The sequence below is a fragment of the Bacillus norwichensis genome, from assembly GCF_014836955.1.
GTDB classification, from domain to species: domain Bacteria; phylum Bacillota; class Bacilli; order Bacillales; family Bacillaceae_C; genus Siminovitchia; species Siminovitchia norwichensis.
The window spans coordinates 1-57,671 of the sequence record NZ_JACSPV010000020.1; the positions used below are offsets into that span (position 1 = coordinate 1).

At 41.7% G+C, this 57,671-nt stretch carries 58 protein-coding genes, 1 rRNA gene, 1 other RNA gene, 1 pseudogene and 1 other annotated feature (1 of these 62 running past the window's edge); of the genes and pseudogenes, 58 read left to right on the forward strand and 3 right to left on the reverse strand.

What is annotated here, in order from left to right; genetic code table 11:
• Positions 1 to 102 precede the first annotated feature (102 nt).
• Positions 103 to 218: ribosomal RNA gene (gene rrf, locus H9631_RS12335) — 5S ribosomal RNA — on the forward strand.
• A 334-nt stretch (positions 219 to 552) separates the two neighbouring features.
• Here rrf and H9631_RS12340 read toward each other — a convergent pair.
• Positions 553 to 1,497, reverse strand: coding sequence for a YaaC family protein (locus H9631_RS12340; protein ID WP_191813221.1), 945 nt, complete (start codon positions 1,495 to 1,497; stop codon positions 553 to 555).
• A 109-nt stretch (positions 1,498 to 1,606) separates the two neighbouring features.
• Between H9631_RS12340 and guaB the strand changes: the two genes are divergently transcribed.
• From guaB to serS, 3 genes are all read left to right on the forward strand, one after another.
• Positions 1,607 to 3,073: an IMP dehydrogenase gene (gene guaB, locus H9631_RS12345; RefSeq protein WP_191813222.1), complete on the forward strand. Its 1,467-nt coding sequence runs from the start codon at positions 1,607 to 1,609 to the stop codon at positions 3,071 to 3,073.
• Between the two features lie 738 nt (positions 3,074 to 3,811).
• A complete protein-coding gene (locus tag H9631_RS12350; protein ID WP_191813325.1) occupies positions 3,812 to 5,107 on the forward strand; it encodes a serine hydrolase in 1,296 nt (431 codons plus the stop codon).
• A gap of 72 nt (positions 5,108 to 5,179) precedes the next feature.
• Positions 5,180 to 5,394 (forward strand) — a binding site (T-box leader).
• A gap of 49 nt (positions 5,395 to 5,443) precedes the next feature.
• The gene (gene serS / locus H9631_RS12355; protein WP_191813225.1) at positions 5,444 to 6,718 is read left to right on the forward strand and encodes a serine--tRNA ligase; all 1,275 of its coding nucleotides are present in this window, start codon (positions 5,444 to 5,446) and stop codon (positions 6,716 to 6,718) included.
• A gap of 226 nt (positions 6,719 to 6,944) precedes the next feature.
• Here the strand turns inward: serS and H9631_RS12360 are convergent, their stop codons facing one another.
• Positions 6,945 to 8,234 carry a LysM peptidoglycan-binding domain-containing protein gene (locus H9631_RS12360; protein WP_191813227.1) on the reverse strand — a complete coding sequence of 430 codons (1,290 nt, stop codon included), beginning with the start codon at positions 8,232 to 8,234 and terminating at the stop codon, positions 6,945 to 6,947.
• A gap of 118 nt (positions 8,235 to 8,352) precedes the next feature.
• On the opposite strand from H9631_RS12360, the gene tadA reads away from it, so the two are divergent.
• The 20 genes from tadA to H9631_RS12460 all read left to right on the forward strand — a co-directional run bounded on the left by tadA (position 8,353) and on the right by H9631_RS12460 (position 22,620).
• Complete coding sequence (gene tadA, locus H9631_RS12365; protein ID WP_191813229.1) at positions 8,353 to 8,817, forward strand: tRNA adenosine(34) deaminase TadA; 465 nt, start codon at positions 8,353 to 8,355, stop codon at positions 8,815 to 8,817.
• Positions 8,818 to 8,977: 160 nt separating this feature from the next.
• An RNA gene (gene ffs, locus H9631_RS12370) (signal recognition particle sRNA large type) lies at positions 8,978 to 9,242 on the forward strand.
• A 385-nt stretch (positions 9,243 to 9,627) separates the two neighbouring features.
• Entirely contained in the window at positions 9,628 to 11,298 is a 1,671-nt protein-coding gene (locus tag H9631_RS12375) for a DUF2207 domain-containing protein (protein ID WP_191813231.1), read from the forward strand.
• A gap of 103 nt (positions 11,299 to 11,401) precedes the next feature.
• Positions 11,402 to 13,096: a DNA polymerase III subunit gamma/tau gene (dnaX, locus tag H9631_RS12380; RefSeq protein ID WP_191813233.1), complete on the forward strand. Its 1,695-nt coding sequence runs from the start codon at positions 11,402 to 11,404 to the stop codon at positions 13,094 to 13,096.
• A 24-nt stretch (positions 13,097 to 13,120) separates the two neighbouring features.
• Entirely contained in the window at positions 13,121 to 13,438 is a 318-nt protein-coding gene (locus H9631_RS12385; RefSeq protein ID WP_191813327.1) for a YbaB/EbfC family nucleoid-associated protein, read from the forward strand.
• A gap of 12 nt (positions 13,439 to 13,450) precedes the next feature.
• Entirely contained in the window at positions 13,451 to 14,050 is a 600-nt protein-coding gene (recR, locus tag H9631_RS12390; RefSeq protein WP_160708621.1) for a recombination mediator RecR, read from the forward strand.
• A gap of 16 nt (positions 14,051 to 14,066) precedes the next feature.
• A complete protein-coding gene (locus H9631_RS12395) occupies positions 14,067 to 14,282 on the forward strand; it encodes a YaaL family protein (RefSeq protein WP_191813235.1) in 216 nt (71 codons plus the stop codon).
• A 194-nt stretch (positions 14,283 to 14,476) separates the two neighbouring features.
• On the forward strand, positions 14,477 to 14,743 hold the full coding sequence (locus H9631_RS12400; protein ID WP_191813237.1) for a pro-sigmaK processing inhibitor BofA family protein: 267 nt from the start codon (positions 14,477 to 14,479) through the stop codon (positions 14,741 to 14,743).
• Positions 14,744 to 15,094: 351 nt separating this feature from the next.
• Positions 15,095 to 15,268 (forward strand): sigma factor G inhibitor Gin, encoded by a 174-nt coding sequence (locus H9631_RS12405; protein WP_160708627.1) that lies wholly within the window; start codon positions 15,095 to 15,097, stop codon positions 15,266 to 15,268.
• Between the two features lie 122 nt (positions 15,269 to 15,390).
• Positions 15,391 to 16,044, forward strand: a complete 654-nt coding sequence (gene tmk / locus H9631_RS12410) for a dTMP kinase (RefSeq protein WP_191813239.1) — start codon at positions 15,391 to 15,393, stop codon at positions 16,042 to 16,044.
• Positions 16,045 to 16,172: 128 nt separating this feature from the next.
• Complete coding sequence (locus tag H9631_RS12415; RefSeq protein WP_018708571.1) at positions 16,173 to 16,502, forward strand: cyclic-di-AMP receptor; 330 nt, start codon at positions 16,173 to 16,175, stop codon at positions 16,500 to 16,502.
• Positions 16,503 to 16,511: 9 nt separating this feature from the next.
• Positions 16,512 to 16,949, forward strand: a complete 438-nt coding sequence (locus tag H9631_RS12420) for a YaaR family protein (RefSeq protein ID WP_191813240.1) — start codon at positions 16,512 to 16,514, stop codon at positions 16,947 to 16,949.
• 20 nt (positions 16,950 to 16,969) lie between these two features.
• The gene (gene holB, locus H9631_RS12425; protein ID WP_191813242.1) at positions 16,970 to 17,971 is read left to right on the forward strand and encodes a DNA polymerase III subunit delta'; all 1,002 of its coding nucleotides are present in this window, start codon (positions 16,970 to 16,972) and stop codon (positions 17,969 to 17,971) included.
• Entirely contained in the window at positions 17,964 to 18,791 is an 828-nt protein-coding gene (locus H9631_RS12430) for a PSP1 domain-containing protein (RefSeq protein WP_191813244.1), read from the forward strand. Before holB ends, H9631_RS12430 begins: the two co-directional genes overlap by 8 nt.
• Positions 18,792 to 18,842: 51 nt before the next feature.
• A complete protein-coding gene (gene yabA / locus H9631_RS12435; RefSeq protein ID WP_225221018.1) occupies positions 18,843 to 19,181 on the forward strand; it encodes a DNA replication initiation control protein YabA in 339 nt (112 codons plus the stop codon).
• A 340-nt stretch (positions 19,182 to 19,521) separates the two neighbouring features.
• A complete protein-coding gene (locus tag H9631_RS12440; protein WP_191813246.1) occupies positions 19,522 to 20,265 on the forward strand; it encodes a tRNA1(Val) (adenine(37)-N6)-methyltransferase in 744 nt (247 codons plus the stop codon).
• Complete coding sequence (locus H9631_RS12445; RefSeq protein ID WP_191813248.1) at positions 20,252 to 20,536, forward strand: GIY-YIG nuclease family protein; 285 nt, start codon at positions 20,252 to 20,254, stop codon at positions 20,534 to 20,536. The genes H9631_RS12440 and H9631_RS12445 overlap by 14 nt, the downstream gene beginning before the upstream one ends.
• Positions 20,514 to 21,392 (forward strand): 16S rRNA (cytidine(1402)-2'-O)-methyltransferase, encoded by an 879-nt coding sequence (gene rsmI, locus H9631_RS12450; protein ID WP_191813250.1) that lies wholly within the window; start codon positions 20,514 to 20,516, stop codon positions 21,390 to 21,392. The genes H9631_RS12445 and rsmI overlap by 23 nt, the downstream gene beginning before the upstream one ends.
• Before the next feature lie 116 nt (positions 21,393 to 21,508).
• Positions 21,509 to 22,153, forward strand: a complete 645-nt coding sequence (locus H9631_RS12455) for a class I SAM-dependent DNA methyltransferase (RefSeq protein ID WP_191813252.1) — start codon at positions 21,509 to 21,511, stop codon at positions 22,151 to 22,153.
• Positions 22,153 to 22,620: an S-ribosylhomocysteine lyase gene (locus tag H9631_RS12460; protein WP_191813254.1), complete on the forward strand. Its 468-nt coding sequence runs from the start codon at positions 22,153 to 22,155 to the stop codon at positions 22,618 to 22,620. Before H9631_RS12455 ends, H9631_RS12460 begins: the two co-directional genes overlap by 1 nt.
• Positions 22,621 to 22,948: 328 nt before the next feature.
• Here the strand turns inward: H9631_RS12460 and H9631_RS12465 are convergent, their stop codons facing one another.
• Positions 22,949 to 23,242, reverse strand: coding sequence for an AbrB/MazE/SpoVT family DNA-binding domain-containing protein (locus H9631_RS12465; protein WP_191813256.1), 294 nt, complete (start codon positions 23,240 to 23,242; stop codon positions 22,949 to 22,951).
• A 326-nt stretch (positions 23,243 to 23,568) separates the two neighbouring features.
• On the opposite strand from H9631_RS12465, the gene metG reads away from it, so the two are divergent.
• The 34 genes and pseudogenes from metG to ftsH form a co-directional block, all read left to right on the forward strand.
• On the forward strand, positions 23,569 to 25,530 hold the full coding sequence (metG, locus tag H9631_RS12470; RefSeq protein ID WP_191813258.1) for a methionine--tRNA ligase: 1,962 nt from the start codon (positions 23,569 to 23,571) through the stop codon (positions 25,528 to 25,530).
• A gap of 178 nt (positions 25,531 to 25,708) precedes the next feature.
• Positions 25,709 to 26,476, forward strand: a complete 768-nt coding sequence (locus tag H9631_RS12475) for a TatD family hydrolase (protein ID WP_191813260.1) — start codon at positions 25,709 to 25,711, stop codon at positions 26,474 to 26,476.
• 87 nt (positions 26,477 to 26,563) lie between these two features.
• A complete protein-coding gene (locus H9631_RS12480; RefSeq protein WP_191813262.1) occupies positions 26,564 to 27,811 on the forward strand; it encodes a G5 and 3D domain-containing protein in 1,248 nt (415 codons plus the stop codon).
• A gap of 88 nt (positions 27,812 to 27,899) precedes the next feature.
• The gene (gene rnmV, locus H9631_RS12485; RefSeq protein WP_191813264.1) at positions 27,900 to 28,457 is read left to right on the forward strand and encodes a ribonuclease M5; all 558 of its coding nucleotides are present in this window, start codon (positions 27,900 to 27,902) and stop codon (positions 28,455 to 28,457) included.
• Positions 28,457 to 29,344 (forward strand): 16S rRNA (adenine(1518)-N(6)/adenine(1519)-N(6))-dimethyltransferase RsmA, encoded by an 888-nt coding sequence (gene rsmA, locus H9631_RS12490; RefSeq protein ID WP_191813266.1) that lies wholly within the window; start codon positions 28,457 to 28,459, stop codon positions 29,342 to 29,344. Before rnmV ends, rsmA begins: the two co-directional genes overlap by 1 nt.
• A gap of 79 nt (positions 29,345 to 29,423) precedes the next feature.
• Positions 29,424 to 30,299 carry a sporulation peptidase YabG gene (yabG, locus tag H9631_RS12495; protein WP_191813329.1) on the forward strand — a complete coding sequence of 292 codons (876 nt, stop codon included), beginning with the start codon at positions 29,424 to 29,426 and terminating at the stop codon, positions 30,297 to 30,299.
• Between the two features lie 289 nt (positions 30,300 to 30,588).
• Positions 30,589 to 30,858, forward strand: coding sequence for a biofilm formation stimulator Veg (gene veg / locus H9631_RS12500; RefSeq protein WP_018708554.1), 270 nt, complete (start codon positions 30,589 to 30,591; stop codon positions 30,856 to 30,858).
• A 208-nt stretch (positions 30,859 to 31,066) separates the two neighbouring features.
• Positions 31,067 to 31,255 carry a small, acid-soluble spore protein, alpha/beta type gene (locus H9631_RS12505; protein WP_191813268.1) on the forward strand — a complete coding sequence of 63 codons (189 nt, stop codon included), beginning with the start codon at positions 31,067 to 31,069 and terminating at the stop codon, positions 31,253 to 31,255.
• A gap of 234 nt (positions 31,256 to 31,489) precedes the next feature.
• Positions 31,490 to 32,344, forward strand: a complete 855-nt coding sequence (gene ispE, locus H9631_RS12510) for a 4-(cytidine 5'-diphospho)-2-C-methyl-D-erythritol kinase (RefSeq protein WP_191813270.1) — start codon at positions 31,490 to 31,492, stop codon at positions 32,342 to 32,344.
• Between the two features lie 459 nt (positions 32,345 to 32,803).
• Positions 32,804 to 33,637: a pur operon repressor gene (gene purR / locus H9631_RS12515; RefSeq protein WP_191813272.1), complete on the forward strand. Its 834-nt coding sequence runs from the start codon at positions 32,804 to 32,806 to the stop codon at positions 33,635 to 33,637.
• A 15-nt stretch (positions 33,638 to 33,652) separates the two neighbouring features.
• Positions 33,653 to 34,027: a RidA family protein gene (locus H9631_RS12520; RefSeq protein ID WP_160708661.1), complete on the forward strand. Its 375-nt coding sequence runs from the start codon at positions 33,653 to 33,655 to the stop codon at positions 34,025 to 34,027.
• Between the two features lie 59 nt (positions 34,028 to 34,086).
• Positions 34,087 to 34,350, forward strand: a pseudogene (locus tag H9631_RS22355) (zinc ribbon domain-containing protein); the annotation flags it as partial.
• A gap of 258 nt (positions 34,351 to 34,608) precedes the next feature.
• On the forward strand, positions 34,609 to 34,902 hold the full coding sequence (gene spoVG, locus H9631_RS12525; protein ID WP_120118100.1) for a septation regulator SpoVG: 294 nt from the start codon (positions 34,609 to 34,611) through the stop codon (positions 34,900 to 34,902).
• 255 nt (positions 34,903 to 35,157) lie between these two features.
• Complete coding sequence (glmU, locus tag H9631_RS12530; protein ID WP_191813274.1) at positions 35,158 to 36,531, forward strand: bifunctional UDP-N-acetylglucosamine diphosphorylase/glucosamine-1-phosphate N-acetyltransferase GlmU; 1,374 nt, start codon at positions 35,158 to 35,160, stop codon at positions 36,529 to 36,531.
• 14 nt (positions 36,532 to 36,545) lie between these two features.
• Positions 36,546 to 37,505 (forward strand): ribose-phosphate diphosphokinase, encoded by a 960-nt coding sequence (locus H9631_RS12535; protein ID WP_191813276.1) that lies wholly within the window; start codon positions 36,546 to 36,548, stop codon positions 37,503 to 37,505.
• 304 nt (positions 37,506 to 37,809) lie between these two features.
• Complete coding sequence (locus tag H9631_RS12540) at positions 37,810 to 38,433, forward strand: 50S ribosomal protein L25/general stress protein Ctc (RefSeq protein WP_191813278.1); 624 nt, start codon at positions 37,810 to 37,812, stop codon at positions 38,431 to 38,433.
• Positions 38,434 to 38,622: 189 nt separating this feature from the next.
• Positions 38,623 to 39,189: an aminoacyl-tRNA hydrolase gene (gene pth, locus H9631_RS12545; RefSeq protein ID WP_191813280.1), complete on the forward strand. Its 567-nt coding sequence runs from the start codon at positions 38,623 to 38,625 to the stop codon at positions 39,187 to 39,189.
• A 63-nt stretch (positions 39,190 to 39,252) separates the two neighbouring features.
• Positions 39,253 to 39,477 carry an anti-sigma-F factor Fin family protein gene (locus H9631_RS12550; protein ID WP_191813282.1) on the forward strand — a complete coding sequence of 75 codons (225 nt, stop codon included), beginning with the start codon at positions 39,253 to 39,255 and terminating at the stop codon, positions 39,475 to 39,477.
• A 71-nt stretch (positions 39,478 to 39,548) separates the two neighbouring features.
• Complete coding sequence (gene mfd / locus H9631_RS12555; RefSeq protein ID WP_191813284.1) at positions 39,549 to 43,073, forward strand: transcription-repair coupling factor; 3,525 nt, start codon at positions 39,549 to 39,551, stop codon at positions 43,071 to 43,073.
• 343 nt (positions 43,074 to 43,416) lie between these two features.
• Complete coding sequence (gene spoVT, locus H9631_RS12560) at positions 43,417 to 43,953, forward strand: stage V sporulation protein T (protein WP_191813331.1); 537 nt, start codon at positions 43,417 to 43,419, stop codon at positions 43,951 to 43,953.
• Positions 43,954 to 44,552: 599 nt separating this feature from the next.
• On the forward strand, positions 44,553 to 46,154 hold the full coding sequence (locus H9631_RS12565; RefSeq protein ID WP_191813286.1) for a putative polysaccharide biosynthesis protein: 1,602 nt from the start codon (positions 44,553 to 44,555) through the stop codon (positions 46,152 to 46,154).
• Complete coding sequence (locus H9631_RS12570) at positions 46,154 to 47,617, forward strand: bifunctional methyltransferase/pyrophosphohydrolase YabN (protein WP_191813288.1); 1,464 nt, start codon at positions 46,154 to 46,156, stop codon at positions 47,615 to 47,617. The genes H9631_RS12565 and H9631_RS12570 overlap by 1 nt, the downstream gene beginning before the upstream one ends.
• Positions 47,618 to 47,638: 21 nt before the next feature.
• Complete coding sequence (locus tag H9631_RS12575) at positions 47,639 to 47,902, forward strand: RNA-binding S4 domain-containing protein (protein ID WP_191813333.1); 264 nt, start codon at positions 47,639 to 47,641, stop codon at positions 47,900 to 47,902.
• A gap of 67 nt (positions 47,903 to 47,969) precedes the next feature.
• Entirely contained in the window at positions 47,970 to 48,296 is a 327-nt protein-coding gene (locus H9631_RS12580; protein ID WP_191813290.1) for a YnfA family protein, read from the forward strand.
• A 77-nt stretch (positions 48,297 to 48,373) separates the two neighbouring features.
• On the forward strand, positions 48,374 to 48,679 hold the full coding sequence (gene yabP, locus H9631_RS12585; RefSeq protein WP_191813292.1) for a sporulation protein YabP: 306 nt from the start codon (positions 48,374 to 48,376) through the stop codon (positions 48,677 to 48,679).
• On the forward strand, positions 48,676 to 49,296 hold the full coding sequence (gene yabQ / locus H9631_RS12590; RefSeq protein WP_191813294.1) for a spore cortex biosynthesis protein YabQ: 621 nt from the start codon (positions 48,676 to 48,678) through the stop codon (positions 49,294 to 49,296). Before yabP ends, yabQ begins: the two co-directional genes overlap by 4 nt.
• Positions 49,297 to 49,307: 11 nt before the next feature.
• Positions 49,308 to 49,694 carry an FtsB family cell division protein gene (locus tag H9631_RS12595; protein WP_191813296.1) on the forward strand — a complete coding sequence of 129 codons (387 nt, stop codon included), beginning with the start codon at positions 49,308 to 49,310 and terminating at the stop codon, positions 49,692 to 49,694.
• A gap of 282 nt (positions 49,695 to 49,976) precedes the next feature.
• Entirely contained in the window at positions 49,977 to 50,381 is a 405-nt protein-coding gene (locus H9631_RS12600; RefSeq protein ID WP_191813298.1) for a S1 domain-containing RNA-binding protein, read from the forward strand.
• 518 nt (positions 50,382 to 50,899) lie between these two features.
• Complete coding sequence (spoIIE, locus tag H9631_RS12605) at positions 50,900 to 53,389, forward strand: stage II sporulation protein E (protein WP_191813300.1); 2,490 nt, start codon at positions 50,900 to 50,902, stop codon at positions 53,387 to 53,389.
• A gap of 103 nt (positions 53,390 to 53,492) precedes the next feature.
• On the forward strand, positions 53,493 to 54,230 hold the full coding sequence (locus tag H9631_RS12610) for a vWA domain-containing protein (protein ID WP_191813302.1): 738 nt from the start codon (positions 53,493 to 53,495) through the stop codon (positions 54,228 to 54,230).
• Complete coding sequence (locus tag H9631_RS12615; RefSeq protein ID WP_191813304.1) at positions 54,199 to 55,140, forward strand: serine/threonine protein kinase; 942 nt, start codon at positions 54,199 to 54,201, stop codon at positions 55,138 to 55,140. The genes H9631_RS12610 and H9631_RS12615 overlap by 32 nt, the downstream gene beginning before the upstream one ends.
• A gap of 165 nt (positions 55,141 to 55,305) precedes the next feature.
• Positions 55,306 to 56,718: a tRNA lysidine(34) synthetase TilS gene (gene tilS, locus H9631_RS12620; RefSeq protein WP_191813305.1), complete on the forward strand. Its 1,413-nt coding sequence runs from the start codon at positions 55,306 to 55,308 to the stop codon at positions 56,716 to 56,718.
• Positions 56,715 to 57,263, forward strand: a complete 549-nt coding sequence (gene hpt / locus H9631_RS12625; RefSeq protein WP_191813307.1) for a hypoxanthine phosphoribosyltransferase — start codon at positions 56,715 to 56,717, stop codon at positions 57,261 to 57,263. Before tilS ends, hpt begins: the two co-directional genes overlap by 4 nt.
• A gap of 98 nt (positions 57,264 to 57,361) precedes the next feature.
• Positions 57,362 to 57,671: the 5' end (the start) of an ATP-dependent zinc metalloprotease FtsH gene (ftsH, locus tag H9631_RS12630; protein WP_191813309.1), read on the forward strand. Its footprint extends 1,712 nt past the window's final position; only the first 310 of its 2,022 coding nucleotides appear in the window; the start codon lies at positions 57,362 to 57,364; the stop codon falls past the right edge of the window.

Genomic DNA, 57,671 nt, shown 5'->3' on the forward strand with positions numbered 1-57,671 from the left:
ATACTAATCGATCGAGGACTTAATCTAAAATAGGATGATATGATTTTCGGTATCTTCTTCTCTTATCTGGTTTTGAGGGAATGAATCCCTTTCAATATAAAGTCTGGTGGCGATAGCGAAGAGGTCACACCCGTTCCCATCCCGAACACGGTAGTTAAGCTCTTCAGCGCCGATGGTAGTGAGGGGCTTCCCCTTGTGAGAGCAGGACGTCGCCGGGCAATAAAGAAAACATGGAGTCAATCGGCTTCATGTTTTTTTGTGGAGAAAAGTTTCCTTTTTCAGGCGTTCGCACAATCAAGTGCTGTTTTAGCACGATAACCTCCAATTTCGCACGATAAAATGAAAAATCGCACGATAAACCCGATTTTCGCACGATTCCTCCAGAATTCGCACGATAACCGGTTCGAAGCCAAAAAGATGATCCCAGGGCAAAAGCAACAACCAATTTGAAGTGAAAAATATGAGCTAGAGACTAAAAGAAGAAATAATTTATTTCCTCTATCATGTCCGCGGCCCGGGACAGCCCACCTTCTTCAAGGGAATTGCGCCTCACTATGTGTACTGTTTCATTAAGAAACGAAATATCATCCTCGGACATTTTATCTCAGATATTTCCAAGAAGGTATGGATAAATGGATATGTATCATCCGCTGCTGTTTTGATCAGGTCAAACCACCACTCAGTTTCATACCGTGCAATCATACTCAAATTATATAGTAGTAGGTAATGGACCATGATATCTGGAATAGTGCTGAGTTGCTCAAGGGAAGCGTTGATCCCATATAAGTTTTTAAAAAGATGGTATCTGAAAGGAGGATTTAGTTCAGATTGCTTCCCATCAATTATCAATTCATCTGTTTCCCAATGAATCATTCCTCCATTTTTTTCTTCAAGAAAATTCTTCAATCGCTTTTCACCCATATGGAAGGTATGCGTTAATTCTATGGGGATATGCCAATGGTCGTTTATTTTATCGAATAAAATAATATTTCGTTTACGATGAATAAATTGAAATAAATCATCCAGTTCTGGAATGAGGGCAAGCAAGTCCCCCATTTTGAATTTTTCCCCTTCTAAGTGGTTCATTTGGAACATTTTCTCAGCGAAATGCGTACATAAGCCATTTCTTTGTATCTTCACTTCGTCTTGAAAGAATTGGTAGTTCCTTTTTTTCTTTTTTCTCGTTGATACTCCATGGGCAAGAACAGAAGTTGAACTGGGATAGTATGGATCAACGGTAAGCAGCCCTGCTTTGATTAAATGTACGAATCCATAAAATAGAAGAACAGGTTTTATGGAAAAGGGGGAGCTAGAGGCTTGTTTATAGTAGGTTTCCGCCTGTTCTAAAAAGTACATGAATGGGTAACAATTATCATAGCTTTTTCTCTCGGCTTCTGTAACAGAGAGGTGTAAGTAGCATTTTTTTAAATAAAATTGCACAGTGGAGGCAGATTGAAAAGAATTGAATTTAAGCCATATTTCATCAAGTTTCAACATAAAAATCCCCTCCGAATAATTTGAAAAATGGAACATCAACTGTATTCCTTGACAGTATTTTAACCAATTGATAACCTACTAATAATATTTTGGGCAGGGGGATATAAAAATGTGGGAATCTAAGTTTGCTAAAGAAGGCTTAACATTCGATGATGTTTTGTTAGTCCCGGCAAAATCTGAGGTTTTGCCAAAAGATGTCGATTTGAAGGTGAAGTTGACTGATACTCTTCGTTTAAACATTCCTATCATCAGTGCTGGTATGGATACTGTAACGGAAGCTGCCATGGCTATATCCATGGCGCGTCAAGGCGGAATTGGCGTTATTCATAAAAACATGAGTATTGAACGGCAGGCAGAAGAAGTGGACAAGGTAAAACGTTCTGAAAGTGGCGTTATTACCGACCCATTTTTCCTTACCCCGGAACACCAAGTGTTTGATGCTGAGCATCTCATGGCGAAATACCGAATCTCTGGTGTGCCCATTGTAAATAATGAGGAAGATCGAAAATTGGTCGGCATTATTACCAACAGGGATATGCGCTTTATCCAAGACTATTCCTTACCAATTACGGATGTCATGACGAAAGAGAACTTGGTAACCGCAGCAGTTGGAACATCACTGGAGCAAGCTGAGAGAGTTCTCCAGGAGCATCGGATTGAAAAGCTTCCTCTCATTGATGAAGCTGGAGTATTAAAAGGCTTGATCACCATTAAGGATATTGAGAAAGTAATTGAATTCCCGCATTCAGCTAAAGATGACAAGGGAAGGCTGCTTGTTGCAGCTGCTGTTGGGGTATCAAAAGATACTTTTACAAGAATAGAGCAGCTTGTAAGATCTCAAGTAGATGCAATTGTAGTAGATACTGCACACGGCCATTCCAAAGGTGTTATCGATACGGTCCGTGACATTAGGAAACAGTATCCTGAGCTGAACATTATCGCAGGAAATGTAGCAACAGCTGAAGCAACCCGTGAGTTGTTTGAAGCAGGAGCGGATGTTGTCAAAGTTGGGATTGGACCTGGATCCATTTGTACGACCAGAGTTGTTGCTGGTGTCGGGGTTCCACAGATAACTGCCATCTATGACTGTGCTACTGAAGCTAGAAAACTCGGCAAAACGATTATTGCGGATGGAGGCATCAAGTATTCTGGTGATATCGTTAAGGCTCTAGCTACGGGTGGACATGCTGTCATGCTTGGAAGCCTGCTTGCGGGAACATCTGAAAGCCCAGGAGAAACGGAAATCTTCCAAGGTAGAAGGTTTAAGGTATACCGAGGAATGGGTTCCGAAGGTGCGATGGAGAAAGGTTCAAAAGACCGTTATTTCCAGGAGGATGCAAAGAAATTTGTTCCTGAAGGCATAGAAGGGCGCGTTCCATATAAAGGGCCACTTGCAGATACGTTATTCCAGTTGACTGGAGGACTTCGCGCCGGTATGGGTTATTGCGGAGCGGCTAGCCTCCACGATTTCCGCGAAAATGCGCAGTTTATCAAAATGACGGGCGCGGGCTTACGCGAAAGCCATCCACACCAGGTGCAGATTACGAAGGAAGCACCAAACTATTCATTATCATAATGAGGGTGTCTGATGCCCTTGTAAAATGACAGGACTCTGGGTGAGTCCTGTCATTTTTTGTTTAATAAATTAAAAATTTATCACATAATGTCCATCGACAAGCAGACTTCCCCATCACCCTTACAATCAGTCAACATGGCTTCGAAATACAGGAAGTACTAGTGCAGGCGAAGCGACAGGACGTCACGTTATGAGCCTGCCGACGTACAGGAAGTACTAGTGCAAGCGAAGCGACAGGACGTCGCGTTATGAGCCTGCCGTGTGCCATGGATAAAACCAATCGCTGTTGAAGGCGACTACACCTTCTATAGCGTTCGTCTAGCTTTGCGCCGATAAGTAGGCACTCTCTGTACTTTATGTTTCCTTTATCTCCGTCGGGGGGATTATTTGTCCAGCTACGGAAGGCAGCGGCTCAAGGGCGCTTCGGTCAATTCAATGAAGTGAAAGAACGATTTCACTAAGCTATCCTCCAACGGATAGGATGTCGTAGCGCCACCGTTCACAGCTGGTGACACTAGTACTTGCCGCTCCTAAAAAGCTGTCTTCCAGTTTTGTACGGTAGATCAACAGGAGCTTGCACTTTTCTTATGAATTCTAATTTCCATCGTAATGGAAATGACATATTTACAAGCTATTCATCTATAACTAACTATGATAAAATGACAAACGGGTACATAATATTTGGAGGGTCTACTTTTGAAAAAACAAGCGCATAAACGGTTTATAGCTTTCTTCGTCATGGTCATCATGCTCATTACCACAATAAACATTCCTGCAAAGGCTTCCGCTGAAAGCGCGTTGGACATTCATGCGGACGCTGCAATTGTTGTGGAAGCAAGCACAGGGAAAATTTTATATGCAAAAAATGAAGATACTGCACTCGGAATTGCATCTATGTCTAAAATGATGACCGAGTATTTAATGTTTGAAGCTATCAAAGATAAGAAAATTAAATGGGATCAAGAACAGACAATCAGCGATTATGTTCATGAAGTATCCATAGATACAAATTTATCCAATGTTCCGCTTGAGGCAGGAAAAAAATATACAATCAAGCAATTATATGAAGCCATGGCCATTTATTCGGCAAATGGAGCAACAATCGCTATTGCTGAGGCGATTGCAGGTTCTGAACAAAAATTCGTTGATCTGATGAATGCCAAAGCAAAAGAGCTTGGCTTAGAAAATTATAAATTTGTCAATTCAACTGGTTTAAATAATAAAGATTTAAAAGGGAAGCATGTTAAAGGAACGGGTGCTGAGGAAGAAAACATTATGTCAGCCCGTGCCATGGCAAAATTGGCGTCACAGCTGTTGAATGATTATCCAGAAGTTCTTGAAACAACAAGCATTCCGGAAAAAGATTTTCCAGGAATGCCTGGAAAAATGAAAAACTGGAACTGGATGCTGCCATCCCTTATTTTCACTTATGAAGGCGTTGATGGTCTAAAAACAGGAACAACTGACTTTGCAGGCTATTGTTTTACAGGTACGGCCAAGAAAAACGATATGCGGGTTATAACTGTTGTCATGAATGCCAAAGATAAATCTGGGAAAGGTGCATACGAGTCTCGCTTTGTTGAAACAAAGAAAATGTTGGACTATGCATTCAACAATTTTTCAATGAAAGAACTCTACCCCAATGATTATAAAGTAAAGGGTCATGAGTCCCTCTCTGTCATTAATGGCAAAGAAAAGAAGGTTGCTATTCAATCAGACGCTCCAATCCAGGTTATTATAAGGAATGGGGAAGAGAAGTCGTATAAGCCTGAATTCAAAGTGAATAAAAAGCTTTTAAATAAGGATGGTCAATTGACTGCACCTGTGAAAAAAGGCGAAAAAATCGGAACCCTTGAATTAAAATATGAGGGTGAGCATGACTATGGATATATTAGCAAGCCTGCTTCTGCTAATATGGTAACAGTGGAAAAAGTGGAGAAGGCAAATTGGTTTGTCCTATCCATGAGAAGTATTGGCGGTTTTATTGGGGACGTATGGAATAGTGCTGCCAAGACTGTTAAAGGTTGGTTTTGAATTTGATGTAAGTTTTATAAAAAATTTGCATTTATATAGTGGATATAGTATAGTATCAGAAAATTGATATGAGCGAACGTGTAGAAAGGAAATAGTAGCAGGTGACGCGTCTTTCAGAGAGCCGATGGTTGGTGAGAATCGGCAACGCAGCCTGCGAATCCCTCCTTGAGCAAAATGCCGAATGCCGTGGCTAGTAAGCATTTTCGGGTCACACCCGTTATCCAATAAAGAGGAAAGCAATATGCTTTCAATATGGGTGGCAACGCGGGTAAACTCTCGTCCCTTTTGGGGATTGGGAGTTTTTTTGTTTTTTAAAATAATTGGGAGGTTGTTATCATGTTGGAGATAAGATTACTTCGTGGAAATTTAGAGGAAGTGAAAAAGAAGCTGCAGTATCGCGGCGAAGATTTGGGGGATTTAGACCAATTTGAGGATTTGGACCAAAAGCGCAGGGGAATCATTGTTCAGGCAGAGCAATTGAAAAGCAAAAGGAATGAAGTTTCCGAAAAAATCGCTCAGTTGAAAAAAGAGAAGCAGAGCACGGATGATTTGATTGTCGAAATGAGAGAAGTAGGACAGCAGATCAAACAAATGGATGGAGAGCTCCGTAATGTGGAAGATGAATTAGAAAGAATCCTCATGTCCATTCCCAACATACCACATGAAAGTGTTCCAGTTGGAGAAACAGAAGACGATAACGTGGAAATCCGAAAGTGGGGCGAGGTAAGTGAGTTTTCATTCGAACCGAAGCCGCATTGGGATCTGGCGTCAGATTTGGGCATTTTGGACTTTGAACGAGCTGCAAAAGTAACAGGAAGCCGTTTCGTATTTTATAAGGGACTGGGATCTCGACTGGAGCGAGCGCTCATTAATTTTATGCTCGATCTTCATGTGGAAGAGCACGGCTATGAAGAGATGCTTCCGCCTTACTTGGTTAACCGTGCAAGTATGACGGGAACCGGCCAGCTTCCGAAATTTGCAGAGGATGCGTTTCATATTGAGAGCGAGGACTTTTTCATGATTCCAACTGCTGAAGTCCCAGTAACTAATTATCATCGTGATGAGATTCTTGACGGTTCACAGTTGCCTTTAAATTATGCAGCCTACAGCGCTTGCTTCCGTTCTGAAGCAGGTTCTGCCGGTCGTGATACTAGAGGATTGATCCGCCAGCATCAGTTTAATAAGGTGGAGCTAGTGAAATTTGTTAAACCGGAGGATTCCTACGACGAACTGGAGAAATTGACCGGTCATGCCGAAAAAGTACTCCAGCTTCTAAAACTGCCATACCGTGTAATGAGTATGTGTACAGGAGACCTTGGTTTTACGGCAGCCAAAAAGTATGACTTGGAAGTTTGGATTCCAAGCTACAACACGTACAGGGAGATTTCTTCTTGCTCTAACTTTGAGGCATTCCAAGCCAGACGAGCGAATATTCGCTTCCGTACTGAACCGAAGGCTAAGCCGCAGCATGTGCATACGCTGAATGGATCTGGGTTGGCAGTGGGAAGAACAGTGGCCGCTATTTTGGAAAACTATCAGCGAGAAGATGGCACAGTGGAGATTCCGGAAGTGCTTCGACCATATATGAGAAATAAAGAAGTGATTGGGTAAAGGGGCTTCGTAAGATAAACCCAGTTTTTGAAAGAGCGCCGCTCTTTACAATTATTTCAAGCGGCTCCAGTTTTAGGAGCCGCTTTTTTAAAAAATGAGCTGCTTTGCTGTGGTGCCTCATCAAAATGCGTCTTGTGCTTGTCACCTAAAGGTTGCGCGCCTTTCGTTGTTTTTATGGTCGGATTATCTGAATTTCAGTGTGACTACTCAGAGCTTAATGTTTTTCTTAATTGTTTTTTTTTACATTAAAATTATCCGTTATCAACAGCCAGTTTTGCGGGAAAGGAAGTCCAAGCTTCCAATACCCGACACCGCGAATACCCAACTCCTTGACCAAGTCGAATTTGGCTTGTATGGACCGTGCATCTTCAAACCAGACCTCATGCTCTTTTCCATCTTGGTCGGTATAATGGAAAAAAGGTGCTTGTGCTGTTGTATCATATTCGATGGCAGCGTTGTTTTCCGCGGCAATTTGTATGGCTCTTTGAGGGCTGATAGCTACCGCTGTTGTCCCTTGAACAAAAGGAAGAGTCCAATCGTATCCATATAGGTTTTGCCCCATCATGATCTTTTCAGGCGGGATTTCAGTAATAGCGTATTCCAGCACATCTCTGACAGAATTAATCGGAGATACAGCCATGGCAGGGCCGCCGCTGTATCCCCATTCATATGTCATGATTAAGGTATAATCAACAATTTCTCCATGCGCTTTATAATCATGACCTTCATACCATTCTCCTTGTTGTGTTGCACTTGTTTTTGGAGCCAGCGCAGTTGAAATAATAAATCCTTCTTGATGAAATAGACCTCTGGCTCTTCGCAGAAAGTTATTATATGCCTCTCTGTCTTCGCCAGCTATTCTTTCGAAGTCAAAATGAATATCCGTAAATCCGACCCGTTTCGCTTCAGCAAGTATATTATTTAAAAATGTTGTTTGAACCTTTTCGTCTGTAAGGAGAATATGGACTAATTCCGTATTAAACTGCCCATCCTCCTGATTAGCCAACACCATAGCAAGAAATGTATTGTTTGCTTTTGCTATGTCCGGAAATTTATTAAGATTCGGGGGATCTAGTGATCCGTCCCGTTTGGGAAAATAAGAAAAGGGGGCCAGATAAGTCAAATAGGGAGCTGCTTCCCTTGCGCTGGACTCAAGCTGTGGTGATACTTCTCCAACACGCCTCGGTTCCACATAGGCTAAAAACTCTCCATCTCTTTTTGCTCTTTGTGGAATGTAGAGTCGCAGTCCTACTTGAATGGGCTGGTTTACATGAATACCGTTAATTCGTGCTAATTCCTGGTAGGATATCCCAAATTTTTGGGCTATGGCCCACAGGCTATCACCAGGCTGTACCCAGTAAAAACTGCCTAAAATGGGAATGACCAATGCCTGCCCAACAACCAACTGATCTCGATTGGGAAGTTGATTGGCTTCGGCAATAATAGCAGGAGAGATATTATAACGAGAGGCAATTGAGTTCAATGTCTCATTGGGCTCGACGACATGAATCTGCATTTTTTTCCTCCTTATAACTGTTCAAAAATATATAATTCACCTTGTCCCATTGTATGTATTATGTAAAAATAAAAGACCAATCAATATTTTAAAAATCAGATACACTTAGGTGATACAAATGGAAAGAGAAGAAAAGTATATGCGATTAGCAATCGCTGAAGCAAAGAAAGCTGAAGAGATGCAGGAAGTTCCTATTGGAGCAGTCATTGTACTCAATGATGAAGTGATTGCAGCTGCCCATAACAGACGGGAGACAGATCAAAATGCTGTTGCGCATGCAGAACTGCTGGCCATTGAAAGGGCCTGTGAAAAATTGGGAACTTGGAGGTTGGAAGAGGCCGAGTTATATGTGACATTAGAACCTTGCCCGATGTGCAGCGGAGCTATCATTTTATCCAGGGTCAAAAAGGTTGTGTACGGAGCAGTTGATCCGAAGGCTGGATGTGCTGGAACATTAATGAATTTAGTGACGGATGAACGGTTCAATCACCAAAGTGAAGTGATCAGTGGAGTTTTGGGAGAAGAATGTGGGAGACTCCTGAGTGATTTTTTTCGATCTATTCGCAAAAAAAAGAAAAGGTGATAGCGATAGGCAGCGGACTGAGTATTTAAATGTTATTTACTTATATGGGTGCCGACAGAAAGGGCTAATTAACTTTTAAATACTCTTTATAGCAATGGGGTTTTTAATAAAACGTAACAGACATTGATTTTTTAGAGAAAAAGTAGTAAAATAGGATATGCCGCGCTAGACGGGGAAGTAGCGGATCCCTGTACCCGAAATCCGCTCCAGCGGGGTTGAATCCCTTCCAGAGGCTGCTGTTTTGTCTGGTCTGCCTCAAGTAAGTGGTGTAGACACCCGGGTCCTGCGCAATGGGAACCCATGAACCATGTCAGGTCCGGAAGGAAGCAGCATTAAGTGGAACCTCTCATGTGCCGCAGGGCAGCCTGGGTCGAGCTAACTGCTTGAGTAACGCAGATGAAGCACTGTCGAAGGAAGGTGCGCGGTATTGATTAAGAAACGACAAACCCATTCGTGATTGAAGCGGATGGGTTTTTTGTGATGAAAGAACTTTTTTGTCATATAGAAGATAGCAGTGCAAGCAAAGCGATAGGGTGTCGCTGTTTGAGCCTGCCGAACTAAAGCTTAGGATATGGCGGCTAGGCGCCATCAGCACAAGATCAAGGCATACTGAAGTTTATTTAGGAAGAATCCAGTGGACGGCTTATTCAAGGATTCTCATTGCAAAGCTGCATGAAACAACTTTTCATGATGTAATTGAAATGAGCAGCTTTGCTATGTTAGCAAGAAACTCCCTTATCAAATTCGTTGATTTGAAACCTAAACTGCTCTTAGCGCGTAACAATATAAGCAAAGAGAGGTGAAGATTTTATGTTTGAAAAATATATCATTCCTACTTTGATCCTTTTGTTTTTCATTCCAACGTCTGTTTATGCTGTTGATTTTTCAATTCCAGATGTAAAAATAGATGCCTATTTACAGGAAGATGGAGATGTCAATGTCAGTGAACAACATACTTATACTTTTGATGGAAAATTTAATGGCATTACCCGGGAAATATTCCCGAAAAAAGGTGCGGAAATAAGCGATTTAATGGCGAAAGAGAAAGAAAAAAGTCTAAAGGTGGAAAAAGAGGAAGAATTGTATAAAATTCACCGTAGTGGTAAGGATGAAACGATCCAGATAGATATACATTACACGATTAAGAATGGGCTGGAGAAGTATACTGATGTAACAGAATTTTATTGGCCTTTTTTTGATGATCGAAATGAAGCGGACTATGGGAAAATGACCATTGCTATTCATCCCCCACAACCGACAGATGATGCCATTGCGTTAGGATATGAGTCGGCTTTTAAAAAGGAGAGTGTGGCAGATGATGGGACAGTCATCTTTTCAATGGGAGAAGTGGAAGCTGGAGAAAATGGGGATATAAGGGTTGCTTATGACTCAACTTTATTTCCTATCATGTTACTGACAGCAGATAAAGAAATGAAAGAAAAAATCGTCAGTGAGAAAAGAACGCTGGAAGAAAATGCGATTATTTATGCGAAGAATAAAAGTAAGACGGCCTCGATAGCGATATGGATATTAGCGGGATTCACAGCTTTGTTTGTAGTCATAGCTATGAATGAATTTAGTAGGTCCAAACGGAAACGGAAGGAAGTTTTGGAGGCTGTTTTTAATCAAAAACTAAAAGTTCCTGCGCAGCAAATGAGTATGCCTGCGACTATCTTATTTACGGATGCATTTCATAACTGCACAATAGCAGCAGGGTTGATGGACCTTGTTCGTCTAGGCTATGTTGAACAGACAAAAACAGGGCATTTTCAATTAATCAGTAGAGAGGCAAAAAAGGAGCATGAGAGGATTCTTATCAGTTTCTTATTCGATAAAATCGGATGGAATGGCAAGTTCAGTATGGATAACTTAGAAGATTTTATGGAAAATAAGAAAAACCACATGGATTATACCAATGAAATTAATAGATGGAAAGCGGCGGTTACAAATGAAACAAAGCAGGCTAGTTTATATGACCAACGAAAAACAGTCAGAATGACAGTTGGATTATTGAGCCTTTTTCCTTTTTTGTTTATCATTTTGTCAGCTAAATATGATCTTTTCTTATATATGACTTTATTTATTTTCCTGTTTATGGTCTATGTGGGATTTGCAATCTTTTACAAGCCTTTGGCAGTAAAAGGGGTGCGCACGCAGGTAGAGTGGGGAAGATTAGTTTATGAATTTGATCAAATTTCTGATTGGGATTGGAAACTTTATAACGAAGATGATCGAATGCGGGCAATGATTTATTCACTTGGAATCGGAGATTCAACCACCGCCAAAATGAACAGAAGTACAGTTCTCGATCAATCAGCTAGCTTTTCCAGTTTTTATCCGATGAACTGGTTAATCTTGACTTCATCTTTTGATACTGCAGGAGAACAGGCAAAAACCACAGTTGCATCTCAATCAAGTGGGAGTTCCTCTTCTGTTGGTGGTGGAGTTGGAGGCGGTGGTGGCGGATCAGGAGCATTTTAACTGATCCTGTTTATATCTTTTTTCAATGACACTCTTTCTGTAATTTCCCCTTGGATTAAGGTATAATACATTGTAGAACAAATACTTTAAAGGGAGGCAGAGCATGAGTTATCAAGCGTTATATCGAGTGTGGCGGCCGCAGGCGTTTGCGGATGTCATCGGGCAAGAACATGTAACAAAGACGTTGCAAAATGCTCTCCTCCAGGAAAAAATTTCGCATGCTTATTTGTTTTCCGGTCCCCGCGGAACCGGCAAAACAAGTGCTGCCAAAATAATGGCTAAAGCTGTTAACTGTGAAAAAATGCCAGTTGCGGAACCGTGCAACGAATGCCCTGCTTGCTTAGGTATCACGGATGGTTCGGTTCCTGATGTCATTGAAATTGATGCAGCTTCGAATAATGGTGTGGAAGAAATCCGAGATATCCGAGACAAGGTCAAATATACGCCTAATGCAGTGAAGTATAAAGTCTACATCATTGACGAAGTACATATGCTGACTATTGGCGCATTTAATGCTTTGCTGAAGACATTGGAAGAACCGCCCAAACATGTTATTTTCATATTGGCTACGACAGAACCGCATAAAATCCCACTAACGATCATTTCCAGGTGTCAGCGCTTTGATTTTAAAAGAATCACTTCGCAAGATATCGCCGGGCGAATGTCACATATTGCAAATGAAACTTCGTTGGAATATGATGAAAAGGCGCTTCAAACTATTGCGAGAGCCGCTGAAGGCGGGATGCGGGATGCGCTGAGTCTGCTGGATCAGGCTATTTCTTTCAGTACCGGAAAAGTTACTGTGGAGGATGCTTTAACTGTCACTGGATCCATATCACAAAATAGTTTGAACATGCTTGCACGTTTCATTCATGATAAAGAAGTTTCTGGGGCGCTCGGTATGCTGGAGGAATTGCTCATGCAAGGGAAGGATCCTTCCCGATTTACAGAGGATTTCATTCTATTTTTCCGGGATTTGCTGCTTCATAAGACAGCACCGAATTTGGATGAGATAGCGGAGCACGCGCTTCTTGATGAAGAATTTAAAGCCCTTGCTGAAGAGATTCAGCCGCAGCAAATTTATGAATACATTGATATATTAAGCAAAACACAGCAGGAAATGCGCTTCTCGAACCATGCACGTATTTATTTGGAAGTATGTCTGGTAAAGCTTTGTCAGACAGAAAGAGCGATGGCTCAACCAGATGGCCCGCAGGTTCAGGAATTGTATAAGAAAATCGAAGCGTTGGAAAAAGAAATCAAATGGCTGAAAAATAATAGCCAACCGATTGACAAGACTCAAAGTCAGCCAACACAAACTTCGAAAAGACCGGCCAAAAGTGTCGGAAAGGAATTTAGAGTCAATGCTGGCACCGTAACCCAAGTGTTGAAGGAAGCTACAAGGAAGCATCTGAACGATGTTAAAAGCCACTGGGGGGAATTTTTGAATATATTGAATCAACGTCAATTACCTTCCCAAGTCGCTTTACTCAATGATGCCGAACCAGCCGCAGCATCAGCGGATGCCCTTGTTTTGAAATTTAAATATGACGTCATTTGTAAAATGGCTATGGAGAATCATTCATTTATCCAAACGATTTCTCAAACCTTGGAGGAGCAGACAGGAACCAGTTTTAAAATCATTGGAGTTCCTGAAGCCCAATGGAAAGAGATCCGAGAAGGGTTTTTACAATCGAACAAAAGCGATGGAGACGAAAGTAATCCGGAAGAACAGGATCCGATTGTATCCGAAGCTTTAAAATTGGTTGGAAAAGATCTTTTAGAAATTAAAAATTAATCATGGTGGAGGTTGTTTACAATGATGCGAGGAATGGGAAATATGCAAGGTATGATGAAGCAAATGCAGAAAATGCAAAAGAAGATGGCACAGGCGCAAGAGGAACTTGGAGAAAAAAGAATTGAAGGTACAGCAGGCGGCGGAATGGTAAAAGTGATCGTTTCCGGCCATAAGGAAGTGCTGGAGGTTCAAATTGACGAAGAAGTTGTAGACCCGGAGGATATCGAAATGCTACAGGATCTAGTGTTGGCAGCTACAAATGAAGCTTTAAAGCAGGCAGAAGAATTATCAAGCCAGACGATGGGACAATTTACTAAAGGAATAAACCTTCCTGGCTTCTAGGAGGTTACCATTATGCATTATCCAGAACCCATATCAAAGCTGATTGACAGCTTTATGAAACTGCCGGGAATCGGGCCGAAAACAGCAGCCCGCCTGGCGTTTTTCGTTCTTAATATGAAAGAAGATACCGTCCTTGATTTTGCCAAGGCCCTTGTTAATGCAAAAAGGGATCTCGGCTATTGTTCAGTATGTGGTCATATCACTGACAAGGATCCATGTTATGTTTGCGATGATCAAAGACGCGACCGCAGCGTTATCTGCGTTGTTCAGGAGCCGAAAGATGTCATCGCCATGGAAAAAATGAAAGAATACAACGGTTTGTATCATGTCCTTCATGGATCTATTTCTCCGATGGAAGGCATTGGGCCAGAAGATATCAATATTCCTGATTTGCTAAAAAGGCTTCAAGATGAAACGGTTCAGGAAGTAATTTTAGCAACAAATCCGAATATCGAAGGGGAAGCTACCGCCATGTATATTTCCCGCCTACTCAAACCGTCGGGTATCACCGTGACAAGGATTGCCCATGGTTTGCCAGTTGGAGGAGATCTTGAGTACGCAGATGAAGTGACTCTCTCAAAAGCGTTGGAAGGTCGAAGAGAAGTTCTGTAAGGAGAGGTCTCATAATATGTTCCGGAAACAAAAAATGCGTAAAGAATTTGATCAAAGGTTAATAGACCTCATGGGGAATATAAAAAAACAGTGGGATCAAAAGAGCGACATGTGCAGATTGAGCTATGAGCAAAACGATGAATTGGAATATCAGATGCGATTAGCAAAAGCAAAATATATCTTTTTATTCCAAGAAGCGAAGAAACGAAAAATCTCGATTAAAGAGCAATAGCCCTTATCCAAGATTGGTCATGTGTTTATCCTGGTTGAAACATGATTAAATGGGGATACTTTATGAGTCCTTGTGTTCTGGCCCCCAAATGCTTATCTCTTAAGGCTGTATGTCCCAGACTTTTCTAAATGTTCTTTTCGGACAATCCTTTCATACAATATTAAATAAGAATGAGAGGGCAGGAGGGGGAACGTTTGGATTCGATCTTGATCATTGCTTCGCTGATCGGCTTAATTATCTTTTTATTGATGGCTGTAAAGCCCGGAAGTTTTGTTAAAGTGATCGGTCAATCATTCATTAAATTAATGATTGGCGCCCTGTTTCTATTTTTTCTAAATGCTGTCGGAAACCAGTTCGGTTTGTATATTCCCATTAATTTTGTGACTGCGGCCGTTTCAGGTTTGCTTGGACTGCCGGGAGTTGCTGCATTGTCAGTCATTCAATTATGGATTATCGCGTGAAACATCCGTTAAATTGCGGATGTTTTATTTTCTTTTTTGAAAAAAAGCAGAGACAAACACGGCATCTGCTCTTTGGGCATAGAATAAAACAAAAGGAAGATATAAAAACAAGTTTGAATGACCGTTTTCGCTGTATAAGAATTACGAGTGCAATTGAAGATCTTGCGCCCTAAACCTAAGTACTATCAGCGAAAGGTCCATATTACCCTTATACAAGATTTATTGGAAAAAGCCAGTAAAACATCATAGCAGGCTCCTCATCAAAAGTCAGCTTGTGTTTTTCTAACTGTTGTTAATTGTGTATACAATTTACCTGCAGTGGACATAATGAAAATGTGTGGAGGTGGAGAGATGGAAAAGTGCATCATTTGTAAAAAAGCACAGGATACAGGGATTCATCTTTATACATCTTTTATTTGTGTCGGGTGTGAGCAGGAGATTATTCAGACAGATTCAGATGATCCGAAATACAAATATTATGTGGAACAGATGAGAGTCATTAAAGAAACAAAAATTGTCACGTAAAACCGGGCTCCAGCAGATGGTGCCTGGTCTTTTTGTATTTGGGTCAAAACAGTCACTATTTTTAATGGCATCCCGTGTTATACTATACGCTGTAAACATTAGGGATCGGGGGAAGAGGTTTGATGAGCGGATTGTTTATCACATTGGAAGGGCCTGAAGGGGCTGGCAAAACAACCTTCATTGAAAAGCTAGTGAATGATCTAGCTGCAGCAGGTGTTGAGGCGTTGGCTACAAGAGAGCCTGGCGGAATCGAGATTGCTGAAAAAATTAGGACAATCATTCTTGACAAGGAACATACGGCGATGGACCCACGTACGGAAGCTTTGCTGTATGCTGCTGCCCGCCGCCAGCATTTGACTGAAAAAGTCCTACCTGCGCTTCAGGAGGGGAAAGTTGTCCTGTGTGATCGCTTTATAGACAGCTCCCTCGCTTATCAAGGATATGCAAGAGGGATTGGAATCGATGAAGTATACAGTATCAATGAATTTGCCATTCAAGGCGCGATGCCGGATGTCACGCTATATTTTGATATAGAGCCGGAACTTGGTTTAAAACGGATTGCCAGAAATGCAGGACGTGAAGTGAACAGGCTAGATCTGGAAAAAATTGAGTTTCACCAAAAAGTAAGAGAAGGTTATCATCTTTTACTCCAACGTTTTCCAGACAGGCTCATTTTAATTGATGCTTCAGCTACATTTGACTCAGTGTATCAAAACGCGAAAAAAATAATTGAAAGCCAACTGGCACAAGTGGGAATACTAAATAAAGAATTTTAACGTAAATGTCGTTTTTTCGATGGAAAGTAGTTAACTGTACACGAATAACAATGTCACATAAACGATTAGCTGATATAATAAGAATAATAATAAAATTGTTTTTCACTTTATTTAAAGGAGTGAGCAGAATGAAATTAATTATGGCTGTAGTTCAGGACCAGGATAGCAACCGTCTTATGAATGCATTGGTTGAAAACAACTTTAGAGCAACAAAACTGGCGACAACTGGTGGTTTCTTGAAGTCCGGAAATACGACCTTCATGATAGGTACAGAAGATATTCGTGTAGAGAAAGCGCTTGAAGTCATAAGGGAAAGCTGCAAATCACGTGAACAGTTGATGGCTCCTGTTTCTCCTATGGGAGGCAATGCTGATTCCTATATTCCTTATCCAGTGGAAGTTTCGGTAGGAGGAGCAACTGTGTTTGTTCTCCCAATCGAGCAGTTCCACCAGTTTTAGGAGATGTCTATGAAAGTCAACGATATGGCCGGATCAAGAGCGAGGCAATATTCATCCATTCCTAGATCCGGCAGTACTGGAACCAAATTTTCCGAGGTGATTTCCCGTCAGGAGGTTCAGCTTTATAAAGAACAACTAGACAAGTTATTTGGAGATGTTCATGAAGCGGGAGAACGGCTGGGAAGATCAAGAAATTTCCAAGATCTAGTTAAATATAAAACACTTGTGAAGCAGCTTGTGAAGGAAACAGTTGAAACAGGCATGGAGCTAAAGAAGTCGCGCAGCTGGAATAGGTTCGCAGAAGGAAGAGTCCTTCAGACTGTTGAATTGATTGACGAGAAGCTAGTCGAACTGACTGAAGGTGTTTTAAATAAAGAAAGGCAGTCCATCGACATTTTAGGGAAAATCGGTGAGATTAAAGGGCTGCTGATCCATTTATACACGTAGGTGGGTGAGTACCAGAAGATATGAATTGGGATCAATTTGAAAAGGAGCAGCCGATTGCTGCTAGGCTTTTAAACAACAGTCTGGTTCATCACCGGATTGCTCATGCCTATTTATTCGAGGGTGAGCGGGGAACCGGCAAGAAAGCAGGCAGCTTGTTACTGGCCGCCAGCCTGTTTTGCGAGAAAAATGGACAAGATATGTCACCTTGTGGACAATGTGGAAATTGCAGAAGAATCAAAAGTGGAAACCATCCGGATGTTCACCTTGTGGAACCGGACGGGCTTTCTATTAAAATAGATCAAATTCGTTCATTAAGAACAGAATTCAGTAAATCAGGTATGGAGTCGAAGAGAAAGCTGTATATTATTATAGATGCTGAAAAAATGACGGTTCAGGCGGCGAATAGCTTATTGAAGTTTTTGGAGGAACCTCATTCCGAAACGACAGCTGTTCTTGTAACGGAGCAGCCGCAACAATTACTTCCGACTATTATTTCACGCTGTCAATCTGTACCTTTCTATCCATTGAGACCTGAAATATTTGCTCGAAAACTGGTAGAAGCAGGGATGTCACAGGGAAAAACGGCTCTTCTGGCTGCACTTACAAACGACTTGCAAGAAGCGGTAAAGCTAAATGAGGATGATTGGTTTGCACAAGCTAGAAAAATAGTGTTAAAATTATATGAAGTGCTTAAAGAAAATCCACTCTATGCTATGACTTCGCTTCAAACCGACTGGATAGGGCATTTTAAAGAGAAAGCTCAGCATGATCTGGGATTGTCTCTTTTATTATATATATATAAAGATTTACTGAACATACAATTGGGGAAGGATCGGCAGCTTGTATATCCTGATTTGCGGCAGACGCTTGAAAAGGATGCACTTCAAACCTCAATGAACCGGCTGTCGAAACAAATGACTGCAATTTTGGAAGCCAAAAGAAAATTACACGCAAATATGAATCCTCAGCTGTTAATGGAACAGCTTGTGCTGAATTTGCAGGGGGGACCTTCTTTTGTATAACGTAGTAGGAGTCCGGTTTAAAAAAGCCGGTAAAATATATTATTTTGACCCGGCGGATCATCCGGTCTGCAAAGATGATTATGTCATTGTGGAAACTGCACGCGGTATCGAATTTGGAAAAGCGGTGACCGAAAAGAAACAGGTCAGCGAACATGATGTAGTGCTTCCATTAAAGAAAATTGTCCGGCTTGCAGATGGACAAGATCAACAGAATGTGGAATCCAACAGACAAGCAGCTGAAGAAGCTTACCAGGTCTGTACGGACAAAATCTTGGAACATCAGCTTGATATGAAGCTTGTGGATGTAGAGTACACATTTGACCGCAACAAGGTAATTTTTTATTTCACAGCTGATGGCCGCGTTGATTTTCGCGAGCTTGTAAAAGATTTGGCCTCTATATTCAGAACAAGGATTGAATTGAGGCAAATCGGAGTAAGGGATGAAGCAAAAATGCTCGGCGGAATCGGTCCGTGCGGGCGTATGCTATGTTGCTCAACTTTCTTGGGAGATTTTGAACCAGTATCAATCAAGATGGCCAAAGATCAAAATCTTTCCTTAAATCCGACGAAAATATCTGGTTTATGTGGCAGGCTGATGTGCTGTTTGAAGTATGAGAATGATGAATATGAAGCAGCGAAGGCTGCACTTCCTGATGTAGGCGAGGTCATCCATACACCGAATGGTTCAGGAAGAGTGGTCGGCTTAAATATATTGGAGCGCATCATGCAAGTGGAATTGTCTGACCAGGAGCGGGTTTTGGAATATACACTGGAAGAGATCATGAGTGAAAGTGTGACGTCTGTTCAGGCCACGGAATAATGAGGTGGTAAGGTGAAGGATAAAAAGGAATTCTTCGATTCAGTAAGCAATATGGAAATGCAGATCGGCCAATTGTATCAGCAGCTTGGTGAACTGAAGCAGTATCTGGTCGAGTTGATCGAAGAAAACCATGCGTTGAAGTCGGAAAATGACCAATTGCGCCGACATCTGGATCAAGGGATGGATAAGCCCAATCTCATATTGCCTGACGGAGAGAAGGACGAGCGCACTGTTGCTTTTGATCAAATGACTGAACCTGATATTGGCGAGGGCTATGATAATCTTGCCCGTCTTTATCAAGAAGGCTTTCATATTTGCAATGTTCATTTTGGCAGCCCGAGAAGGGATGAAGACTGCCTGTTCTGCCTTTCCTTTTTGACTAAAAAATAATTTGTTTATATGAGGACGTTCAAAAAGTCACCAAATTATAACGGCAAGCCTTTTTTGGGGCTTGTTTCCGTGCTGAACATGTATCTAAAAGCATGTATTCCACTCCGGATAACAAGTTTGCTGCTAATTGTGGAACTTTTGAACCCGTACTATAAGGCCTTCCTTTTCGAATAGGGAAGGCTATTTTATTGTAACCTTAATTGTGTAAAATTCAGCTGAATGCCCAGCTCCACAAGATCAAAGTGGTTCTCTGGCAGAGGAAGAAAACTGCTTCTTGAAAAACGACTGACTTGTCGAGTTTCTCAGGGTTTTCCGCTTTTAGTATAGGGGTGTTACTTACATGATTGATTTGATCGGCGATGAGCGCTTGGATTATTTGCTGGCGGAAAACTTAAGAATTATCCAAAGTCCGTCTGTGTTTGCTTTTTCCCTTGATGCTGTCCTATTGGCCCGCTTTGCGTATGTGCCGATTCAAAAAGGCAATATTATTGATTTATGCAGTGGCAATGGGGTCATCCCCCTTCTATTGAGTGGAAAAACAAAGGCAACTATCACGGGTGTTGAAATTCAGGAGCGCTTGTATCATATGGCGGAAAGAAGCATCAAATATAACCGTCTAGAAGACAGAATCCATATGATTCATGGAGATGTTAAAGACATTACCCAAGAACTTGGACATGGAAAATATGACGTGGTTACGTGTAATCCGCCGTATTTTACTTCAGCAGCGCCTTCCATTATCAATGAAAATGAATATTTGGCTATCGCTCGCCATGAGATTCTTTGTTCCTTGGAAGATGTTATACGGACAAGCAGCCAGCTTCTTCGGCAAGGTGGAAAAGCGGCTTTCGTCCATAGACCTGAACGGCTGATGGATATATTGACTCTTATGAGACAGTATCGCTTGGAGCCAAAGCGGCTTAGATTTGTTTATCCGAAAGCTGGAAAGGAAGCGAACACGATTTTAGTAGAGGGGATCAAAAACGGGAATTCCGGGCTGAAGGCCCTCCCTCCTTTGTTCGTCTACAATGATGAAAACGAATATACTTCTGAAGTAAGAGAGATTCTATATGGAAAAGAATAGGCATTATTTTTATGTACTGGAATGTAGGGATGGTTCCTATTATGGCGGCTATACAGTAGACCCTTCCCGGAGGCTTTCAGAGCATAACAACGGAAAGGCGTCGAAATATACCAGGACAAGGACGCCGGTGTCGATGATTTATGTAGAAGAGTTTGAGGAAAAAGGTGAGGCATTGAAAGCGGAGTATGCTTTCAAGCAATTGACAAGATCAAAGAAAGAAAAATTTCTATATGAGGCGGGTGAGCGGAATGAACAGCCAGAAAAGCAATAAGCTAATGGATCAAGGCACGCTATATTTAGTACCAACCCCGATCGGCAATTTGGAAGATATGACATTCCGGGCAATCCGACTAATGAAGGAAGCTGATCTAATTGCTGCGGAAGATACGCGAAACACCAAAAAGTTGTGCAATCACTTTGACATTTCCACACCGCTTGCAAGTTATCATGAACATAACAAGGAGGCAAGCGGGCGCCAGCTTGTTGAGCGACTGTTAAAAGGGGATAATATAGCACTTGTTAGTGATGCAGGCATGCCTTGTATCTCAGATCCAGGTTATGAAATTGTCCAAGCAGCCATCGAAATGGGAATAACAGTTATACCTGTCCCGGGTCCAAACGCTGCCTTGACAGCGTTGATTGCTTCAGGGATTAATCCGCAGCCTTTCTATTTTTACGGGTTCTTGCCAAGAGGGAAAAAAGAGAGGAAAGCGGAGCTTGAAAAGCTGAAACGACAGGATGGGGCGGTTCTTCTTTACGAGGCTCCACATCGATTAAAAGATACGTTAAAAGATATGAGTGCGGTCTGGGGAGAGAGAAAAGTTGTTTTATGCAGGGAGCTGACGAAGAAGTTCGAAGAATTCTTGCGTGGAACCCTTTCTTCTGCTGTTGAATGGGCGGAGAAAGAAGAAATTCGTGGAGAGTTTTGCATTGTTGTGGAAGGTAACAGTGATCCGGATTCAGATGAAGGACCGCCATGGTGGGTTTTTCTTGGATTGAAGGAACATGTGGAACATTATATTGTTAATGAAAACCTTACATCAAAAGAGGCAATTAAGCGGACGGCAAATGATCGTCAGCTCCCGAAACGTGAGGTTTATGAGGCATATCATATTCAAGGCAAATAGCATGAGTCTTAAAAAGGGCTCATGTTTTTTTATTTTATCTTGATTTTTTTCATAACAAGTGATAAATTTAGTCATATCTAATTCCGATTATTTTTATATGAAAAGAGTGAATAAAAATGGCGAGAAATTTCAATGATTTATTTGATGCTTGGTCCGAGACGTATGATCAAACCGTAGGTACTGACGTAGAATATAAAGAAGTGTTTGCATATTACGAACAAATTCTTGATGAGGTTGCAAAAAAATCAAAAGGGTATATAGTTGAATTTGGAGTAGGCACAGGGAATTTGACGGAGAAGTTCTTAAAAAATGGTTTTGATGTATACGGTGTAGAGCCATCGGAAGGAATGAGGAAAAGGGCGAAGGAAAAACTACCCAATGTTCTGATTGTCGAGGGTGATTTTTTGGATTTTCCCATGCCTGAAAAAAAACCGGATACAATCACAAGCACGTATGCTTTTCATCACTTGACGGATGAAGAGAAAGCGAAAGCAATTGGACATTTCAGTGATATCCTCAATGAATCTGGGAAAATTGTGTTTGCTGATACTGTTTTTGTCGACGATGCTGCCAAACAAGATATAATCAAAGAAGCACTACAAAACAATTATCAACGTCTTGCAGTTGATTTGCAGACCGAATATTATACTACCATTCCAGTTTTAAAGAAAATTTTTGAAGAAAATGGCTTTCAAGTTACATTCAAGCAACTGAATGCATTTGTGTGGCTGATAGACGCTGAGAAAAGGAGAGGGGATTAATGACTGAACAAAAGATGAACGTGGAAAGCTTCAATCTGGATCATACGAAAGTAAAGGCTCCTTATGTCCGTCTGGCGGGCGTAGTAGAAGGGGAAAACGGGGATATCATCCGCAAATACGACCTTCGATTCTGTCAGCCGAATAAGGAGCATATGGAAATGGCTTCGATTCATTCGCTGGAACATATGATGGCGGAGTTCAGTAGAAATCATTCCGAGAAAATCGTTGATATTAGCCCAATGGGCTGCCAGACTGGATATTATTTATCTCTCGTCAATCATGATGATTACGAGGATGTATTAAACATTTTGGAACAAACATTGAATGACGTATTGGTCGCAACTGAAGTTCCAGCCTGCAATGAAGTGCAGTGCGGATGGGCGGCAAGCCATTCTTTGGAAGGTGCCAAAGAACTCGCTAAGAAAATGCTGGCCAAAAGGAATGAGTGGACAGAAGTATTTGCTTAGAAAAGTGGTGTAGAGTTGGGGATAGAAAGGGATGACTTGCTTTCAGCAGCGATGGCCTGATTGTATCTAGCAGGTTATCAACGTCCTCCGCTAGCACCGAATCATTGGCCAATGGCTGTTATGATATATTATTGAAAATGTCGATTCATATCTCTGATTTCAACAGTAAAGAATCGAAGTAGAGATGTCCAAATAATATTCCTAAACAGTTTTAACCCATAGAAAAAAGCACATCCGAGTTGTATTTGTGTATTTAATACCAAATTTCAACGAAGAGGTGCTTTTATTTTATCTTACAGTCCCGATTGAAGGGGCTTTTCTCATTCTATTAATTATTCACCTTATCAACACTAAATGATTCACGGATTTCCTGGATCAATTGCTCGGCACCCTCACGGCTTAAGACCAATTTTCCACCCGCAAAAAAGGCGTTGTCATCGGAAACATTACCCGTAATATGGCAAGTCATGCTTGGTTTATATTTTTTCAGAATGATTTTTTCGTCATCTACGTAAATTTCTAGTGCGTCTTTTTCTTCGATCCCTAAAGTGCGCCTTAATTCAATAGGTATGACTACCCGTCCAAGTTCATCGACTTTTCGCACAATTCCGGTAGATTTCATACTACTTTTCCCCTCTCAAAGAAACTTTATATCAAAAAACATGATTTTTTACTACTTTATAATCAGATTTATCGTACCAGTCTTTCCAATTCCCGTCAATTAGAAGTTAAAAAAAATGTCAATTTTTTAGATAAAATTTCCTATGGATTTGTGTTGCTGCATCGAGAAATTCTTCAACGGACCTATTTTCGTGTTTCCTTGGTAGCAGGTAAAGTTGCAGGAATCGTTGATTTCACGTATATTTTTAGTGTAGAAGAGGACAAGATGCAAAGAATAGGTTTGCATGTTTTATAAATGGCATCTGTTAGTGAGAGGGAGGAAATATGGTGAAAGAAAAACTCAATACATTCTATTTGACAACCCCTATTTATTATCCAAGCGGGAATTTGCATATCGGCCATGCGTACACGACTGTAGCGGGTGATGCAATGGCGCGTTATAAGCGGATGCGCGGCTTTGATGTCATGTATTTGACTGGAACGGACGAGCATGGGCAAAAGATTCAGAAACAAGCAAATTTGGAAAATGTGACACCAAAAGAATACGTCGACAAGATTGTAAGCGGTATTCAGGAATTATGGAAGAAACTTGATATTTCCTATGATGACTTTATCCGCACAACTGAAGACCGTCATAAAGATGTTGTCCAAAAAATCTTCAAGCAGCTTGTAGATCAAGGGGATATTTACTTAGATGAATATGAAGGATATTATTGTACGCCTTGTGAATCCTTCTTTACAGAGCGGCAACTGGAAAACGGCAACTGTCCTGACTGCGGACGTCCGGTTGAGCTCGTAAAAGAGGAGTCCTATTTCTTTAAAATGAGTAAGTATGTGGACAGACTTCTTCAATATTATGAAGATAATCCCGACTTCATCCAACCTGAATCAAGAAAAAATGAAATGATTAATAACTTCATTAAACCCGGTTTGGAAGACTTAGCGGTTTCCAGAACGACATTTGACTGGGGTATCAAGGTTCCTGGCGACCCGAAACATGTCATTTATGTTTGGATTGATGCACTCACCAACTATATTACTGCGCTAGGTTACAGGTCAGACGATGACTCCAAATATCTTAAATATTGGCCAGCAGATGTCCATATTGTTGGGAAAGAGATTGTACGTTTCCATACTATTTATTGGCCAATTATGCTTATGGCGCTTGACCTTCCGCTTCCGAAAAAGGTTTTTGCCCATGGTTGGCTACTTATGAAAGATGGAAAAATGTCCAAATCCAAAGGAAATGTTGTCGATCCTGTTATGCTGATTGACCGCTACGGATTGGATGCAGTCCGTTATTATTTATTGAGAGAAGTCCCGTTCGGATCTGACGGTGTATTTACTCCTGAAGGCTTTGTTGAAAGAATCAATTACGATCTCGCTAATGATCTTGGAAATCTATTAAATAGGACAGTTGCGATGATCAATAAATATTTTGATGGAGAGATTCCTTCCTACGAAGGGATTGTTACCCCATTTGATCAAGACCTTCTGAACGTTAACATTGAAGTAGTACAAAAATATGAGGAAGCAATGGAAAATATGGAATTTTCTGTGGCTCTTGCTTCTGTTTGGCAGCTTATTAGCAGAACAAATAAATATATTGATGAAACAGAGCCTTGGATCCTTGCAAGGGATGAGGAAAAACGTCATGAATTAGGCAGCGTGATGGTTCATTTGGCAGAGTCACTCAGGAGGGCAGCAATTTTACTGCAGCCGTTCCTCACGCAGACACCGAAAAAGACTTTTGAACAGCTTAATATTATGGACGAGCAATTCCAAACATGGGAAAGCCTTGAAACATTCGGTAATATCCCTTCCCAGACGAAAGTCGTATTAAAAGGAAAACCGATTTTTCCTAGACTTGAGATGGAAGAGGAGATTCAATATATTAAAGATCAAATGAAGGGCCCTGCTGTTCCAGAAAAAGAGAAGAAGCAAGAGGAAAAATCAGAGCAGGCTCCTGAGATTACGATTGATGAATTCAGGAAAGTGGAATTCAGAGTCGGTCAGGTCATTGACTGTGAGCCAGTGAAGAAAGCGGACAAATTGCTTAAATTGCAGCTTGATCTGGGATATGAAAAGAGACAGATCGTGTCGGGTATTGCGGAATTTTACAAGCCGGAAGATTTAATCGGTACAAAATTGATTGTTGTTGCGAACCTAAAACCAGTTAAATTACGCGGGGAACTTTCACAAGGGATGATCCTTGCGGGAGAGAAAGACGGCATTCTATCAGTTGCATCGGTGGATCAGAGTCTTCCAAACGGAGCAATTGTAAACTAACTTTAATATATAAAAATTTTCAGTTAAATCTACGAACGTTGATAACATAGAGGGTATGGCGGACTTAATGCTGAGTTTAAGCCATTTCTCTATGTTCTTTTTTTGTAATCTAAATGTTAGCTTACTGTGACTTATGTTACTTTAAATTACTTTATACTCTATTGAAGGAGATTGAGCCATGTTATTCGATACTCACGTCCATTTAAACGATGAACAATTTAATGAGGATATTCAAGAAGTGATTGAACGGGCCAAGGAGGCGGGTGTCTCCCATATGGTCGTTGTCGGATTCAATAGACCTACTATAGAAAAAGCAATGAGCCTGATAGAGGAGTACGATTTTCTCTATGCTAGCATCGGGTGGCATCCGGTGGATGCTATTGATATGACAGATGAAGACTTGGCTTGGATTGAAGAGTTGGCGGCCCATCCCAAAGTTGTGGCATTGGGTGAAATGGGATTGGACTACCATTGGGATAAATCGCCTCATGACGTTCAACAAGAAGTTTTCCGCAGGCAAATACGCCTAGCTAAGAAATTGAAGCTTCCGATTATCATACATAACCGTGATGCGACTATGGATGTTATTCAAATTTTAAGGGAAGAAAATGCTGAAGAAATCGGAGGCATTATGCACTGCTTTAGCGGAAGTGCAGAAACTGCCAAGGAATGCATTGAAATGAATTTCTACATTTCGTTGGGCGGACCCGTTACTTTTAAAAATGCCAAAAAGCCTAAGAGAGTAGCTATGGAAGTTCCGCTTGATTGGATGTTGATTGAAACAGATTGCCCTTATCTAGCTCCGCATCCTTATCGTGGAAAAAGGAATGAGCCGGCATATGTCAAGCTGGTTGCTGAACAGATTGCTGAGTTGAAAGAAATCAGCTTTGAAGAAGTTACAACTAAGACAACAGAAAATGCAAGGAAACTGTTCGGTATAGATTGACTGGCTTAAACAAATAAAATTTTACTTCTTTAACATGGCTAATACCGAAGGTATCAGCTATTTGGGGAAGGAGGAGGAGTTTTTTCTTTGAGTACAGAATTGAAAAGCCGAAGGAAATTAGGGTTAGTAGTGGCCAGTTTTCTGGTGTTCACTGCTACCCTTATGATTTTAATTATTGAAGGAACTAAAAAGACGGTCGCCGTTACACTTGATGGGGAGCAGGTTGTAGTCAAAACTCATGCGGGAACGGTTGGCGAAATGCTGGAAGAGCTTGATGTTGATGTGAAAAACACAGATTACTTATCACATGCCCCGAGCTCGGTAGTTCAAGACAATCAATCTCTTATTTGGGAGCCCGCTAAGCCGGTAACACTTACGGTTGGGGATGATTCAGAGAAAGTCCTGACCACCGCAAAAACAGTGCAGCAGCTTTTAAATGAAGAAGATATAAAGCTTGGTGAACATGATAAAATCAATATATCGCCTGCAAAAAATATCATTCCTGATATGACAATTGAAATCGAAAAAGCGTTCCAAGTCGTTTTACATAACGGAAAAAAAGAAGAGAAGCTATGGACTACTTCGACTACTGTCGCTGACTTTTTACAACAGCAAGATGTGAAGCTGGGAGAATTGGATCGTGTGGAGCCTGGATTGGATGAAATTGTGTCTCCAGACAAGTCCATTGATATCATTAGAGTAGAAAAGGTCACCGATGTAGTGGAAGAGCAGATCGATTATGACGTTGTCACGAAAGAAGACGGAAGTCTTGAAAAGGGAACTGAAAAGGTCGTTCAAGAGGGCCAAGAAGGTCTAGTGAAAAAAGAGTTTGAAATCATAAAAGAAAATAAAAAAGAAGTCAAACGTACACTTATTTCTGAAGAAAAGATAAAAGAAAGCAAAGACAAAATTGTAGCCGTCGGAACGAAAGTCACAGCTGCCCCTGCTGCTAAAGAGAAAGCTTCTTCAGGGGATTCTCAAACTTCTCAGGCTTCTAAAGTTTCCAATGCTTCTGAAGCTTCAAATCCTGCATCTGAGAGTGAAGGAAAAGAGATCTATATGAATGCCACAGCTTATACAGCGGATTGTAACGGCTGTTCTGGTGTTACTTCCACCGGAATCAATTTGCACGATAATCCGGACGCAAAAGTGATCGCGGTGGATCCTAGCGTTATTCCATTGGGCTCCAAAGTATGGGTGGAAGGCTACGGCTATGCCGTAGCAGGTGATACTGGTGGAGCAATCAAGGGAAACAGGATCGACGTTCATGTTCAATCGAAAGGGCAGGCAAGCAGCTTCGGCAGAAAGAATGTTAAAGTGCGTATCATAGACTAAGCAGAGGAGAATGCTCCTCTGCTTTTTCTTTTTTCATGGAAAGCGGGTTATAATAAGACAGTAATAAAACTGTTTTATCGGAGGAAACATGAAGATTAAGGAAATTATTGTAGTGGAAGGAAAAGATGATACAAGCGCCATCCAGCGGGCGCTGGATGCAGATACGATCGAAACGAACGGTTCAGCTGTTTCCGAGGAGACGTTGGAGAAGATTAGATTAGCCCATGAAAAAAGAGGGGTTATTATTCTAACTGACCCTGATTTTCCAGGAGAAAAAATCCGCAAGACTATCATTGAGCATGTACCTGGATGCAAGCATGCTTTTATCGATAAAAAAGATGCGCGCCCGAAAAATGGCCGTGGAATTGGTGTAGAGCATGCTTCTCCTGAAGTCATTCGCCTTGCATTGAAGGACGCCCATCTCATGGTGAATACAGACGCAGAGGATATTACAAGGGAAGACTTAATTGATGCGGGACTGATTGGAGGGCCAGAGGCCGCAAGCCGCAGGGGAAGACTTGGAGAGCTGTTGAAAATTGGCTATACAAATGGGAAGCAGCTGCACAAACGGCTCATGATGTTTCAAATCTCCCGCCAGGAGTTTGCAGAAGCCCTTGAACACGTATTACGGGAGGAAGAACAATAATGCAAAAAGACATCGCGACACCGGTCAGGACTAAAGAGATTATGAAGAAGTATGGCTTTTCTTTTAAGAAAAGTTTGGGACAAAATTTTTTAATCGATCCGAATATTTTGCGGAATATAACGGAATATGCAGGCTTAACAAAAGAAACGGGTGTCATTGAAATCGGGCCGGGAATCGGGGCGTTGACGGAACATTTGGCTAGGGCGGCTAAAAAGGTTGTAGCTTACGAAATCGACCAGCGCCTATTGCCGATTTTGGCTGATACACTTGCACCTTACGACAATGTGAAAATCATCCATGAGGACATTTTAAAAGCGGACATTCATCAAATGATTGAAAAGGAGTTTGCAGAGGCCAAAGACATCATGGTGGTCGCCAATCTCCCTTATTATGTAACAACACCGATTATTTTAAAGCTGCTTGAAGAGAAGCTGCCTATTCGAGGAATCGTCGTCATGCTGCAAAAGGAAGTGGGAGACCGCATTGCTGCTAAGCCAGGAACGAAGGAGTACGGTTCTCTATCGATTGCTATTCAATATAGCACAACAGCAGAAACAGTCATGATCGTTCCAAAATCAGTCTTTGTTCCGCAACCTAATGTGGATTCTGCGGTCATTCGGATGCTGTTGAGGGATCACCCGGCCGTATCTGTAAAAGACGAACGCTTCTTCTTTCATATTACCAAAATGTCATTTGCCCAACGAAGAAAAACGCTGATGAACAACTTGACGAGTGGCTTGCCTGATGGGAGGAAGAAGAAATCAGATATTGCCAGAGCCCTTGAACGGGCCAGGATTGAGCCGTCGAGGCGCGGGGAAACTTTATCAATGGATGAATTTGCTGCGCTGAGCGAAGCGCTCTATCCCCTATTTAGCGACTCAGAATGAATAGACACAATGAGCAGGCAAACAGCATAGCCTATGACAGATAGATAAATAGCGCTGTTTATTGGAGTTGACGACCGTGATATCAATAAATACGATTGTCGGCCGCTTGTCTCACCAATGTGATCTTTTATTTCGAGTTATCGACATTCAGGAGATTGACGGTCAAACAACAGCAATCCTATACGGAGAAGATTATCGCCTTATCGCTAATGCGCCTATTGAAGACCTTGTGCCTATTACAGAAGAAGAACAGCTGACAAGGTCATCAAAAGTTAGAACTCTTGAAAAGCAGTCATGGGAGCTATTTCAGCAGGACCTTGATCTTGTAAGATCCCAACTGGAATACACAGCCACGGAAGGATATAAGAGGGAATATAATTACTTTCAGATGCCTGGCCGCGTTCTCCATATGGATGGGGATCCGAATTATTTAAAAAGATGCCTAGAGCTTTATTCAAAAATTGGCGTTACAGTCAAGGGAGTGCACTGTAACGAAAAAGAAATGTATAAGCACGTCCCTTCACTGATTGATTCGTATCGGCCGGATATTCTCGTTATTACAGGGCATGATGCCTATTCAAAAGCAAAAGGAAAAAAAATAGATTTAAATGCCTACCGTCACTCAAGATACTTTGTAGAAGCTGTGAGGGAAGCACGGAAGAAAGTCCCGCATCTAGATCAGCTTGTCATTTTTGCCGGTGCTTGCCAATCCCATTTTGAATCCCTTATATTTGCGGGAGCAAATTTCGCAAGTTCGCCACAGCGGGTCAATATCCATGCATTGGATCCTGTTTACATCGTTTCAAAGATTAGCTTTACACCTTTTACAGAAAGGATTAATGTATGGGATGTTCTCCGGAACACATTGACAGGGCAAAAGGGATTGGGAGGACTAGAAACAAAGGGCGTACTCAGGAACGGGATGCCTTTTAGGCCGCTTAGCGAGGATGAGTAGTATTTTAATGTAGCATTGGGATATTCGCCAATGCTTTTTTTTACGAAAGAAATTATTTGCCGACTGATTTCGCTGATGGCATATGCCTCTAAAACCGCGATATTTAAGTATTTCCAATGTCAATACATATTATCCTTTTAGTGAGATATACTACTATTGTTGGAAAAAGGGGCTTATTGTAGAAAAAAAATGATTGACAAAAGTAAGCAATCATTGATAAAATAATTGATTTATTTGACGTTTATTCAACCGCGTGGTATAATGAAAAACAGTGAGGTGGAGCGAAAAAATGCCGAAAACATTAGCGAGCATTAAAAAATCCCTTGATTCAAATTTGGGCAAGAGATTAATGTTAAAAGCCAATGGAGGACGTAGGAAAACGATCGAACGTTCCGGTGTATTGGCAGAAACATATCCATCAGTTTTTGTAGTTGAGTTGGATCAGGACGAAAATGCATTTGAACGGGTATCTTACAGTTATGCAGATGTTCTGACCGAAACGGTTGAACTTACTTTTTACGATGAAACATCAGGAAATATAGCAATAGGACAGCAGTAAACCGCTTAGGTTTACTGCTGTTTTTACTTGAGTAGGAATGGCTAACTAATGAACTTCCGATAGCCTTCTGATGTGGTAGCTATCTCCTCGACATGAGCTAACTTTTTGATAGCTTTCTTGTGTTCACCAGAAAGAGCTTTTGCCTTTTTGGATATTCGCTTTTGTTCTTGCACAAAATACAAAAGCGGATGTAAAGGGGGAAATGGCTTTGGGAAGAAGAAGAGGAGTCATGTCGGATCAGTTAAAAGTCGAGTTGGCAAAAGAGTTGGGCTTTTATGATGTCGTCCAGAAAGAAGGATGGGGCGGGATCAGGGCCAGAGATGCAGGAAACATGGTAAAACGTGCAATTGAAATAGCAGAACGTCAGCTCAGCCAAACGGACAGTCGTGAAGAATGATTACTTTAAGCCTAAAGACACTGAACAAATACCATCCGCAAGAGCCGAGGCGAACAAAAGCCTCGGCTTTTCTAATTCTATTCCCCGCTCTTGGAGTTCATGAATTGTTCGTGGTAAAATGAACATTATGTGATGAATTGAGACGAACATAGGTGCCTAGGATTATTCTTTCTTTTTTTAAAAAGAGGAACCGGAGGCCTCTGTTACTCAGTCAAGTGAAGTAGGTGAGTGTGAATGAAGCTTTTGGTAAAGGCACCGGCAAAAATTAATTTATCTTTGGATGTCTTGGGAAAGCGTGAAGATGGTTATCATGAGGTAGAAATGGTCATGACGACGATTGATCTAGCAGACCGGTTGGAATTGACCGAAATTAACGAAGACCACGTGGGCATCCTTTCCCGTAATCGTTTTGTGCCGGCTGACGAACGGAATCTAGCCTTTCAAGCGGCCAAGCTTTTAAAGGAAAGATATCAAATAAACAAAGGCGTGGAAATTTCTATAAATAAAATCATACCAGTGGCCGCCGGTTTGGCAGGGGGCAGCAGCGACGCAGCAGCAACATTAAGGGGTCTAAACGAACTATGGGACCTCGGATTGACATTGGATGAACTTGCCGGGCTAGGAGCGGAAATCGGATCGGATGTTTCTTTTTGCGTTTATGGTGGAACGGCCTTGGCTCAAGGAAGAGGAGAAAAGGTGACAAAGCTTCCTGCGCCTCCAGCCTGCTGGGTGGTACTGGCGAAGCCGGCCATTGGAGTGTCCACCTCCGAAATATACCGAAACCTGGATATGAGCAGTATTCAACATCCACATACGATGGGGATGATCCAAGCTTTAAAGAACAATGATTATGAAGGTGTATGCGAAAATATGGCTAATGCCTTGGAGAGTGTCACTCTTCATATGTATCCGGAAGTTTTACACATTAAAAGGCAGATGGAAAGATTTGGTGCCGACGCTGTGTTAATGAGTGGCAGCGGTCCTACTGTATTTGGTCTGGTACGCCATGATTCCAGACTGCAACGAATATATAATGGCCTTCGCGGGTTTTGTGACCAGGTGTTTGCGGTGAGGATGCTGGGGGTGTGAGAGGGCGGAAGCTCGAAATGCTTCTACGGGTAAGGAAGAAGGCGTCATTAGCCTTTAGTAGCGTATCTTGTTTTCGCTTCACCACATCTTTATAAGTTTCAGCTAGATGATATGGATCACATCGTGCGCTATATTTTGTGTGGTTTCGGTAAGATTCAGCATTTCCTGCACAATAATGGCGCTAAGGTGCCCTGGCTGTTGAAGCCGATAGTCGGAAAAACAGGGCGCCCACTCCGCGTAAAATCAATGCTAGAGCAAAGGAAGGAACTTTGCAAAACTCATAGTCATGCGAAAAACGAAATAATTTTGAGAAAATCAACTTTTATTGTGCGAATGCGATTTTGATGAGTATCCGAGCGTTTTTCTTTAAAATTTTTCTTCTTACGCTTGCCTAAAAACGTACAATTGTGTATATTTTCTTTAATAATATTCGCGTTACGTTACACGGGAGGTTACATAATGAAGTTTCGCCGTAGCGAGCGGCTCGTTGATATGACGCATTATTTGATGAATCATCCGCGGGAGCTTGTTTCCTTAACATGGTTCGCCCAGAGGTATCAGTCTGCCAAGTCCTCCATAAGCGAAGATTTGGTGATTATTAATGATATATTTAAGCACCAGGGTATCGGCATACTGCAGACGGTTCCGGGCGCTGCAGGCGGTGTCAAATACTTTCCAATGGTCAAAAAAGAACAGGCAACGGAATTTGTGGACAGTCTATGTCATTCAATAGCTGATCCCGAACGTTTATTGCCTGGAGGTTACTTGTACATGGCCGACCTTTTGGGAGATCCGAAAATATTGGATGAAGTGGGTAGGTATTTGGCTGCAGCAGTCGCGGACAAAAAAGTGGATGTCATTATGACAGTTGCCACAAAAGGAATTCCGATTGCCCAAGCTGTGTCTTCTTATTTAAATGTTCCATTTGTGATTGTCAGACGGGATACAAAGGTGACGGAGGGGCCGACGGTGACGATTAATTATGTTTCCGGTTCTTCCAAACGGATTCAAACGATGGTCCTGTCAAAAAGGAGCTTGAAAGAAGGAGCGAATGTCCTGATTGTCGATGATTTCATGAAAGCCGGTGGAACGATTAACGGCATGGTCAATCTTTTGGATGAATTCCAGGCTTCCGTAGCTGGTATTGCTGTATTGGTAGAATCTGAATATGAGGAAGAAAGATTGGTTGAGGATTATATTTCCTTGGTCAAGTTGACAGATGTAAACACAAAAGAAAAACAGATCAATGTTGTTCAAGGCAATTATTTTTCTAAAATGACCAAGTTTTTATAGAGAGGACTGTTGTATATGCGTAAAGTAGAAACGAACAAAGCACCTGCTGCTATCGGGCCTTACTCACAGGGAATCATCGTCAATAATATGTTCTACAGCTCTGGTCAAATTCCATTGACACCAGAGGGAGAGCTTGTCGGGGAGACTGTCGAGGAACAGGCAAACCAAGTTTTCCGCAATGTCCAAGGGGTATTGGAAGCAGCTGGAGCATCATTGGAGACTGTAGTTAAAACGACTCTGTTTATCAAAAATATGGATGATTTCGGTACAATCAACGAGATTTATTCCGAATATTTTTCTGAGCACAAACCAGCTCGCTCTTGTGTAGAGGTAGCAAGACTGCCAAAAGATGTTCTTCTGGAGATGGAAGTTATTGCTTTAGTAAAATAATAATGAATATCGCCGTATAAAAAGCGGCGATTTCATTTAACCCTCCAAGTAAACGCTTTAAAAGGGTGTCAAAAGCACTTAAGTTTGGAAAGAGTGTTGCTGAACTTCTTTCTTACAGTACAAGCTAAAAGACTAGGGTAAACAACTTGTCAAAATAGACAAATGGTTTCCTTCCACAAAGACTTATTTTTTGAGTTGTGGCTTGGTAAGAGAGATGACCTTATCAGAACAAACCAATCAATGCGATTGTGGGCTAACGACTGACAGAGACTATAACTCTGCTTTGAATAAAAGAAGGTATACGCTTATTAGCAACTGTTTAATACCTCTTGGAACAAGAGGGTTAGCTTGATTCATTTCGTCAGCTATCAACCACTTCAAGTAACCCGAAAGGGGTGATAAGTGGCGGGGAGTTTACTAAGTCATCGCAAGAAGGGTGTTGTATTATAAATGATAGCGCTTGCGTTTTTCTAGTAATATGAAAGATTCTAAAAAATTTATTTAATTAAAGAAGGAGAATCCCAAAGTTTGTTGAATACATAGATATAGTATTTATTTAGAGCGAGAAGGTGGTGAACACAATGGAAGTAACTGATGTAAGACTGCGCCGTGTCAATACGGAAGGCAGAATGAGAGCGATTGCCTCAATTACCCTCGATGATGAATTTGTTGTTCACGATATTCGTGTGATTGACGGAAACAACGGGCTCTTTGTAGCTATGCCAAGTAAGCGTACTCCTGATGGAGAATTCAGGGATATTGCCCATCCGATCAATTCGAACACCAGAAATAAAATTCAGGATGTCGTTTTAGCAGAATACCAGCGTTTGGGTGAAATAGAAGAACCGGAATTAGAAGAAGCCGGCGCTTCCTAATTATATAAAAAACATCGGGAGCCTACCTTTGGAGTATGGCTCTTTTTCATTGTGCCAATTTACAGCAGTTATGGAAAATGATAAATGGTTAAAAATATGGTGATTTTTAATCATAACCAGCTCATTCAAGATGTTCCGCTATCCTTGGTCCGCAGAATAATGATTTGTCGGTGGCTGACGCTTTTCATCTTTTCTTGAAAAAAACCGAATTTTAAGCTATATTCATAATGGAAAAAAATTATTGGGGGACCTTTTATGATAAATAGATTCGCTGTAATATTGGCAGCGGGGCAAGGCACCAGAATGAAGTCCAAGCTATATAAAGTTCTCCATCCGGTTTGCGGTAAACCGATGGTAGAACACGTGGTGGATCATATTTCACAGCTCGATGTGAACCATGTCGTAACAGTTGTGGGATACGGTGCGGAAATGGTCAAAGAGCGTCTACAGGGAAAAAGTGACTTTGTGATTCAGGAGGAGCAACTGGGAACAGCCCACGCGGTAATGCAAGCGAAGGATGCACTAGGCGGCAAAAGAGGTACAACGCTGGTCATTTGTGGAGACACACCGCTAATTACGGTAGAGACGATGTCCGCTTTGATAAAGCAGCATGAAGAAACTGGAGCAAAAGCAAGTGTTTTGACAGCTCATGCCGAAGATCCGGCAGGGTATGGAAGAATCATTCGTAATGCGGATGGCGCTGTTGCAAAAATTGTCGAGCATAAGGATGCAAATGAGGAAGAATTGAAGGTCAAAGAAATTAATACAGGTACATACTGCTTCGATAATGAAGCCCTGTTTGAGGCCCTCGACAATGTATCCAATGAAAATGCTCAAGGCGAATACTATCTTCCTGACGTGATAGAAATATTAAAGGCGAAAAATGAGCTTGTGACAGCCTATAGTACAGACGACTTTGAGGAGACTCTCGGAGTAAATGACCGAATTGCGCTTGCTGAAGCTGAAAGAATCATGAGAGCCCGCATTAACAGAAAACATATGAAAAATGGTGTAACCATTACCGATCCGTCCAATACTTACATTGATACAGATGTGATTATTGGAAGTGATACTGTTATTTTACCTGGGACAGTCATTCAAGGAGCGACAAAAATTGGTGAAGGCTGTAAAATAGGTCCGAATTCCGAGATGAACAATTGTGAAATTTCTCACAATACAATTGTGCAGCAGTCAGTCCTTTCTGACAGCTCTGTCGGAAGCCATGTCAAAATTGGCCCGTTTGCCCACATTCGCCCAGAATCGGACATACAGGATGAGGTAAAAATAGGAAACTTTGTTGAAGTTAAAAAAACTTATTTCGGAAAAGGAAGCAAAGCTTCGCATCTAAGTTATATCGGAGATGCGGAGGTAGGCAGAAATGTGAATATTGGCTGTGGATCGATTACAGTTAATTATGACGGAAAAAATAAGTTTTTAACTAAAATAGATGATGATGTATTTGTTGGCTGTAACTCAAATCTCGTGGCGCCGGTCACTGTAAAAGAAGGAGCCTATATTGCTGCTGGCTCCACGATTACTGATGATGTTCCGGAATCAGCACTTGCAATCGCGCGTGCGCGTCAAGTCAATAAAGAAAATTATGTGGAAAAGCTAAAATCTAATAAATAAAATGGAGGCTCCTCATGTCGAACCAATATCTTGACCCTACATTGAAAGTTTTTTCTTTAAATTCCAATCGTACTCTATCAGAGGAAATTGCAAAGGAAATTGGATTAGAGCTTGGTAAATGTACGGTCAGCCAATTTAGTGATGGAGAAATTCAAATCAATATCGAAGAAAGCATCCGGGGTTGTGATGTATATGTCATCCAATCAACAAGTAAACCAGTAAACAAAAACCTGATGGAGCTTCTCATCATGATTGACGCTTTGAAACGTGCGTCTGCAAAAACCATTAATATTGTGATGCCTTATTATGGTTATGCACGCCAAGACCGAAAAGCACGCGCAAGGGAGCCAATCACTTCTAAACTTGTAGCCAACTTAATAGAAACCGCTGGTGCAACCCGTGTTATCACGCTTGATTTGCATGCACCACAAATTCAAGGCTTCTTCGATGTTCCGATCGACCACTTGATGGGTGTTCCGATTTTGGCTGATTATTTTAAAGAGAGAAAAATGGTAAATGGCGATCTTGTAATCGTATCTCCTGACCACGGAGGCGTTACGCGTGCGAGAAGACTCGCAGACCGCCTGAAAGCTCCAATTGCTATTATTGACAAGCGTCGTCCACGTCCAAATGTTGCAGAAGTCATGAATATTGTAGGTAATGTAGAAGGAAAAACAGCCATTTTGATTGATGATATCATTGACACAGCTGGAACGATTACGTTGGCGGTCAATGCACTCAAAGAAGCAGGAGCAAAAGAAGTATATGCTTGTTGTACACACCCTGTTCTCTCTGGCCCGGCCATTGAGCGTATCCAAAATTCAGACTTGAAGGAACTGGTTGTTACCAACTCCATTCCGTTGCCTGAAGAAAAGAAAATCGACAAGATTAAAGAACTTTCAGTAGCTACGTTAATTGCTGAAGCCATCATTCGAGTTCATGAAAATAAATCTGTAAGTACTTTGTTTGATTAAAAGAAGTAATATAACAAGCCAATTGCTTTTGTCGCCTTGAAGCGATTGGCTTGTACTCTTAAGCTGATAAGGTGGAGCTTGGATATTTGAGAATATATTTTCTGGTCTGAGGCATCACGGTTTATTCAAGATTACTAGGTAGTACGTTTATTTTCATTTGCTGCAAACAATTTGTAAAGCCTGCTTTTTCGTAAAAATTTTGAAAATTGATTTTCTTCTCGCCTAGAGGTTTAACTTAATGTATGTTAAGGTATATATATAGATAGTGTACTTTTGACAACATTATGTTAGGAGAAGGTGCTAAATGGTTAATGTATTGAAGGCGAAAGAAAGGACAAGCGATCGACGTTCCCAGACTAGGGAGTTGAGGGAGCAGGGAGGTATTCCGGCTATTGTTTATGGCTATAAGACGGAAAATACTCCTATTGCCATCAACAATGCAGAATTTACGAAAACGATGCGTGAGGTGGGCCGAAACGGCGTCATTAGCCTCGATGTTGAAGGGAAAAAGCTAAATGTCGTCTTGCATGAATACCAGGAAGACCCTATCAAAAAAGAAGTAATCCATGCCGACTTTTTAGCCGTTGATCTGTCACAGGAGATCGAAGCGAATGTTCGCGTCGAATTATCTGAAGACGCAGAAGGGGTAAGAAACGGAGGGGTACTTCAACAAATCCTCCATGAAGTTGTTGTTACAGCAAAGCCAGATGAAATTCCAGAAGTCATCAGTGTTGATATTTCCGGGCTCGGAATCGGTGAAACAGTTTCTATTGCTGAAATCCGTGGAAATTATTCAATCACGATCAACCACGAGGACGATGAATCGATTGCTACGATTCTGGCTCCAAGAGTGGAAGAGGAAAAAACGGCGGAAGAAGGTGCTGAGCCGGCAGGAGAAGCAGCCGATTCAGGAACGAAAGAAGCCTAAATTAATACGAAATACAGGCGCAACCAAAGCGGTTGCGCTTTTCCCCGCTTGTGTAAAACACAAGTACTTTATAAAGGCAAGGTCCGGTTTAAATTCATTCGGATTCGTTGCTGTATAAGTTTGTCCGTTAAATCTGGACAGCCATTTTAGTATAAAAAGCGTCTGCTGAAAATGTTTGGGGTGTGTGGAATGAAGTTGATAGTTGGACTGGGCAATCCTGGTTCTCGTTATGAAAAAACAAGGCATAATATTGGATTCGAAGTTATCGATGAGCTAGCCTCACGTAATGGAGTTAAATTAAATGAATCAAAATTTAACGGTTTGTACGCTAATATTCACAAAAACTGTGAAAAAGCCATATTATTAAAACCACTAACATATATGAATTTATCAGGGGAAAGTATCCGTCCGCTGGCGAACTATTACAAAATCCCTGTTGAAAATATACTTGTTATTTATGATGATCTTGATTTGCCGGTTGGTAAAATTAGGCTGAGGCAAAAAGGGAGCGCTGGTGGCCACAATGGCATTAAATCAACCATTCAGCATTTGGGTACACCGGAATTCAACCGGATCAGGATTGGAATTAACCGACCTCCGGAAGGGATGAAGGTTCCCGATTATGTATTGGGAAGGTTTTCTGGTGATGAATGGGATCATATGCAATCTGTCATTCAAATAAGTGCAGATGCATGTGAAGAATGGATGGAAAAGTCATTTCTTGAAGTAATGAACAGATTTAACTCCAATGGATGAATAACTTCAGGCACAGGCGTTTATACTAAAAAGTGAAATTTGCCTTGCCAAGGAGTGATTAGTATGACGGTCCATTACTTTTGCCGCCACTGTTCAGCCAAGTTAGGTTCTATTGAAAATCATATATCCCAACAATTGGGTTTACACAAACTAACGGAAGAAGAGAGACAGGAAATGGTCACTTATCAAACGGACGGAGACCTCCATATTCAAGCAATATGTGAGGATTGCTACGAAGCCTTTTCACGCAATCCCGACTTGCACCAATATGATCATTTGATCCATTAAAAGCTTTGGCATTGCCCAAAGCATTTTTCCATTTAGATATTTGGTCTATTTTCTGGAAAGAGGAGAAAGTCATGCATGGTTTACGAGATTTGATTGTACAGCAAAGTGAACTGCAATCAGTGATTGCCGGAGTCAAGGAAGGCATACGCGAACAACTTGTAGCGGGTCTTTCAGGGTCGGTGCGAGCTTTGTTAATAGCGGCGGCTGCAAAAGAAACAGACAAATCACTTATTGTTGTTACACATAATTTGCTTCAAGCACAAAAACTTTATGAAGACCTTACACAATTGGTTGATGAAAATCAATTGTTTTTATACCCTGCAAATGAGCTGATTGCGTCCGAACTCGGTGTAGCGAGTCCGGAGCTCAGATCACAGCGGATTGAGACACTGAATCATATGGTTTCTGGCCGCCAGGGTGTTTTTGTCGTGCCAATGGCAGGACTTAGAAAAAAATTGCCGCCCACAGATGTTTGGAAGAAACTGCAACTTCAGATTGAAGTCGGTTGGAAGTTGGATTTAGAAAAGGAATTGCCATTGCTAGTGCAAATGGGTTATAACCGGGCCGATATGGTCAGTGCTCCGGGGGAATTCAGTATCAGGGGCGGGATTTTGGATATTTACCCGCTGACTGAGGATGATCCTGTTAGAATAGAGCTTTTTGATGTAGAGGTCGACTCGATCCGAACGTTTTCTATTGAGGATCAGCGTTCAAAAGAGAAACTGTCACACGTTGTGATTGGGCCAGCTACCGAGTCGCCTGTTGATGCGAGTACGCTCGTTCATGCAGCGGATAAGCTCGAACAAAGTTTGGCTCATTCATTAAAAAAGGTAGAAAAAGATACAACAAAAGAACAGTTGATGCAAAACATTAAAGCTGATATTGAACAAATGAGAAATGGGCAAAAACCCGAACAATTTTTCAAATATATGCAATTGGCCTATGATCCAGCTGCAAGTTTGCTAGACTATGTTTCTCGCGACGCCCTTTTGATATTGGATGAGTTAAGCCGAATCCAGGAAATGAATGAACGCCTTGAAAAAGAAGAAGCGGAATGGTTCATGTCTGTCCTGGAGCATGGGGAGATAACCCATGACATGGAGATTGCCCACTCCTTGAACGAACTATTAGCTAATTCTCCACTGCCAAGGATCTATTTATCATTATTTTTGCGGCATATTCCGAATACGAGTCCGCAAAATATTGCAAATGTGCCATGCAAGCTTATGCAAAATTTTCACGGACAAATGCACTTGCTTGCATCAGAGGTAGAGCGTTGGAGGAAAAATGACATGTCTGTTGTTTTCCTTGCCCCTGATGAAGAGCGGAGCCAAAAAATGCAGTCTGTTTTGCAGGATTATGGTATGGAAGCCGCCATTGTGGAGGAACCCGGAAAATTTGCCGGCATCCAAATTGTCAATGGGACTTTGAATACAGGCTTTGAGCTTCCGTCATTAAAATTGGCTGTGGTAACTGAAGAAGAGGTTTTCAATAAGAAAACGAGGAAAATGAAACGTCGGCAAAAGCTGTCTAATGCTGAACGGATCAAAAGCTATTCCGAGTTGAACGTCGGCGATTATGTGGTTCATGTCAATCATGGTATTGGTAAGTATTTAGGTATAGAAACCCTGGAATTAAAAGGCGTCCATAAAGATTACCTGCATATCTCCTATCAGGGGAACGATACCTTGTACGTGCCGGTAGACCAGATTGAGCTCGTCCAAAAATATGTCGGTTCAGAGGGCAAAGAACCGAAAATGTACAAATTGGGCGGTAACGACTGGAAACGAGTTAAGAAAAGAGTCGAGTCATCGGTCAAAGATATTGCCGATGAACTGATAAAGCTATACGCCGAACGGGAAGCGACAAAAGGGTATGCATTTTCTCCTGACAGTGATATGCAGCGGGAGTTTGAATTGTCTTTTCCTTATCAAGAAACAGATGACCAGTTAAGATCTATTGTAGAAATCAAGCGGGATATGGAAAGGGAACGTCCGATGGATCGTTTGCTTTGCGGAGACGTTGGCTATGGAAAAACCGAAGTCGCTATCCGAGCAGCTTTCAAAGCAATTATGGATGGAAAGCAAGTAGCTATTCTTGTTCCGACGACGATCTTGGCTCAACAGCACTTTGAAACAATCAAGGAAAGATTTAACGATCATCCTATCAATATTAGCCTGCTGAGCCGTTTCAGGACGAAAAAACAGCAGACGGAAACCTCCAAAGGATTGAAAAACGGGACGATTGATCTTGTCATTGGCACCCATCGACTTTTATCAAAAGATATTAAGTTTGCAGATTTGGGACTTCTCATTGTGGATGAAGAACAGCGCTTCGGTGTGACTCACAAGGAAAAAATTAAACAGTTAAAAACAAATGTGGATGTACTCACTTTGACGGCGACACCTATTCCGCGGACGCTTCATATGTCCATGCTCGGGGTGCGGGATTTGTCTGTCATTGAGACACCACCGGAAAACCGTTTTCCTGTTCAGACATATGTGATGGAGTACAATGGGATGTTTATAAAAGAAGCGATTGAACGTGAGCTTGCCCGTGATGGACAGGTGTATTTCCTTTATAACCGTGTGGAGGATATTGAAAGGAAAGCGGAGGAAATTTCTATGCTTGTCCCTGATGCACGCGTCGCCTATGCTCATGGACAAATGGGAGAATCAGAGCTTGAATCTGTCATTCTAAGCTTTTTGGACGGAGAGTTTGATGTGCTTGTCACGACGACGATTATCGAAACGGGTGTGGATATACCGAGTGTCAACACATTAATTGTTCATGATGCGGATCGCATGGGGCTCTCACAGTTGTATCAGCTTAGAGGACGGGTCGGTCGTTCCAATCGGGTAGCCTATGCTTATTTCACGTATCGCAAAGATAAAGTTTTGACCGAAATTGCAGAAAAAAGGCTCCAGGCCATTAAGGAATTCACTGAACTTGGATCAGGTTTTAAAATTGCCATGCGAGATTTATCCATCCGAGGCGCTGGTAATCTTCTTGGAGCTCAGCAGCATGGATTTATTGATTCAGTTGGATTTGACTTATACTCCCAAATGCTGAAAGAGGCGATCGAACAGCGTAAGGGAGACGCTTCTTCTGACATGGCTCCATCCTTTGAAGTGGAATTGGATTTGGATGCTTATATTCCAGATGTCTATATTTCTGACAGTCAGCAAAAAATTGAAATGTATAAGCGATTCCGCAATGTAGAATCAATGGAAGAAGTAGATGAGCTTAAGGAAGAAATGATCGATCGTTTTGGTGATTATCCGGAGCAAGTAGGATATTTGTTTTCAGTCGCCGAAATGAAAGTACATGCTCGTTTTAGTAAACTTGAATCAATCAAGCAGTCCAAAGGTGAGATTGTGATTTATTTCTCGGAGGAAGGTACAAATGAGATTGATGGACGAAAAGTATTCCAGGTAACGAACGCACATGGCCGGATTGTGGGTCTTGGCATGGAGGGCAACCGATTGAAAATTACTTTGCAAATCAGCCGTCTGGCATCAGATGAATGGTTGTCCATTGTCATGGATATCGTTAAAGAATTGACTACTGCCAAAAAAACGGAAGCGATTGTTTAAGGTTTGATTAAGTGGAGTATCGACACTATGAAGGATTTATGATTATATGTCGGCGTGAGCAGAATTATTAAAAACGGTCTTACTAACAGGACTTTCATTACGAACCTGCCAAAATGAGGCACTCTTTTCATCAGAAAAAGCTAAAAAAAGAAATTTGACCCAAAAATGAGCAGTTTATGAATAGAACCTATTTTTTTGAAAGATACTATTTCCAACAACGCAAGGCAATGGGTTGAAAAAGAAGTATTTGCAGGAATAGTGAAAAGGGATCTTAAAATAGGCTCCCTCAAGTTCAATTTTGGATATTCCGGAAATCATCTGATGAAAGAGAGGCAACTTTGTGATGAAGGCAACAGGAATAGTTCGTCGTATTGATGATCTGGGAAGAGTAGTGATACCGAAAGAAATTCGAAGGACACTCAGAATTCGGGAAGGAGATCCGCTTGAAATCTTTGTAGATCGCGAAGGAGAAGTCATACTTAAAAAATATTCCCCAATTAATGAATTGGGTGATTTTGCAAAAGAATATGGTGAAGCATTGTTTGACAGTCTTGGCAGCTCTGTCTTAATTTGTGACAGGGATGCAGTTATAGCTGTAGCCGGCAGCTCGAAAAAGGATTACATGAACAAAAATAACAGTGAAATGATTGAGCAGGCTATGGCTAACAGAACGTCTAAGCTGGAAACTACCGCTGGCACCTTGGCTCTTGTAGAAGGCGTAGAGGAAGAGATTGCTTCTTATGCGATTGCACCTATCATTGCAAGCGGTGATCCTATCGGCGCGGTTGTCATTTTCTCCAAAGATAAGACCATCGGGGAAGTTGAACAAAAATCGGCTGAAACTGCGGCAAGCTTTTTGGCAAGGCAAATGGAATCTTGAACTAATATTTTAACTTTATTCAGCAGAAGTCTCCCACTTCTGTAAGTGGTTAGATGAATGCATGTTGGTTTTCCATTCAGCAGGGGTTCAAACCCAGGCTGAATAAAGTTAAAGCCTCCGGCGGATGCCACAGATTTTCAGAGGGAATTTATTGAGCGAAAGCTTGATAAAATCTGGGCGCAAATACGCCAAGGCGCATTTGATAAAAGGAAAGGGCTGTCTCAAAAGCCCCCAAATGAATCAGTCGAAGGAAAAACAGTTTGTCGTTTTTTCTCGGCTGATTTTGCATTTTGTGAAGGTAGTTATATTCGCCAATTGTACCCATTTTTAATGGGAACCTCATAATCGCACTTGGAAGCAGCAAAAAATGGGCATTTGCCTTAATTTTATTTTGTAGAGGTCTTTACTTAATAAAGCAGCAAAGCATCATATCCTGGCGGCAATGGGGAAGATCTTGTTGGCGATATTTTGGGGATATCTATTCCTCAAGCGAAATCCGGTATAATCGCGTGGATTCTGTTTTTAGCGATCACTCGTTGACGAATCCAGTGTGGTATAATTGCTTCCGGATGAAATTATGTAGAAAGGCGAGGGAGAGCTTGCCGAATGATTCACGACAATTGATGAAAGGCGCTGTTATTTTGACGTTAGCAGCTTTCATCATTAAGATTTTAAGCGCGGTATACCGCGTCCCTTTTCAAAATATTGTTGGCGACACGGGCTTTTACATATATCAGCAGGTCTATCCGTTGTACGGCATTGCTTCTGTTCTGGCAGCTTCCGGTTTTCCGGTGATTATTTCGAGGATTGTAGCGAAAAAAACTGCTGAAAATGAAGCAGATTTGCAACGGACATTACAAACAATATTTATTGTTTTGTGCATTGTTGGAATCACTCTCTTTCTGTTTGTATTTTTCGGTGCCAACGCAATCGCCGGCTGGATGGGGGACCCCTTGCTTGCACCTGTGATTCAAGTCATCGCTTTTCCATTTTTGCTATTACCGTTTCTTTCCGTATGGAGGGGAGCTTTTCAGGGAAGTGGAAATATGACCCCGACTGCGGTTAGCCAGGTTACGGAGCAGTTCATCAGGGTGGCAGCCATTTTGATCATTTCCTATTTTCTTGTGAACGGGGGCTTCTCTCTTTATGAAACAGGGCGTGGAGCCTGGACAGGAGCAGTGATTGGCGGGGTTGCCGGTCTTATTGTAATGAGTAGGTATGTTCGAAAAACAGGGTTGAATGTATTTTCTTTTCAGCGCGTTTCAATACGGGAATTACTGTCTGTGGGAAAAATAGTAGTTATCTATGGTACGGCTATTTGCTTCAGTGGTCTTCTTTTAATTTTGTTCCAATTGGTCGATTCGTTGAACTTATATACGCTTCTTGTACAATCAGGCTGGCAAATGGAAGAGGCGAAGTCATTGAAAGGCGTTTTCGATCGGGGGCAACCGCTTATTCAGCTTGGTACCGTTGTGGCTACTTCGATGTCACTGGCGCTTATCCCAGCAGTGACGACAGCCTGGACGCAAGGGAATACAGAGATTCTTCAAAAGAAAGTGATGACAACGTTTAAGGTCAGTCTGGCTGTCGGATTGGGTGCAGCTGTTGGGCTGATGAATATCATAAAGCCGACTAATATCATGCTTTTTAAAAATGCAGATGGTTCAGGCGTTCTGGCTGTATTAGCAGCGGCTATTTTATTGGCGTCAATTATTATCACTTTATCTGGGGTTCTACAAGGACTTGGACAAATGATGGTACCGGCTAAATATATACTGTTGGGAACCATGTGCAAGTATTTCGGAAATCTTGTCCTCGTCCCTATCTATGGGTTGGCAGGAGCGGCTTGGGCGACAGTCTTTGGTTTGCTAGTAGTCTGCCTGTTCATTATGTTGAAATTGAAAAATTTTTTCTCTATTCAATCCGTTCTTTGGCATTCAGTTCCCCGCCTTATATCGGCAGCAGCTGCGATGACCATAGTTTTGCAAATGTGGCTGTTTATTTTTCAACAGATGGATATGCAGGGGCGTCTTTCCAATGCGATGGTTGCTTTAACAGGTGTGGCGATAGGGGGACTTGCCTATCTTGTGGTCATGATACAAATGAACTTGTTTACGGAAGAGGAAGCCAATCACATTCCGTATTATTCCAAGCTTAAAAGATTCATTCGGATTGGAAAAAAAGAAAGGGGGAAAAAGTGATGAATAGTATTCGAGTGGCGGGACTGGGTGCAGGAGATCTGGACCAGCTTCCTCTTGGTATCTATAAACGATTGAAAGAAACAGATCATTTATTTTTAAGAACAAAGGAGCATCCAGTTATCAAACAACTGGAAGCAGAAGGGGTTACTTATTCTTCCTTTGACGATATATATGAAAAACACGATCAATTCGAGGCGGTCTATGAAGAAATTACGGAGTCGCTTCTTGAGAAAGCAGCTAAAAGAGATATTGTTTACGCGGTGCCTGGTCATCCTTTGATTGCTGAAAAAACGGTCCAACTTTTATTGGAAAGGAGTGCTGCACGCGGAATTAATGTAACGGTCGAAGGAGGACAAAGCTTTTTGGATGCTTTGTTCACTGCCGTTCGTGTAGATCCTATTGATGGTTTTCAACTACTGGATGGGACAATGATGAAGCGGGGGGATGTACAAATCTCCCAGCACGTTATCATTGCACAGGTATATGATCAAATGATTGCTTCGGATGTCAAGCTCAAATTGATGGAAAAATACCCGGACGATTATGAAATCACCGTTGTGACAGCAGCAGGAAGTTCCAACGAGAAGATTAGGACTCTTCCATTGTATGAATTGGATAGACAGCCTTTCTTGGATAATTTAACGAGTGTATATGTTCCTCCGATTATATCAAGGGAGCTTTCTTTAAAAGAGTTTTCCACATTAAGGGAGGTCATCGCTGATCTGCGTGGACCAGAAGGATGCCCTTGGGACAAAAAGCAGACGCATTTATCTTTGAAAAAATATTTGATAGAAGAATCATATGAGCTGCTTGATGCCATTGACCGCGATGATATTGATAACATGATCGAAGAGCTTGGGGATGTGTTGCTGCAAGTGATGCTACATGCGCAAATCGGCGAGGATGAGGGTATGTTTTCCATTGAAGATGTGTTTGAGGGCATTTCGAGAAAAATGATTCGCAGGCATCCTCATGTATTTGGAGGAATAAAAGCAGACAATGCAGATGAAGTCATTAAGAACTGGGAACAAATTAAAGCGGAAGAAAAAGGGGAGCAAAAAAACAGTGACTCCCTTCTTGACCAAACTGAAAAAGGACTTCCGGCTTTACTTCGTGCTTATGAAGTTCAAAAGTCTGCAGCGAAGGTTGGCTTTGATTGGGATCATGCGAGAGAAGCTATGGAAAAAGTGAAAGAGGAAACAAAGGAATTTGAGGAAGTACTGGCGAAACAAGAAAAGAAGCGTCAATTAGAGGAAATGGGAGATCTTCTTTTTGCAGTCGTTAATGTGGCTCGTCTTGCCAAAATCCATCCTGAGGAGGCACTACAGGCAGCCAATGAGAAGTTTTACAGACGTTTCGCTTTCATCGAGGAGGAAGTAAGGAAAAGCGGGCGGCCATTTGATGATTTTTCATTGGAGGAATTAGATTTATATTGGGATGAAGCAAAAAAACAAGGGAAATAGAGGGTGAGTAAAGTGGCAACGATGCGGCTGGATAAATTTTTAAAAGTATCACGGTTAATTAAAAGACGTCCTCTTGCCAAGGAAGTTGCGGATAAGGGAAGAATTTCAATCAATGGACAGCAGGCGAAGGCCAGCTCCAATGTGAAAGTGGGAGATGAGCTCTCCATTCGCTTTGGCCAAAAAATTGTCACAGTCCAAGTGGAAGAACTTCAGGATTCCACGAAGAAAGAAGATGCGGCAAGTATGTACCGTCTGTTAAAGGAAGAGCGATTAAAGGAAGAATGATGACAGAAAATCGGGTGCCGATGGAAAGCACTCGATTTTTTTATTTCATGAAAAGGGACTGATCTGGATGTTACACGCGATTATTTTGTTTGTGTTAGCAGGTATTGCCGAGATTGGCGGAGGTTATCTGATCTGGCTTTGGCTGCGGGAGGGCAAGCCGTTGTATTGGGGTGTCCTAGGAGGAGCGACTTTGGCCCTCTACGGTGTGATTGCCACTTTTCAGGCATTTCCAACATTTGGACGTGTATATGCGGCATACGGTGGTGTGTTTATCATTCTATCCATTTTATGGGGGTGGGGAATCGATAAAAAGACACCTGATCTATATGATTGGGCAGGTGCCAGTATCTGCTTGATAGGTGTGGCCGTGATTCTTTTTGGTCCGCGGAATTAGATGTGCAAGGGCTTGTTCTATTCGCTTCCCTCGAGACATAAATATGTATAAAATCTGTGCGAAAAAGAGGGATGAAGATGAGCCAATATTACGATCAAAATCAAGCTGGAAAAGGGACTGTGCCTGATCATGATCTGGTGATGCGGGGCCGCAGATTAATTGATATTACGGGTGTAAAGCAGGTAGAGAGCTTTGATAATGAGGAATTTCTACTTGAAACGGTTATGGGATTTCTGGCAATCCGGGGACACAGCCTGCAAATGAAAAATCTGGATGTTGATAAAGGCATCGTATCTATCAAAGGGAAAGTCTATGATATTGTTTACCTTGATGATCACGATGGAGGCAAAGCTAAAGGATTCTTTGGCAAGTTGTTCAAATGAGTCTTCCTGTTCAATTTTATACGCTGCTTGCCATGATCGGAATGGGAAGCCTCTTTGGTGCTACGCTTGATACGTACCAGCGCTTTTTGAAGCGGGGGAAAAGAAAAAGATGGATTGTCTTTTTGAATGATCTCCTGTTCTGGTTCATACAAGGGGCCCTTATCTTTTATGTTCTTTTTTTGGTCAATTACGGGGAGGTGCGATTTTATCTTTTATTGGCACTCCTATGCGGTTTTTCAGCTTATCAGGCTCTTTTCAAAAAAATTTATCTGAAGCTACTGGAATCACTGATCCAATTGATCAAGTCCATTGCCAGATTGATATACAGGACGGCTTATTTATTGGTGTACAAGCCCTTTAGAGGATTGTACCTTCTGATCGTTGCTATTATTCTTTATGTATTCGGCCTCTTATTGTCTCTTGTAAAAATTGTCTGGATAATGGTAAAATGGGTGATAAAGACTGTTTTTAAGCCATTTATATGGATGTTGAATAAGGTCATACCTGAATCAGTGAAAATATTTTTCGCCCAATTGCGAAAAACAGTAGCAGGATATTTAGAAAGTAGCAAGAATATAATCATCAAAGCGATAAATTTTTTTCAAAAAAAGAGATAGGAGGCTTATGGATGGGTGTTAGGCCAAAAAAAACTGTTACACTTGAAAATAAATATTTGATGGAACAAGAGGCTTCTGCACGTTCGACAGTCAGAAGGCGGAAACTATTGGTCCGACGCTTGTCCGTTTTCCTCGTATTCACCATTGTAATCTGCATTTTGCTGATTTCAACCTTGGTTTCAAGGGAGTCTGCCTTGGAGGCAAAGAAGGAAGAGAAAGCTCTGGCGGAAGCAAAATTGGCTAAACTTGAGAAGAGGCAATTGATGCTTGAGAACGAGATTTTGAAACTAAATGATGATGAATATATTGCGAAGCTTGCCAGAAGTGAATATTTCCTTTCTGATAAAGGTGAAATCATTTTTAACATTCCAAAAGAGAAAGACAAAGAAAAGGATTAACTTTATTCAGCAGAAGTCTCCCACTTCTGTAAGTGGTTAGATGAATGCCTGTTGGTATTCCAATCAGCGGGGGTTCAAACCCAGGCTGAATAAAGTTAAAGCCTCCGGCGGATGCCACAGATTTTCAGGGGGAATTTATCGAGCGAAAGCCCGATAAAATCTGGGCGCAAATACGCTAAGGCGCATTTGATAAGGGCTCATATTGACACTTTTTTTAGAACTTCGCTATAATATAAAGTAAGGTTTATTTTTGTAAACACTTTAAGGAGGATAAATTTTTTTATGTCGATTGAAGTAGGCAGCAAGGTACAAGGTAAGGTTACAGGCATCACTCATTTTGGGGCGTTTGTTGAGTTGCCCGGGGGCTCGACAGGACTTGTTCACATTAGTGAAGTAGCCGACAATTATGTTAAAGATATCAATGAGCACTTAAAAGTTGGCGAAGAAGTGCTTGTAAAGGTCTTAAATGTTGAGAAGGATGGAAAAATTGGGCTTTCAATCCGCAAGGCCAAAGATCAGCCTCAGTCTCCTTCCCGTGCAAGACAAGGAAGAGCGAACGATTTTCGTCCAAAGGAAAGTTTCGAGCAAAAGATGAATCGCTTCTTGAAAGAAAGCGAAGATCGGTTGTCATCTTTAAAACGCCATACCGAGTCTAAACGAGGTGGACGTGGCTCCAGGAAAGGTTAACTTGCTGTCTCTTTAACGTATAGACCTGACGGTCCTGACGAGGTAAAGAAAAGCATACCACCGGACTTATTCCATATGAAGAGCAAAAAGCGAAAGAACGATGAAAAGTTCTTTCGCTTTTTTTGAGTTTTGAAAAAAGTGCTTTGTTTGTCTGACAGCGAGAGTCATAGGCGAAGGATTAAGCTATACTACGCTTTCCTCAAGGTTCTGCGCCGATAAATAGTCTTTCTGCGTTTTTCTTTTTCCTTTATCTCATCGGAAGCAGTCCAGTCTGTACATCGATGAGCAAGGCGCTATCACTGTTATTTTACCTATCAAAATCTTTCTTCTAATAAATCCTTCCCTTTTGAGCCCTTTCGACTCTCCTTTCCCTTGCTCGACTTTCAAAGTTTATTGCTTCTCTTATTGCCCGAATTAGTCGAACGAAACTTGGACACATATCCTTTAAAGTGACAAAGTTTTAGGATATGCCCCCTTATAATGGGAAGCAATTATTTATTTGCGGGGAGAGATGAAAAATGGAAAAGGGAGATCAAAGTATCGTCGAATCCGTCGGGACTGCAAATTTGCAAGGGACAGACCTTGATTTTTCTACAGGATTAAAGAGACTCCAGCAGAAGGTGGAGTATTTGTTTCTTCAAAAAGGGCTTGCGCTGCTAATTGTCAGCGTCTTGCTTGGACGAGCGTTGATCTTGTCGCAGTTGACTCCGTTCGCTTTGCCATTTTTTGCAGCTATTTTTATGACAAGAAGGAAAAGCGCCCCTCTTGTGTTATTTGGCCTGTTGGCTGGTTCTCTGACCATATCCATAGGAAATACTCTATTTATTTTTTCCGCCTGCGCTATTTTTCTTGTAAGCTTTCGTTTGCTGGAAAGACTGCACGCCATGCCAATTAAAGCGCTGCCTTATTATGTATTCTTTATTTCCCTCTTTACCAAATGCCTTTTCATTTATGCTGGAAATGGGCAGGTTTTTACAAACTATGATGCTCTCATGGCAGCTGTAGAAGCTGGTTTATCGTTGGTTCTTGTCTTTATCTTCATTCAAAGCACTCCTTTTCTGACAGCAGGAAAAAGAGCGAAGGCGTTAAAGACGGAGGAAGTCATCAGCTTAATTATTATGTTGGCATCTGTCATGACGGGAACAATTGGCTGGGCCATATACGGCTTGTCCATTGAACATATTTTATCCAGGTATCTCGTTATCCTATTTGCTTTTACAGCTGGTGCCACTGTCGGTTCTACCGTTGGTGTTGTGACAGGGCTCATTTTTAGCCTTGCAAGCATGGCCAGCTTTTTTCAAATGAGTCTACTTGCATTTGCTGGCTTGTTGGGGGGACTGCTTAAGGAAGGAAAACGGGCTGGCACAGCGATAGGGCTTCTTGTGGCTACTTTGCTAGTTGGCATATATGGAGAGGAAAACGGAGTCCTAGCAATAACTATGTATGAATCATCTATCGCAGTTATTCTCTTATTCCTTACCCCGTATTCTTTGATAGAAAAGCTTGCCCGACATATTCCAGGCACAGCTGAATATGCACAGGATCAGCAACAATATGCGAGAAAAGTCCGTGACATCACCGTTCGGAGAGTGGAACAGTTCTCCTCTGTTTTTGAAGCGCTTTCGGATAGCTTTTCTGAACCGGAAAAATGGAAGGAGTCCGTTGATGACGAACAAGAATTTGACTTATTTTTGAGCAATGTTACTGAGAAAACCTGCCAGATGTGTTTCAGAAAAGATAAATGCTGGGGAGAGCACTTTGATAAAACATATGACCTGATGAAAAATATTATGCATGAAATAGATGAAGAATCGGGGGTGCTGCCAAGGCCGGTTCATCACCAGTTGGAAAAGCATTGTAACAAAGCAGGAGCTGTAAAGAACGTCATCCATCAGGAATTGGCGGTTTATCAAGCGAACCAAAAGTTGAAACGTCAGGTCCAGGAAAGCAGGAAGCTTGTGGCGGAACAGCTTTTAGGCGTTTCTGAAGTAATGGGAGACTTTGCAAGAGAAATTAAGCGCGAACAGAATAACCATCACAAGCAGGAAGAAATGCTTTTGAACGCCCTGCAGGATTTTGGTGTTGATATTGAATATGTAGAAATTTACAACCTGGAAGCCGGCAGCATTGATATTGATGTGATGATTCCGGACTGGTACGGAAATGGGGAATGTGAAAAACTAATTGCCCCACTCATTTCGGACATCATGGGCGAAACAGTCGTTGTTCAGAATAAGGAAGATGCCGAATTTGCAGATGGGTATCATTACGTGACTATGCGATCCGCCAAAGCCTATGTGGTCGAGACAGGGGTAGCCCACGCAGCCAAAGGAGGAGGTTTTCTTTCAGGTGACAGCTATTCAACGATTGAACTGGGGGGAGGGAAATTTGCACTTGCCATAAGTGACGGTATGGGCAACGGAGAGAGGGCTCATAAAGAAAGCAATGAAACATTGAAGCTTTTACAAAAGATTCTTCAGTCGGGCATTGAGGAAAAGGTAGCAATAAAATCAATCAATTCTGTCTTATCTTTAAGAACTGATGATGAAATTTTTTCAACCCTGGACTTGGCCATGATTGATTTGCAGACAATTGAAGCCAAGTTTCTAAAAATAGGATCTACACCGAGCTTTATCAAAAGGGGGAATAAAATTAAAAAAATCGAAACGAGTAATTTGCCGATCGGAATATTGGAGGAATTTGACTTTGATGTCGTTACGGAACAGCTTCGAGATGGAGATTTGATTATTATGATGAGCGATGGCGTATTTGAGGGTCCGAAGCATGTGGAGAATTACGAATTATGGATGAAAAGAAAGCTGAAAGAGTTGCAGACGAGTGATCCACAAGCTATTTCCGATCTCATCATGGAAGAGGTGATCCGGACTCGTTCAGGGGTCATACAAGATGATATGACGATCGTCACGGCAGAAATAAAGCGGAACACACCTAAATGGGCAGCAATCCCCGTTCGAAATAAAGCATCTAGATTATCTGGTGCAAGCTAGTTCAAGATAGGGGTCTGACCCCGGTATAAAAACCTCCTGATCCGGCGAGGATGATAGCAGATCAGACGGCTAATAGCCGCGAACGGAAATGGAGGAAATGAATGTGAAGAAAGGTACGTTAAAACAAATATTACTTATTACAGATGGATGTTCTAATCAGGGGGAAGATCCGGTAGCCATGGCATCATTGGCACAGGAAAAAGGCATTACCGTAAATGTGATTGGCGTGTTGGAAAATGATTCAATAGATGAAAAAGGAATGGCAGAAATCGAAGGAATTGCGATGGCCGGCGGCGGAATCAGTCAAATTGTTTATGCGAAAGTCTTATCTGAAACCGTTCAAATGGTTACACGAAAAGCAATGACACAGACCATACAAGGAGTTGTGAATCGGGAGCTGCGGCAAATCTTGGGGAGTGATACATCTCTTGAAGAGCTTCCTCCTGACCAGAGGGGAGAAGTGATGGAGGTAGTAGATGAACTGGGCGAAACATCTGACTTGGAGGTTCTGGTTCTGATTGATACTAGTGCCAGCATGAAATTCAAGCTACCGACTGTTCAGGAGGCGCTACTTGATCTGTCTTTGAGTTTGAATGCGCGTTCAGGGAAAAATTCTTATTCTGTCTATGTTTTCCCTGGCAAACGAGAGGAAGTGAGCAGGCTGTTGGATTGGACACCTCAGCTTGATAAGTTGACCAATTTGTTTCCAAAATTGGCTGCAGGCGGGGTTACACCTACAGGACCAGCGCTTCGTGAGGCTGTCGCTTCTTTTGAAAAAAACCGCTCACTAAGGGGGCTTTTCCTAAGAGATGAAGAACAATTCCTGGATGAAACAATGTAACTTTTCGCTGGGGACTGTTGTAGGAGGCAAATGGCATGGTCAGCATTATACCATCATCAAGAAATTGGGCAGCGGGGCCAACGGTGTTGTCTATCTTGCAAAAGGAAAAGATGGTGATGTTGCGTTGAAAATGAGCGATGACAGCATGTCCATCATATCGGAAGTAAATGTGCTCAAAGCTTTTTCAAAGGTCCGGGGGCCAGTCCTTGGACCTTCTTTCTTGGATGTGGATGACTGGGAAAAAGGAAATCGAAAGCCGATCCCCTTTTATGTAATGGAGTATATCGAGGGGGATGACCTGCTCACCTTCATTCGTCGCAAAGGTCGACATTGGGCAGGGATACTGATTGTGCAACTGTTGGATATTTTGGAGCAGATGCATAAGCAAGGCTGGGTTTTCGGTGATCTGAAGCCTGAAAATCTCATTGTATCTCCTCCGAGGACAAGGATTCGCTGTATAGATGTAGGAGGAACAACAAAAGAAGGGCGTTCAATTAAGGAGTTCACGGAATTTTTTGACAGAGGCTACTGGGGATTGGGATCCAGAAAGGCAGAGCCTTCCTACGATATTTTTTCAACAGCGATGCTCATGATCAATATATATTATCCGGGCAGGTTTACACGAAAGGGAAACGGGCTGGCTCAATTAAAGGAAATGATTAAAAGGGACTCGGAGATTCACAGTTTTGAACCAGTGTTGCTTAAAGCGCTTGAAGGGAAATACCAAAATGCCGGAGAGATGAAAAATGAATTGCTTAGAAAGCTCTCCATCCGGAATTCTAGATCCCAATTGCACTCAAGAAAAAAGCAGAAAAGCCAGAGAAAAAGGAGTTCGATGCATGAGACTGCGGGTGTTTTGCTGATTACGTCATTTTTGTACGGCTTATACATATATTTATTTTTATTATAGAGGGGAAGTTTCGTGAGGTTCCTTCGTGAAAATGGTAAACTAATGGATATAAATAAGCATTTTTATTTATAGAGGAAAGGCGGAGTTTCCGCTATTTCTGTGTTGCCTTCTAGATTTGACAAATTTTTGAACACGTACTATACAAGTAGGGGAATAGATGACCTGATGTTGGACTTTGAGAAAAAGACATTGAACTTTATTAAAAGACACCGGTTATTAGACAGCGGAGACCTTGTCCTGGCTGCTGTATCTGGAGGACCCGATTCAATGGCCATGCTCGATTTTTTTGTAAAAAGACAGGGGCTTTTCGACATTAGTTTGGTGGTCGTCCATGTAGACCATATGCTCCGGGGGAAGGAATCTGCTCAGGATCTGGAATACGTAAAAGCCTACTGCGAGCAGAATGGACTAGAATTGAAGGCAGCCTCCATCGATATCAAAAAGAAAATGGAGACGGAGAATAAAGGTATGCAGGAGACTGCGAGGGAGTATCGTTACCGTTTTTTTGAAACTGTAATGAAGGAGCTTGGTGCAGATAAACTTGCTGTTGCGCAGCATGCAGATGATCAAGTGGAAACAATCCTCATGCGCTTAACGAGGGGGAGCAGCGGCAAGTCGCGTGCCGGAATCCAGTCAACAAGGCGGTTTTGCAACGGAGAATTGATTCGCCCGCTTCTCGGAGTGAATAGAAGGGAAATCGAAGAATACTGCGCTTCTCACCAATTAGAGCCTAGAATTGACCCCAGCAATGATAAACCATCCTACACAAGGAATCGTTTTCGAATGGATGTGCTGCCGGCCCTCAAGCGGGAAAACCAACAAGTTCATGAACATTTTCAGCGATTCAGCGAAGAACTACTGGAAGATGAAGCTTATTTGGAAATGCTGGCTGAACGTGAAATCAAGGCAGTAACTGATTTTGAAAATGGAAAGATCCGGTTAGATATTCGCTCTTTTTTACAAATGCCTTTGCCTTTACAAAGAAGGGGGATTCATCTAATATTAAGCTATCTTTATAAGAAAAATATAACCCATGTAACTGCTTGGCATGTTGGATTGATTGGGAAGCTTTTGAAAGGGGAAAACCCTTCGGAAAAGCTGAACCTCCCTCTTGGATTAAATGTCCTTCGATCCTATGATAATTGTGTTTTTACGTTTGAGGAAATGAAACCGGCACAAGATTACGAATATGAAATCAGTGTTGGACAGGAAATCCTCCTTCCGGATGGAGGGATGGTCCGTTTGGAAAATGCATTAGGTGCCTTTGCAGGCGATGATGAAGATTTTATCTATTTGAAGGAGAATGATTTAAAGCTCCCACTCATTATACGGACCCGAAGGCCAGGAGATCGGATCAAGGCCAAAGGATTGGAAGGAACGAAAAAATTAAAAAATTTGTTCATTGATGAAAAAATCCCCAGATTCCAGCGGGATAGCTGGCCGGTCATAACCGACCAGCGAAATCAGATACTATGGGTTCCAGGATTGAAAAAATCCTTATATGATGTAGGACCTCAAGGCCATGGACATCGATATATATTGTACTACAGAACCTCTGGAGGGCAGCATAGCCAATGAAAAATGACATTGAAAGAGTATTGATTACGGAAAAAGAGATTGATGAGAAAATCCGGGAGTTTGGAGCTCAACTCACGGAGGAATACGATGGCCGTTTTCCACTTGTCATTGGTGTTTTAAAAGGGGCCATGCCATTCATGGCAGATCTGTTGAAAAGGGTCGATACTTATTTGGAAATGGATTTCATGGATGTTTCGAGTTACGGTATGTCCACAACCTCTTCTGGAGAAGTGAAAATCTTAAAGGATTTGAATACGCCAGTTGAAGGTCGAGACATTTTGATTATTGAGGATATCATTGATAGTGGTGTTACTCTGAGTTATCTTGTGGAGTTATTCCGCTACAGGAAAGCAAAGTCGATCAAAATAGTGACATTGCTTGATAAACCTGAAGGAAGAAAAGCAGATGTGAAAGCCGACTATGTGGGTTTTGTTGTTCCAAATGCGTTTGTTGTAGGTTACGGGCTCGATTATGCGGAGAAGTACCGGAACCTTCCTTATATAGGGGTTTTGAAACCAGAGGTATATGGCAATAATGAAAATTAATGAATGAGAAACAAAATTGCAGTGGAGATTTGTTGTAAAGTCGGAAATGACTATGATACTATTGAATATAGTTTTTTGACCGTGGGAGGAGGCTAGGGATGAACCGGATCTTTAGAAACACAATCTTTTATTTACTTATTTTTCTCGTACTCATCGGTATTGTCAGTTGGTTCAACAATACCAATGAAACGACAAATAATATAACGTATAAAAAATTTATCACACACTTGGAAAATGGTGATATCAAGGAATTTTCCATACAGCCTGAAAGAGGCGTCTATGAAGTCGTTGGTCAATTGAAAAACGCCAAAGAAGGCGAGCGTTTCATAACCTATGTGATGAATAACCCGGCAATGCTTGACAGGATTGATGCTGCTGCATCTGAGGTTGAAGTTATGCCGGCAAAAG

Excerpts from the sequence above, each read along its gene's own strand:
- H9631_RS12340 (WP_191813221.1), bottom strand. The coding sequence starts at position 1,497 with ATGTTGAAACTTGATGAAATATGGCTTAAATTCAATTCTTTTCAATCT.
- guaB (WP_191813222.1), top strand. The coding sequence starts at position 1,607 with ATGTGGGAATCTAAGTTTGCTAAAGAAGGCTTAACATTCGATGATGTT.
- H9631_RS12350 (WP_191813325.1), top strand. The coding sequence starts at position 3,812 with ATGGTCATCATGCTCATTACCACAATAAACATTCCTGCAAAGGCTTCC.
- serS (WP_191813225.1), top strand. The coding sequence starts at position 5,444 with ATGTTGGAGATAAGATTACTTCGTGGAAATTTAGAGGAAGTGAAAAAG.
- H9631_RS12360 (WP_191813227.1), bottom strand. The coding sequence starts at position 8,234 with ATGCAGATTCATGTCGTCGAGCCCAATGAGACATTGAACTCAATTGCC.
- tadA (WP_191813229.1), top strand. The coding sequence starts at position 8,353 with ATGGAAAGAGAAGAAAAGTATATGCGATTAGCAATCGCTGAAGCAAAG.
- H9631_RS12375 (WP_191813231.1), top strand. The coding sequence starts at position 9,628 with ATGTTTGAAAAATATATCATTCCTACTTTGATCCTTTTGTTTTTCATT.
- dnaX (WP_191813233.1), top strand. The coding sequence starts at position 11,402 with ATGAGTTATCAAGCGTTATATCGAGTGTGGCGGCCGCAGGCGTTTGCG.
- H9631_RS12385 (WP_191813327.1), top strand. The coding sequence starts at position 13,121 with ATGCGAGGAATGGGAAATATGCAAGGTATGATGAAGCAAATGCAGAAA.
- recR (WP_160708621.1), top strand. The coding sequence starts at position 13,451 with ATGCATTATCCAGAACCCATATCAAAGCTGATTGACAGCTTTATGAAA.
- H9631_RS12395 (WP_191813235.1), top strand. The coding sequence starts at position 14,067 with ATGTTCCGGAAACAAAAAATGCGTAAAGAATTTGATCAAAGGTTAATA.
- H9631_RS12405 (WP_160708627.1), top strand. The coding sequence starts at position 15,095 with ATGGAAAAGTGCATCATTTGTAAAAAAGCACAGGATACAGGGATTCAT.
- tmk (WP_191813239.1), top strand. The coding sequence starts at position 15,391 with ATGAGCGGATTGTTTATCACATTGGAAGGGCCTGAAGGGGCTGGCAAA.
- H9631_RS12415 (WP_018708571.1), top strand. The coding sequence starts at position 16,173 with ATGAAATTAATTATGGCTGTAGTTCAGGACCAGGATAGCAACCGTCTT.
- H9631_RS12420 (WP_191813240.1), top strand. The coding sequence starts at position 16,512 with ATGAAAGTCAACGATATGGCCGGATCAAGAGCGAGGCAATATTCATCC.
- holB (WP_191813242.1), top strand. The coding sequence starts at position 16,970 with ATGAATTGGGATCAATTTGAAAAGGAGCAGCCGATTGCTGCTAGGCTT.
- yabA (WP_225221018.1), top strand. The coding sequence starts at position 18,843 with ATGGAAATGCAGATCGGCCAATTGTATCAGCAGCTTGGTGAACTGAAG.
- H9631_RS12440 (WP_191813246.1), top strand. The coding sequence starts at position 19,522 with ATGATTGATTTGATCGGCGATGAGCGCTTGGATTATTTGCTGGCGGAA.
- H9631_RS12445 (WP_191813248.1), top strand. The coding sequence starts at position 20,252 with ATGGAAAAGAATAGGCATTATTTTTATGTACTGGAATGTAGGGATGGT.
- rsmI (WP_191813250.1), top strand. The coding sequence starts at position 20,514 with ATGAACAGCCAGAAAAGCAATAAGCTAATGGATCAAGGCACGCTATAT.
- H9631_RS12455 (WP_191813252.1), top strand. The coding sequence starts at position 21,509 with ATGGCGAGAAATTTCAATGATTTATTTGATGCTTGGTCCGAGACGTAT.
- H9631_RS12460 (WP_191813254.1), top strand. The coding sequence starts at position 22,153 with ATGACTGAACAAAAGATGAACGTGGAAAGCTTCAATCTGGATCATACG.
- H9631_RS12465 (WP_191813256.1), bottom strand. The coding sequence starts at position 23,242 with ATGAAATCTACCGGAATTGTGCGAAAAGTCGATGAACTTGGACGGGTA.
- H9631_RS12475 (WP_191813260.1), top strand. The coding sequence starts at position 25,709 with ATGTTATTCGATACTCACGTCCATTTAAACGATGAACAATTTAATGAG.
- rnmV (WP_191813264.1), top strand. The coding sequence starts at position 27,900 with ATGAAGATTAAGGAAATTATTGTAGTGGAAGGAAAAGATGATACAAGC.
- rsmA (WP_191813266.1), top strand. The coding sequence starts at position 28,457 with ATGCAAAAAGACATCGCGACACCGGTCAGGACTAAAGAGATTATGAAG.
- veg (WP_018708554.1), top strand. The coding sequence starts at position 30,589 with ATGCCGAAAACATTAGCGAGCATTAAAAAATCCCTTGATTCAAATTTG.
- ispE (WP_191813270.1), top strand. The coding sequence starts at position 31,490 with ATGAAGCTTTTGGTAAAGGCACCGGCAAAAATTAATTTATCTTTGGAT.
- purR (WP_191813272.1), top strand. The coding sequence starts at position 32,804 with ATGAAGTTTCGCCGTAGCGAGCGGCTCGTTGATATGACGCATTATTTG.
- H9631_RS12520 (WP_160708661.1), top strand. The coding sequence starts at position 33,653 with ATGCGTAAAGTAGAAACGAACAAAGCACCTGCTGCTATCGGGCCTTAC.
- spoVG (WP_120118100.1), top strand. The coding sequence starts at position 34,609 with ATGGAAGTAACTGATGTAAGACTGCGCCGTGTCAATACGGAAGGCAGA.
- glmU (WP_191813274.1), top strand. The coding sequence starts at position 35,158 with ATGATAAATAGATTCGCTGTAATATTGGCAGCGGGGCAAGGCACCAGA.
- H9631_RS12535 (WP_191813276.1), top strand. The coding sequence starts at position 36,546 with ATGTCGAACCAATATCTTGACCCTACATTGAAAGTTTTTTCTTTAAAT.
- H9631_RS12540 (WP_191813278.1), top strand. The coding sequence starts at position 37,810 with ATGGTTAATGTATTGAAGGCGAAAGAAAGGACAAGCGATCGACGTTCC.
- pth (WP_191813280.1), top strand. The coding sequence starts at position 38,623 with ATGAAGTTGATAGTTGGACTGGGCAATCCTGGTTCTCGTTATGAAAAA.
- H9631_RS12550 (WP_191813282.1), top strand. The coding sequence starts at position 39,253 with ATGACGGTCCATTACTTTTGCCGCCACTGTTCAGCCAAGTTAGGTTCT.
- mfd (WP_191813284.1), top strand. The coding sequence starts at position 39,549 with ATGCATGGTTTACGAGATTTGATTGTACAGCAAAGTGAACTGCAATCA.
- spoVT (WP_191813331.1), top strand. The coding sequence starts at position 43,417 with ATGAAGGCAACAGGAATAGTTCGTCGTATTGATGATCTGGGAAGAGTA.
- H9631_RS12570 (WP_191813288.1), top strand. The coding sequence starts at position 46,154 with ATGAATAGTATTCGAGTGGCGGGACTGGGTGCAGGAGATCTGGACCAG.
- H9631_RS12575 (WP_191813333.1), top strand. The coding sequence starts at position 47,639 with ATGCGGCTGGATAAATTTTTAAAAGTATCACGGTTAATTAAAAGACGT.
- H9631_RS12580 (WP_191813290.1), top strand. The coding sequence starts at position 47,970 with ATGTTACACGCGATTATTTTGTTTGTGTTAGCAGGTATTGCCGAGATT.
- yabP (WP_191813292.1), top strand. The coding sequence starts at position 48,374 with ATGAGCCAATATTACGATCAAAATCAAGCTGGAAAAGGGACTGTGCCT.
- yabQ (WP_191813294.1), top strand. The coding sequence starts at position 48,676 with ATGAGTCTTCCTGTTCAATTTTATACGCTGCTTGCCATGATCGGAATG.
- H9631_RS12595 (WP_191813296.1), top strand. The coding sequence starts at position 49,308 with ATGGGTGTTAGGCCAAAAAAAACTGTTACACTTGAAAATAAATATTTG.
- H9631_RS12600 (WP_191813298.1), top strand. The coding sequence starts at position 49,977 with ATGTCGATTGAAGTAGGCAGCAAGGTACAAGGTAAGGTTACAGGCATC.
- spoIIE (WP_191813300.1), top strand. The coding sequence starts at position 50,900 with ATGGAAAAGGGAGATCAAAGTATCGTCGAATCCGTCGGGACTGCAAAT.
- H9631_RS12615 (WP_191813304.1), top strand. The coding sequence starts at position 54,199 with ATGAAGAACAATTCCTGGATGAAACAATGTAACTTTTCGCTGGGGACT.
- tilS (WP_191813305.1), top strand. The coding sequence starts at position 55,306 with ATGTTGGACTTTGAGAAAAAGACATTGAACTTTATTAAAAGACACCGG.
- hpt (WP_191813307.1), top strand. The coding sequence starts at position 56,715 with ATGAAAAATGACATTGAAAGAGTATTGATTACGGAAAAAGAGATTGAT.